The following is a 55,103-nucleotide window of genomic DNA, read 5'->3' as shown; positions in this document are numbered from 1 at the left end:
GCGGGTCGGTCGTCGGCCGGCTCCGCGGGATGGGCGCGATCCCGACTGTTCGGGACGGGCAGGCCCGCCGGTCGGCAGGCCTGCCGTTGTCGTCTGCTCCTCCTGGTGCAGCTCCAGCCATTGGTCGGCGAGGGCGTCGGGGTGGCCGAGCCGGGCGTTCATGGTTCGGACGGCCTCGATCTCGCCGGGGTGCAGTTCGCCGTCGGCGGCGCAGGCACGCAGCGCGTCGTAGGTCAGGGAGCGAGTGGAGGCCCCGATGGCCGAGCTGGCACCGACGAGCTCGGCGAGGTCCTGGTCGATCGGGTCCCCGTCCGGCTGCGCTTCCCCGAACAGGACGCCGACGCCAAGGCGCACGCCGCCGCCACCGTGCCGGCCGGACTCTGGCAGACCGACGAGGCCGACCGCCGGCGCCTGCGCCACGCCCTGCTTCCGCCTCTGACCGCTCACTTCGCGACGGCGCCGACCACCTCAGCTCTCGGAGACCTGTTCGGAGGTCCGCTCGGTGCCCCGGGCGACTGGTGGGGCACAGCGTGTAGCGCGACCTATGGGATGATTGCCCCATGGTGTCGGTTAAAAAGGTTCAAGTCGCTTTTGATTGTGCGGAGCCTGAGCGCGTCGCGCGGTTCTGGTGCGAGGTGTTGGGATATGTCGCACCGTCCCCGCCGGAGGGGTTCGCCAGTTGGGACGACTACAACCGCTCGTTGCCGCCCGAGCAGCGCAACTCGTGGTTCGCATGCAGCGACCCCTCGGGTGCGGGTCCCCGGCTCTACTTCCAGCGAGTTCCCGAAGGCAAGGTCGTCAAGAATCGAGTGCACCTTGACGTGCGGGTCGCTACCGGGCTCGTGGGCGCCGAGCGCCTGGCCACACTCGAGGCCGAATGCGCCCGGCTGATCGCGCTCGGCGCGGTACGCGAGCGGCTACTGCCTGCCGACGAAGAGAACGAGTCGGTCATCGTGATGCAGGACATCGAGGGCAACGAATTCTGCCTCAGTTGAGATCCTTTCTCCGGTCAGGCCTGTACCCCGTCGGCAGGAAGGGCGGCCGGGCGGGAGAGGTCAGCCGGTGATGGGCACGCCGTGCATCGGGGTGAACCCGAACAGGTTCACGTCCACGCTGGTCACGTCGGCCGGTGGGGCGGTCATCAGCACGAACATCCGGATCTGCTCGCCCGCTCCCAGCGATTTCAGCACCGTGGTGGAGCAGACGCAGTGCCGGGGCACGTCGAGGCGGCCGGGCGTGGTCAGCGGGAAGTAGCGCGTGTGAGCCGCGTCGGCCAGCGCGAGCCAGAAGAAGTCGAGCTTGTAGCCGTAGATCCCGGCCTGCTGGTCGACGTCGGCGTCCCAGGCTCCCCTCTCCAAGGAGACCTTGCCGCCGCCGCCGGCGTGGCGGAAGGTGACGGTGGCGATGAGGGTCCTGTCGCTGATGCGTCTCAGCTCTTGCAGGTCGGCCTTGAGGCCGGTCAGCTCGCGCAGGCCGGTGGCCGTCGGAACGGTCCCGGTCGCCGTCGCCGTCGCCGTGCTGGACGGCGTCGGAACGGGCGTGCGGGGCGCGCCGGCCGGCTTGGGCAGCCGCTGGAAGGTCACCTCGACCCGCCGGTTGCGGGCGCGGGCGGCGTCGGAGGTCGCCGCCACGGCGGGTTCCGTCTCGCCCTTGCCCTCCACCTGCAAGGGGGTCGGGCCGACGAGGCCGGTCAGCGCCTTCTGCACGGCCTTGGCCCGCCGTAGGGACAGGTCCATGTTGTACGCGTCGTCGCCGACGTCGTCGGTGTGCCCGACGACCCGCACGTCCCCCTGGGCCTCGGTTCGCACGCGCTCCGCGACGCGCTGCAGTGTCTTCCTGGCGCGGGCGGTGAGGGTCGCCTTGTCGAAGGCGAACAGGACGTCGGTGTTGAGCGCGAGCTCCACCTGCTGGTCCGACTCGGTCACCGAGGTCGTGGTGGCGGTGGAGCGGGTGGCGAGCGGGACGGTGAGCGGGAAGGCGGCGGCGATGGCGGCGGCGTCCGGCTCGCCGTCCAGGCGTGGGCCGGTGCCGGCGGGGCTGATAGGCAGGGGCGCGGTCAACCCGGCGCTGTCGAAGCCGACGGCCAGGCTGGTGGTCTCCGGCGGCACCTGGTAGGTGGCCCACATCAGCGCGGGACTGCCGGGGGTGGCCTTGGCGAGCGGCCCGGAGTAGCTGCACAGGCAGCGGGCCCGTACCTCGGCGTTGTCCTTCTTCATCGGGTAGTAGACGGAGAAGCGCGGGTCGTCCAGGAGGTAGAAGCCGGAGGCGGCCTGGATGTAGTCGTAGGGGGTGTCCCCGGCAAGCTGGCCCGCGTGGAAGCCCTCCAGACGGACCTCGTCCCGGTCGGCGCTGATCCGGAATCGCGCGGTGACGGCGTTGGGGGCGCTGCGTTCCAGCCCGATCACGTCGATGCGCGCCGCGGCCAGGCCGTCGGTGTGGCCGTCGCCGTACAGCGTGGCCAGCGCTGGAGCGTCGGCGGGCGTGGTGGCAGCGGACGTGGTGGCAGCGGGCGTGGTGGACGGGATGACGGATGGCTCCCGTGCGGTGGCCACCGGCGCCGACGGGAGGGAGCAGCCACAGAGGGAGAGCAGCGCCACGACCAGAATCCGGCCGCTCGCTGAAAGCCTGCCAAAGTTCATGATCCGCCATTAAATCAGTATTGATTTACTCAGTATTGATTTACCGCTTTCACGCGTCCGGCTGAGGATCGCACGACACAGCAGAGACCCCGCTATTCGGTGCAGCGCCATGCCGAAACGCGGCATCTGTCATCCCCCGGCTCCCGGAATGTCACCGACCCGCATTGCCGTGTTCACCATCGTTCGCCCTTCGGAGGTCTCCTGCGCCATTGCCCGCCCTTCTCCGGTTATGTGATCTTCTGGTCACCCGGGAACGATAGAGTCGCCTGCCACCGCGACAATTGGGGAAGGTGCACGATGAGGTCGGTGATGTCCGTCTTAGGGGCGACCGCTGGGGTTGTTCTGATGACCCTGGCTTCGGGCGGCTGCAGCGGCGCCGGCCCGTCCGCGCAGCGGGCCACCGAGCAAGCTCGCCGGAGCGAGTCCACCTCCGCTCCGGTGGCGCCGGCCACCGGTCGAGCACCTCTGGGCACGCGGGCGCTGGCGATCGGCGCCAAGGTCTCGGTCGACCTGCTGGCCCTGGACCGGGTCTCCCCGACGGCTGTCGTGGCCCGATGGCGGGTGCGTAACGACCTGCGGGAGGACTACTCCTTCAGCGCGAGCTTGGCCGTGCCCTGGCACAGCGCCGACATCGGTTCGAACGCGATCGGCGGCGTGTCCCTGCTCGACAGCGCCCACGGCCGCTGGTACTTCCCGCGCGCCTACCGCAACGGCGACTGCCAGTGCACGCGGGGCTGGCCGACCGTCAAGGCGGGCCAGGAGCAGGAGCTGGTGGCCGTCTTCCCCGCTCCGCCCGCCGACATCACGCAGCTGGACGTGATCTTCCCGCAGGCGCCGCCGTTCCTCGACGTCCCGCTGGGGGAGGCCGCGCCGACGCCCTTGCGGGTCGACGACGGCGGCGGGGATCCGGTGGATCCCAACTCCAGCCGGGTCGGTGAACCGGTGGTGCTGTCGATCGTCAACCAGGTCGAGCAGGCGGGCGCGGCACAGGACGACGACGGGCGTCAGGTGTCGGTGCGGCTCTCGACGGACGTGCTGTTCGCCGTGAACAAGGCGGACCTGTCCCCTAAGGCTCGGACCGTGCTGAAGGACGTGGCCGCTCAGATCGACCGCTCCAGGGGCGAGGAGGTCGCCGTCGACGGCCACACCGACGACACCGGGAGCGACGGCATCAACGACCCGTTGTCCCAGCGGCGGGCCCGCAGCGTACAGAACGCCCTGGAGAAGCTGGTGACCCGCTCGGGCGTCATCTACCGGACGCGAGGCCACGGCTCGCACGAGCCGATCGCGAGCAACGAGAACGCCCGCGGCCGCGCCACCAACCGGCGCGTCAGCATCACCTTCGCCCGCCCGGCACCCGAGCCCGCCCAGCCGACGCCCGCCGCCACAGCGCCCGCGCCCGCCTCTCCCTCCCCCTCCACGACCGCGTCGCCGGTGCTCGGCACCGCGCCCGTCGGCAAGGCGCCCGACATCGAGAGCGACCGGAGCTGGCCGCGCCGGGCCGAGGTCCGCATCAACGAGCTGACCAGGGACGCAGGCGGCTACGTGAACCTCGTGTGGACCATCCGCAACGACGACGACATCCCGATCAACGCCTGGTCCTCCTCCTACGACTGGGGCGGGGTGTACGCCGAGGCAAGCACGAGCGGCGCGGCGCTCGTCGACGGCCCGCGCCGCTACCGGCCGCTGCGTGACGCCAAGCACAACGTCGGCGTGGGCCCCTACCTGCTGTCGGTGCTCCGCCCGGAATACCTGGTGACCAAGGGTGAGGAGTACACGTTGTGGGCGATGTTCAAGCCGCCCGCGGACGTGCGATCCGTCACCGTGCAGATCCCGGGCTTCGAACCGGTCGCCGACCTGCCCATCCGATGACGGGGAGGTGCCCCTGAGCCCGTACGTACGATCTCGGGGCGGCAGCGCTCGGGCCTCATCCGCCCGTCATGACGACGCCGCGGACGTCCGCCGGACGTTTGAGGAGCTTGTAGGCGTGGGCCAGGTCGGCGACCCGCTGGAGCTCTGACAGGTCCAGCTTGGCCGGGTAGGAACCGAACGCGACGTCCGCGAGCTGCGGGCGGGTGATCCTCGTGTAGGTGGGCAGCAGGTCGCGCGCCTGCTGCGGATCGTCCGCGATCAGGCGTTGCGCCTTCGCCAGCGCGCGCTGGAAGGCGGCCAGCGTGCGGGGGTTGTGCCGGGTCCACTCGGCCGTGGCCATCATGCCCGCGGTGTGCAGGCCGGAGAAGCTCCGGGTCATGGCGTCCTCCAGGATCCGCGAGCGTCCGTCCTGGCGGCTCAGGGTGATGTACGGCTCGGCGAGCAAGGCCGCGTCCACCTGGCCCCTGTTCAGCAGGCCGAGCATCTGGGGGTAGGGCCACTCGACCAGGACGACGTCCCGCAACGTCAGCCCGGCCCTGTCCAGCGCTGCCCTCAGCGCCAGCGGTCCGATCCCTGCGATGTTCGGCACTGCTATCGTCTTGCGCCTCAGCCCGGCCGTGCTCGTGATCTTCGATTTGGCGTTGGCGACGATCGCGTAGCTGCCCTGCGCGGCTTGGTACATGCTGGTGACGATCTTGAATTGCTTGCCCGCCTCGTTCGCCGCGAAAGCCATGGCGTAGTCGGTCTGCGCCAGGTCCAGCTCGCCCTTGCCGACCTGGTGCACCGCGGCGGCGGGGCCGGTCACGACCACCGGCTCGACCGTCAGGCCCTCCTCCTGGAAGTAACCCTTGGCCCGGGCCACGAACACGGGCGCGGACTCCACGGTCGGCACCACGCCGACCTTGATCAAGGACTGCTCGGGCGAACCGGCCGGCCGGGTGGCGGCGCGCGGCTCGGACGACAGCGCCCGTACCCCGACAGTGGCGGCGAGCACGGTGACGACAACCATGGCGACCGCCGTGAGCGTCATGAAGTTGCGCCGTCTGCGCTGGTGGATCGCGATCGTCCTGGCGCCCAGGTCACGTTCGGGCATGTCGTCGGCGATGCGGCCGAGCTGTTGTCTGAGCCAGGTCATCGGCGGATCCCCTCGTGACGGGTCGGGCGGTCCAATTCGGGCAGTCGCGGCGCGAGTTCGGGCGCCAGCGCCCTCAGGCGGCCCAGCGCGTGGTGCGCCTGGCTCTTGACTGTGCCGACCGAGCAGCCCAGCAGGTCGGCGACCTCCCGTTCGGTGCGGTCCTCGTAGAAGCGCAGGACGAGCACCGCGCGCTGTTTGGGCGTCAGCCGCATGAGCGCCTGGTGCAGCACGATCCGCAACACGGCGCCGTCCTCGGAGGAGTACGCGCGTTCGGGCGGCACGGCGCTCAGCACCTCGCTGGAGCGTCGGCGACGCCGCCATGAGATGTGCTGGTTCACCATGATCTTTCGCGCGTACGCGTCGAGGTTGTCGATGTGGCGTAACTTCGGCCACCGTCCGATCATGCGGAGCAGCACGCCTTGCAGGAGGTCCTCGGCGAGGTGGACCTCTCCGGTGAGCAAGTAGGCCAGACGCATCAACGGACGTTGGTGAGCATTGACGAACGCCAGGAAACCGGTATCACGATCCAACGTCTCTCCCTGATCTAGGTATCCTCCCAACGCCGTGGACGCCGCAAAAGGTTGGCACTCCTGAGAGGCTGACGCACGAAAGAAATGTCGTTCTTCTGATCCGTCAAGGACGTCGCCCGGCCCGCTGACTATCTGGAATCAGGAGGAATATGTCGGCTATGTGTAAACTTCCGGGTCCATGAAGATGCGCTCACTGGTGGCCGCCGCCATGCTGGCCATGACGTTATCGGCGTGCCAGCTCGGCCCCGCCCCGTCCACCCCGTCCGGTTCCGGGCCCATCTCCTCCAGCGCGCCGGTGGCCCCGGTGTCCGCCTCTGCCCCGCCCGATCAGGTGCTGGCCGGCCGGGAGGGCAGCGTGGAAGGCAGACGGTTCCGCATCGACGTGGTCCAGCTGGTACGGCGTGACCGGTTCGTCAACCTCACCTTCACCCTCGCCCTGACCGGCGGCGACGGCTGGCAGGTGCACAACGCCTTCTCCGCCGTCCCGCAGGCCAACCCCACCATCGACGGCGTCTACCTGATCGACACGGTCAACGCCAAGAAGCATCTCGTCGCGCTGGACAGCGCGGGCGGCTGCGTGTGCAGCCGGACCAAGGACCTGACGCTCAACCCGGGCGACACCGCGGTCTTCTCCGCGACCTTCGCCGCCCCTCCGGAGGGCGTGACGTCCCTGGACGTCCACATCCCCCACGCCGGGACACTGGCCGATGTCCCCCTTTCCTGACCTCCTGCTCGTGGTGGCGCTGCTCACGCCGACGCCCCGCCCGCCCGTCCAGGTGCCCGTCAACACCGCTCCGCCCGCCACCGCGCCGATCCTGGACCTGACCGGCGAGCCGCGCGACATCACCGCCGACGTCCTGGACATCGGGGAGCGCATATCCAACCTGGACGAGTCGCTGATCCAGGAGACCCGCGGCGCCCGCGACAAGATCATCGTGGCGGCGGACGTGCTGTTCGCCTTCGACAAGGCCACCCTCACCACCAAGGCCAGGAGCCGGCTGGCGGAGACAGCCAGGCTGCTCACGGCCAAGGCGCACGGCAAGCAGGTGCGCGTGGACGGCTACACCGACGCCAAGGGCTCCGACGCCTACAACCAGGCGCTCTCCCAGGCCCGCGCCCAGGCCGTACGGCGGGCCTTGACCAAGCTCCTGGCCGGCTCCGGGATCACTCTCACCGTGCAGGGCCATGGCGCGGCCGACCCGGTGGCGCCCAACACCACGCCCGAAGGCGCCGACAGCCCCGCCGGCCGGGCCAAGAACCGCCGCGTGGAGATCAGCTTCCCCCGCTGACGCCGCTGACGCCGCTGACCTCGCCGACCTCGCCGACCTCGCGCTCGGCGGTGGCGGGCCGCCCGGTCAGGTTGCGGGCTGTCCGGCGAGGTTCCGGGCGCAGGCGGAGAGCAGCGCGGCCAGGTGCCCCACCTCCTCGGACGGGAAGCCGGCGGTCATGCGCCGCTCCACATCGAGCACGATCGCGTCGGCCTGGTCCAGCAGGGCCCGGCCGGGGCCGGTGAGCGTGATCGGCAGCGCGCGGCCGACGCCGGGCCGTTCGGCGACGGAGACCAGACCGGCCGCGGTGAGGCCGGCGAGCACGTCGCGCAGGGACTGGCGGGTGACGAAGGTACGGCGGGCCAGTTCGGCGGCCGGCGCTCCCGGGGCGTCGGCCAGGGCCCGCAGCAGCGCGTACTGGGCGATGGACAGCCCCAGCGGTCGCAGCCGCTCCTCGCCGGCGCGGCGGAACGCCTGGTCGACCTGCTTGACCAAGTAGCCGATACGTTCCCGGACATCCTCTTGACTCATGACAGGAACCTTACACATAATCGAGGCATGTAAGGAACCTGACACAAGGAGAGGTCATGCCGTCCACCACGATCACCACCGACGCTCCCGTCGCCACCCTGATCAACGTCTTCACCGTGCGGGCAGACCGTCAGCGCGAGCTCGTCGACCTGCTGACGCGGGCCACCGAAGACGTCATGCGGCACCTGCCCGGGTTCGTCTCCGCCAACATCCACGCCGGCGTCGACGGCACCCGGGTGGTCAACTACGCCCAATGGCGGTCGGCGGACGACTTCCACGCCATGCTCGCCGTCCCGGAGGCGCAGGTGCACATGCGCCAGGCCGCCGCCCTGGCCGACCACTTCGACCCCCACCTGCACACCGTGGAGTCGATCCACCACCGCTGATCCCGCGGCGACCGGAACCGGGCACTCCGGGGGCGGCGGGTCCGCGCACGCGCCGGCGTCAAGGGGCGATCTCGCAGGTCAGGAGTCCGGCCCGGTCCGCGGCTGACCGGCGTTGACGTCGGCGATCGAGGCGCGAAGCTTGGTCACCAGCCGCTCCAAGGTGCGCACCTCCTCGGCGTCCCAGTCCGCGGTGAACCGCATCCACCGGCTCAGGCCGGCGGCCTCCAGCCGGGCCAGCTCCCGCCGGCCGTCCTCGGTGAGGGTGATCGGGCTGGCCCGCCGGTCGTTCTGGTCGGCGGTCGTCCGCACGAGCCCCTTACTGGCCAGCGTCTGGATCTGCCGGGTCACCGACGACTGGTGCACGCCGAGCTCCTGGGCCAGATCGGAGGTTCGCGCCGGCTCCTTGGCGGCCAGGAGTTGCAGCGTGCGCAGCAGCCCCGCGCCGGGACGTTGCCGCCGCGCCCGCTCGATACCGTCGCTGAGCTGCAACAAGGCGTTCACCATCTGCTGGACGTCGTTCTCGCTCGGTCTCATGCCGCCAGTATACTTGCTTGCAGCATGCATGTAATGTTAGCGTCGAAGACATGAACGCGATGCAGATCTCCTCCCAGCGCGCCACCCCGCTCTCCGTCGCCGTCTCCCCGCTGGCCGTCCGGCTGGCCAACGCCGCAGCCGGTCTCGGCGTCGCCCTGTTCGCCGTGACCATGGCCGTCGCCGCGCTGGGCACCGACCCCGGCTCCACCGTCTGGAACCGGGCCGGCGGCGTGCTCGCCGGCTCCCTGATCTGCCTGGTCATGGTCAAGAAGGCCCAGGCCGGCAGCCGCGGCGCCTACACCCGGGTGCGGTGGATCACCGCGGTGGCCGGGGCGGCCATGATGGTCACCGCGGTGATCGCCGGCTCCCTCCCCCTGTGGTTCCGCGCCGAGCAGGCGGTGCACGCTCTGGTGATCGGGGCGCTGGCCTGCGCGCTCAACGCCCCGGCCCTGCTGGGCAACCGCCCAGCCCGATCCCGGTGAGAACGGGCTCCTCCACCCCCTCGTCACCGCCGCACGCGCCCCGCGGTTGGCCGCCTGATCCCTCTTCTCGCGGGTGACCGCCTTGATCCCGCGCTGGCGCAGGCTAGGTATGGATCTTGGTCTCGGCTCGCTTGCGCTGGTAGAGGGCAGCGGGTCGAAGGTCCGCAAACCGTAGGCATGGCAGACCGCCCCACCCCGTACAGTGCGTGGCCGAGGCCGATCAGCCTGCCGGGCTCTGGTCGCCGTCCTGGCGAACCGTCCCGAGGGGGATGCAGTTGTCCGGGGTTCCGGTACGTACTCCCTCACACAGCTGAGCCCGCGACAGGTCGGCCTTCTCCGGTACCAGTTGCCAGGCGCGAGTCCAGTACGGGGTGTCCGCCACCAGGTCGCCGAACTGTTTCGAAATGCCGGTGCCGTACTCCTGAGAGTGGATCTCCTCTTCGGTGAAGTAGTTGGTCCCGTCGTCCATGCCACCACAGCTGACCTGGCTGTTGGCGTCCTGAGCGGACTTGCAGCCGTCGTACCGAACCACCCAGTACGCCTGGGGGTGCGGGGCCTTGAGGGGGCGTCCCGGAGTGCTGGTGACCTTCAACACGAGCTGGATGTATGTCAGGCCCCGCGGTGCCGGGGCCTGCGGAGCGTCGGGACTGAGCTGGGCGTCCACGATCTGAACCGAGTGCGGATAGGGCCCCTTCTTCACAGACAGCACCGGACCGCGTCCCTCGAACGAGGAACCCGACGGAGTGGGCGACGGGCTCATCGCGGCAGACGTCCCGGGGGTGACCGCCGGGTCCGGGGCAGACCGGTTCGGCGGCATCCATCCCCCACACGCGGCCAGAAGACCACTGCAGGCCAGGGCGAAACCGCCTCGCGCCCACCGGACCAGACGTATGCGTCCACCGTTCCCCATCGATCCTCCTGTTGGTCGCAATGGGGTCGCGCTCCCAGCCACCCCCCTTCTGATCTTGGGTAAAGAGTAGCGAATGCGGTTATTCGGACTTCCTGAAGGCCTTCTTCGCATTCTGGCCGGACTTGGCCACAGCGTGAGACGCCACAGCGGGGCTCGTACTTTCCGGACTGGCTGCTGGAGCGGCGTCGCCGGGCCGAACAGGCGCTGGTCAGCGTCGCAGCCGGCCCGCCGTGTGATCTGGCTGGCCTTCGTCGATGCCACACCACCCTTGACCATGAACCAGATCGGCCCGGTCGCGCTGATCGACGGGCCGGGCTTTCCTGTACGGGAAGCTGGGAGAGGGTCAGGGGGTGAGGCGGTAGCTGCTGACCCAGAGGCCGGAGATGACCTCGGCGTCGTTCACCCAGGTGAAGCCGTACCCCTCGTAGAGCCGCCGGGCGGGTGTGTTGTCCCGCCCGGTGGAGACCAGCACCGTACGGCCGGCGGCCCGGTCGAGGGCGGTGGCGACGAGCAGTCGCCCGATGCCGCGCCTGAAGGCCGACGGCGACACCACGAGCCGGTTGATGTCCAGCGTGTCCGCGTCGGCCTCCCACGCGACGGCCCCCACCAGGGCGTCGCCGTCGAAGGCGCCGACCCAGGTGAGCGGCGCGGCGAGCAGATCGGCGAGGGGCTCGTGCAGGGGCGGGATACGGTCATCGCCGATGAGGGCGGCTTCTACGGCGTAGGCGGCCCGCTGCAGGTCGAGCAGACGCTGATCGGGCGAGATGTCGATGACGTGCACAAGGTCACCCTAGGCGGGCGGGCAATGCCCTTCGCCCAGATCGGCCCGGTCCTCCAGCTCGCCGTCCGGCGCCGCGTCAAGGCGTGGAGGCCCGTCCTGGTGGCCGCCGACGTCATGGTCCCGTTCGTGGACAAGGACCTCATGCCGCTCGGCGCCGCCTGCCTGCCGGTCTCGTTCCTGGCGCCGGCCCGAACGTCCCGCCTGACGGACGGGCCGCGCCCGCCGTACCGGCTTCTGCGTGATCAAGGGAGGGCGGCGGCCTCGGGGCCGGGTGAGCGGGGTGGCCGGCTGCCCCGGAAGGCTTGGCGGTAGGCCGAAGGCGGAACGCCGATGACGGTGGCCAGGTGCTGGCGGAGAGCGGCGGCGGTGCCGAAGCCCGCATGGGCGGCGACCTGGTCGACCGGCAGGTCGGTGGTCTCCAGCAGCCGCCGTGCGCGCTCGACCCGCTGCCGCGTGAGCCACTGGCCGGGCGGCAGGCCCGTCTCGTCACGGAAGCGCCGGCAGAACGTCCGGACGCTCATGCCGGCGTTGTCGGCCAGTTCGGCCAGAGTCAACGGCCGATGCAACTCGTGCAGGGCCCACGATCGCGTGGGGGCCGTGGTGGCGGCCGACTGCTCCGGGATCGGCCGGTCGATGTACTGGGCCTGGCCCCCCTCCCGCCACGGAGGCACCACGCAGAGCCTGGCCACCCGGTTGGCGATCTCGCTGCCGTGGTCACGGCGTACCAGATGCAGGCACAGATCGATGCCGGCGGCGACGCCCGCCGCCGTGAGGATCTGCCCGCCGTCGACGAACAGGACGTTCGCGTCCACCTGGACCTGCGGGAAGGACCGCTGGAAGTGCTCGGCCTCGTTCCAGTGAGTGGTGGCGGGCCGCCCGTCGAGCAGTCCCGCGGCGGCGAGTACGTACGAAGCAGTGCAGATCGAGACGATCCGGGCGTCGGCCGGCACGAGGGCAAGAGCCTCGCGCAGCCCGTCGGGCAGCCAGTCCCTTTCCTCGTCAGGGCCGCAGGTGAACGGCGGGATGACCAGAGTGTCCGCCGACCGCAGCGCCTCGCTCCCATGGGCCACGGAGATGCTGAAATCGGCGCTGGTGGTGACCGGCCCACCGTCCAGGCTGCAGGTGGCGACCTCGTACAGCGGCTCGCCGTCGCGACCGGCGGCCGTGCCGAAGATCCTCACCGGAATGCTGAGCTCGAAGGGATAGACGCCTTCCAGAGCCAGGACGCGAACGCGATGCATGGCAAGATTCTTCCACATGTTGGCATTCCTGCCACTGGCTGCCCTGCGCGGACTCCGCAAGCATTGATCTCCACGGGGCCACGGAAACTGCCCCGGAACGACAGAGGCAGGAGATGGACATGCGTGCGATCGGCCAGGACGGGTTCGGCGGGCCCGAGGTGCTGAAGGTGATCGAGGTGGAGCGCCCGGAGCCCGCTCCGGCCGAGGTGCTGGTACGGGTGCACGCGGCAGGCGTCAACCCCACCGACTCCTGGCATCGCGCCTCTGGAGGGCTGGCCGGCGCGGTGGTCCGGCTCGGCTGGGACGTCTCCGGCGTGGTCGAGGCGACGGGCCCGGGGGTGACGACCCTCGTCCCCGGCGACGAGGTGTTCGGCCTGCCGCGTCACCCGCTCCCGGCGGGCACCTACGCCGAGTACGTGACCTCCCCGGCCCGGCACCTGGTCCGCAAGCCCGAAGCGCTGACCCATGAGCAGGCCGCGGCGCTGCCGCTCGCCGCGCTCACCGCCTGGCAGGCTCTGGTGGACGTCGCCCAGGTGCGGCCGGGACAGCGGGTGCTGATCCACGCGGCGGCGGGCGGCGTCGGGCACCTCGCCGTCCAGATCGCCAAGGCCCGCGGAGCCCAGGTGATCGGCACCGCCCGTACGGCCAAGCACGCGTTCCTGCGCGGCCTCGGCGCGGACGAACTCATCGACTACACCGAGACCGACTTCGAGACGGCCATCGAACCGGTGGACGCCGTCATCGACACCATCGGCGGCTCCTACGGGCCACGCTCGCTGCGCGCCCTGCGGCCGGGTGGCGTTCTGGTCGCGCTCGCCTCCCCCGCCGAGGCGTACCTGGCCGACGAGGCCGCCGCCCTCGGCCTGCGTGCCGCATTCATGATCGTGGAAGCCGACCACGCGGGCATGCGGGAGATCGCCGCGCTGGCGGCGTCCGGCCTGCTGCGTCCCGAGATCGACACCGTGCTCCCGCTCGACCAGGCGGCCAAGGCTCACGAACTCGGCGACAGCCGCCGTACCACCGGCAAGATCGTCCTGTCCCTCGCGAACTGAGACCAGGAAAGCCCACGATGACCACCTTCGTCCTCCCGACCTCGCCCACCGCGGGGGCCGGTGAGCAGCGCTTGATCGTCCCGGGCGATGCCGAGCCGGTGACGTCTGAGTTCAGATCCCGGGCGGCTTTCCCGCCACGAGCTTCCCCGAACAACTCAGCGGCATCTACACGATGACCGGCGCGGTCTGCGGATCACCTGGAACGGCTGCGTCTTCGAGATCAGCCCGTTCTGAGGCCGTCCGGGTCGCGCGGGCTCCACCCCGTCTACGCCTGTGGGGGCAGGAACCGGTCGTGCGGGTGCAGGCGGGCATGGTGTGGTTCCCTCCTGCGCGGGACGACCGTGGAGCAGCCCGTCACGTACGTTGTCGGTCGTGGGATTGCCGGAGATCTGCCTTTTCTGCCGGGTGCTCATCGGTGTGGTGTTCGCCGTCGCGGCGCTCGGAAAGCTGCGCGGGGCCGCCGCGCGGCGTGCGTTCGCCGACTCCTTGGTGCCGGTGCTGAGCGCCGCGGGCATCGGACGGCGAGCCCGCCACCCGGTCGCCGCCGCGCTGATCACGGCCGAAGCCGCCATCCCGGCGGCTTTGCTGTTCCCGTCCGGCGTGACGGCGGGCTTCATGGCGGCCGACGCGCTGCTGGTGGTGCTGGGCGGTGGGCTGGCGGTGGCGCTGCGGGCCGGCGTACAGGCCGAGTGTCACTGCTTCGGCGCCCGCGCCGGCTCCCCGCTGGCGGCCCGCCATCTCGTGCGCACCGGCGTGCTTCTCGTCGTGGCCGTCACGGGGACGGCGGCCTCCTGGGCCGCCCCCGTGACGCCCGGCGCGGCGCCCGCCGTCGCGGCGGCAGGGGCCGCGGTGGTCGGCGCCGTCGTCCTGATCGCGCTGGACGACATCCTCGCTCTCTTCGCGCCCATCGGTCCATGACAGGATCGGCGACGTTGAGCTCATGATCGTCCGAGACTAGGCTGCCTGCGTGCCGTTCAAGCGTGCAAGGGCCTTCCTGGGGCGGCATCCGCTGGTGAGCGATGGCGCGGCCGCCGTTCTGCTGCTCGCGCTGTCGCAGTGTGTGGCGCGGTTGTCGCCCGCGCCGGGGTTCGCGCCGCACGACGCGCTGGGCACCGTACTCACCGCCTGCGCCAACCTGGCGCTGGTGGCGCGCAGGCGGGCGCCGGTCGCCGTGCTGGTCTGCTGCTCCTGCGCCACGGCCCTTTACCACGCGCTCGGCTACCAGAACAACCTCAACAACATCGCGGTCCTGTTCGCCCTGTACGGAGTGGCCGCCTACGCCCCGAGGACCGCTCTGGCGCCCGCCTTCGTGCTCTGCGGCGCCGTGATCGTCCACGCCGCGGCCTTCACCACCGACGTGGCCGTCTGGATCGACGTGCTGCAGGCCGTGACGTTCACGGTGGCGGCCGGGGTCACCGGGTACGGCCGCCGCGTCCTGGCCGAGCGGTCCAGGCTGCTGGCGGCCGTCGCCGCGCATCTCGACCGGGAGCAGGAGGAGCGGACCCATCGGGCCATCACCGACGAGCGCCTGCGCATCGCCAGGGAGCTGCACGACACCATCGCCCACCACGTGTCGGTCGTCTCCGCGCAGGCCGGGCTGGCCGAGCTGGTCCTCGCCTCCGATCTGCCCGCCGCCCGCCGGGCCCTGACCTGCGTGGGCGACACCGCCAGGGAGACGCTGACGGAGACCGCCAGGCTTCTGGAGGTCCTCCGGCTGGACGGCGACGAGCCGCCGCCCTGCGGCCTCGACCAGCTCGACCGGTTGGCCAAGCGCATCACCGAGGCGGGCGTCCCCGTCGAGCTGACGATCAACGGGACGGTCCGGGACGTGCCCCCGGACATCGGCCTGTGCGCCTACCGGATCGTCCAGGAGGCGTTGACCAACGTGCTCAAGCACGCGCGCGGCGCGAAGGCCCGCGTGGTCGTCAGGTACGGCACGTCGTGCCTGGTGATCCGGGTGCGCAACCAGGCCGGGTCACCCGCGGCCGGCCCGGCGAAGGCCGGTGTCCATGAAAGGAGAGGGTTGGTGGGCATGCGCGAGCGTGTCGAGCTGCAGTCCGGGCGCATCGTCGCCACCGCCACCCCCGACGGTGGCTTCCTGGTCGACGCGGTCCTCCCGCTGCCGCCGGCGGCGGCCCGATGATCAGGGTGGCCGTGGTCGACGACCACGATCTGGTCCGCGCGGGGTTCGCGGCCATCGTCAACACCGCCCCGCACATGGAGGTCGTGGCGGAGGCGGGCGACGGCGAGGCGGCGGTCGTCATGGCGGCCGAGGCCCGGCCCGACGTCATCCTCATGGACATCCGCATGCCGGGGATCGACGGCGTCTCCGCGGCGCAGCGCATCCTGCGCCAGGCGCGCGGCACGCCGCCGCAGATCATCATGCTCACGGCCTTCGACCTGGACGAGTACGTCTACACGGCGCTCCGCGCCGGGGCGGCGGGCTTCCTGCTCAAGGACACCCCGCCCCGCCGGTTGCTGACGGCCGTCCAGTCGGTGGTCGAAGGCGACATGCTGTTCGCGCCCAGCGTGCTGCGCAAGCTCGTGGCGACCTACACCGGGACCGAAGCCTGCTCGGCGCCTCTTCCGCCGGCCCTCCAGGAGCTGACCGCCCGCGAACTGGAGGTGCTGAGCCTGGTCGGGCAGGCGCTGTCCAACGCCGAGATCGCCGAGCGCCTCTCGGTGACGGAGGCGACCGTCAAGTCCCACCTCAACCGCGCCTCGGCCAAGCTGGGGCTCAAGAGCCGCGCGCAGACCGTCGCCCTGGCCTACGAGATCGGGCTCGTGGTGCCGCGCGGCGGCCGGATCGCCGGTCAGTAGGGCTCCTCCCCCATCGCCTCCGCCGTGCGGTGGACGCTGTGGCGGAACGGGTGGAACCGCCGGCAGAAAGATCAATCCCGCGGTTGAGGTGTGACCGCCGCACCGGCCCCTAGCGTCGCCGGTGAAGGACACCTCATGTGCTCATCGCGGAGGGATCGCATGGCGTATCTCGTGGCGTTCGCCACCCTGCTCGGCCTGACGAACCTGGTGTTCACGCTCGGGGTGGTGCGCAGGCTGCGGCAGCACACCGAGACTCTCAACACGCTCCTGGCCGGCGGCGGCAGGCGTGACCTGGTCCCCGCCGGATCGGTGGTCGGGGACTTCACGGCCCGTGCCCTCGACGGCACGCAGGTCAACCGCGACTCGCTGGCCGGGCCCGCCCTGGTCGGGTTCTTCTCGCCCGGCTGCCACTCCTGCGCCGAGTTGCTCCCCCACTTCCTCGAACGCGCCCGCGACCTGCCCGTCGAGCGCGTGCTCGCCGTTCTGGACGGCATGGCCCCCTTCGGGGTGGAGGAGTACGGCTCACGGCTCTCGCCCGTGGCCCGGGTGGTGGTGGACGAGCCGGACGGCCCGGTCCAGCGTGCCTTCGGCGTCGAGGGGTTCCCTGCCGTCTTCCTCGTCGGGCCCGGCTCGGAGGTTCTGTTCAGCGGCGCCGACCTGGCGGCCATGCCCGCCGCGGCCCGATGACGGCCGGCCACGACCCCCGGCTGACGGCCGTCGCGCTGCGCGCGGCCGCCATGGCCTGGACCGCCTCGCCCCGTCGTCTGGTGTGGTACGGCCTGACCCTGCTGGCCGAGGCGCTGCTCCCCCTGACCGCGGCCTGGCTGACCAAACTGGTCATCGACGCCCTGGCCGGCTCCGGGTCACCCGATCTGCCCGCGCAGGCCGCCGCGCTGGCGGCGGTCGGGGTGGCGGCGGCCGTCCTGCCCCAGGGCGAGCGCTACCTCAGCCGCGAGATCGGCCGCGACTTCGGCGTGACGGCGACGGACCGGCTCTTCGCCGCGACGGAACGGCTCACCGGCCTGGCCCGCTTCGAGGACGCCCGGTTCCTGGACCGGCTGCGACTCGGGCGCAACGCCGTCAGCCTGGGAGCCAACCTGATCACGGGGTCGTTCGGCATGGTCAGGGCGGGCGTCTCGCTGATCGGGCTGGTGGGCGCCCTGGCGGTGCTCAGCCCGATCATGGCGGCGGTCGTCGTGGCGGGGGCCGTGCCGTCCCTCCTGGCCCAGCTGCGTCTGGCCCGCCGCCGCGCCGGGATGGCCTGGCAGACAAGCCCCGCCGAACGCCGGGAGATGTTCTACGCACGGCTGCTGGGCACGGTGGAGGCGGCCAAGGAGATCAGGCTGTTCGGCAGCGGCGGCCTGCTGCGCGGCAGGATGATGGGCGAACGCCGGGCGATCAACGCGGCCGAACGACGGATGGACGTCGTGGAGCTGCGGGCGGAGGGCCTGCTGAGCGGGCTCGCCGCCGTGGTGGCCGGGGGCGGCCTGGTGTGGGCCGTACTGGCCGCCCGCGACGGACGGCTGAGCGTCGGTGATGTCTCGCTGTTCGCCGCGGTGGTCGCCGCCGTCCAGGGCGGCCTGGCGGCGCTCGTCTCCTCGCTGGGGCAGGCCCGCTTCGAACTGCTGGGATTCTCGCACTTCCTCGCGGTCGTCCAGACCGGCCCCGACCTGCCGATCCCGGCCGCGCCGCGGGCCCTGCCTCCGCTGCGCCGCGGGATCGAGCTGCGCGACGTGTGGTTCCGCTACAGCGACGACCATCCATGGATCCTGCGCGGCGTCGACCTGACCATCCCGTACGGCTCGTCGGTCGCCCTCGTCGGTCGCAACGGGGCGGGGAAGAGCACCCTGGTCAAGCTGCTGTGCCGGTTCTACGACCCCACCCGCGGCACGATCACCTGGGACGGCGTGGACCTGCGCGAGGCGGCCCCCGCCTCGCTGCGGCGGCGCGTGGCCTGCGTGTTCCAGGACTTCATGACCTACGACTTCAGCGCCGCCGACAACATCGGCGTCGCCGACCCGTCCGGTATCGCCGATCGGCGCAGGATCGAGGCGGCCGGTGCGCGGGCGGGCGCCGACGGCGCGCTGCGGGCGCTGCCACATGGCTACGACACCCCGCTGAGCAGGGCGTTCTTCGGGGAGGACGAGGTGGAGGACCCGGCCGCCGGCGTCGTGCTGTCGGGCGGGCAATGGCAACGGGTGGCCCTGGCCCGCGGCTTCATGCGCGACGACCCCGACCTGATGATCCTGGACGAGCCCAGCTCCGGGCTCGACCCGGAGGGCGAGCACGACGTGCACCACCGCATGCGTGCCCACCGCGCCGGACGGACAAGCCTGCTCATCTCCCACCGGCTCAACACCGTCAGGGACGCCGACACCATCGTCGTGCTGGAGGAAGGGGTGGTCAGTGAGCGAGGCGAGCACGCGGAGCTGATGAAGGCCGGCGGCGTGTATGAGCGCCTGTTCCGGCTCCAGTCGGCCGGTTACCAGGTCGAGGAGGCGGCCCGGTGAAGGACGCGGCGCTGCCTGTCCTCGGTGGCCTGACGATCGTCGTCCTGGTGGCCGGCGTCGTGCTGTGGCTGCGGCGTACCCGGCTGGTGGTCGTCGTCGACGGGCCCAGCATGGAGCCCACCCTGCGGGACGGCGACCGGGTGCTCGCCCGGCGCGTCCCCGCGGCCGACCTGAGCACCGGCGACATCGTCGTCCTGAGCAACCCGCACTTCGGCCGGTCGGCGGAGCCGTCCCCCTTTCTGGTCAAGCGCGTGGCCGCCCTGCCCGGCCAGCCGGTGCCCCCTGCCGTGGCCTCCAAGCTCGGCGGCCGTTCGACCGTCCCGCCCGGCCGCCTCGTCGTCCTCGGCGACAACGCCGAGGTCAGCTGCGATTCCCGCGACTACGGCTTCCTGTCCGAGTCCGACCTCCTCGGGGTCGTGACGCGGTTTCTGCACGGCTCCACGCGGAGCGCGGCCGCCAAGGCCGTTCCGTTCGTCCATAGGAAGGAATGACATGATCAAGTCACTGACCGGCCTCACCGACAGGCTGGTGTCCCTGGTGGTGCCCAGCGTCAGAGCCGCCGCCGAGCACTGCCACGACTCCTGGGCGTGCACCGACGAGTGCACCCAGGGCATGAAGTACAAGCTCCGCTGCTGCCCGAGCGTCGGCTGCACCTGGATCGGGCGCATCGGCTGCTCCTGCTGAGCGCGGCGCCGGCCGGAGGCATCACCGGCCTCCGGCCGGTCATCGGCCCTCCTCGGGGTACCGGTCGAGCACGGCGTCGCGGGCGGACGTGACGGAGGCGCCGTCCGTGACGTCGACGCCGAACGTGCCGAAACCTTCTCCGGCGAGCTCCGCAAACGCCTGCGGGCTGCGACCGCCCACGGCCACGGTGCTGCCTGCCGCTGCGAACCGCCGGGCCAGCTCCCGCCCGATGCCCGAGGTCCCGCCGACGATGAGAACGGTGCGGTTGGAGAGATCCACGAGATCGTCCCTTCGGTTCAGGGCGCCGACGGCGTGCGGGCGCGCGGCGCGGACAGCGATGTGCACCGTCCGTTTCCAGTGCTCCTGCAGTCTCGACGGCATCCGCCGGGTGTGGCAGAGCCCTCGTTCTCCCTGGTCCTGACAGGCCCTCCTTGGAGATACGCCCACCGCATACGGTGTTGGTATGGCCGACAAGGAATCGGGCAACCGGCTCGGCAGGTACCTCCGTGCCCGGCGTGAGCTGGTCTCCCCGGCTCAGGCGGGACTGCCGCCCGGCGGCACCCGCCGCGTGCCCGGCCTGCGCCGTGAGGAGGTCGCCCTGCTCGCCGGAATCAGCCCCGACTCCCTCATGGCTCGCCACATCAACGCCGCCCCCACAGGCACTGACGCGACACGGAGGTCAGCGATGAGCGCCACGCCGATCAACCTCACCAAGGGGCAGTACAAGCACCTGATGCGCATCCGGGACAACACGGTGATCACCGGCGACGTGAACATCTTGTGGGGCGACCTGACAATGCGCGCGGTCTTCGTCCGGCTGGCCGAACTGGGGCTGATTCGCGACGAGCGGGACGATCTTGTAAATGGTTACCGCTGGCACATCACCGACGCGGGCCGGGCAGTGCTCGACCAGATCGCGGAAGACAAGCGTGCGGGCCGACCTGCCCGGACGTGATCGGCGACCACCGGCACCACCCGCCCTCCTGCCGCCCACGCCGATGTCGCGGGTTCGCCGGTGATCCAATGCTGAGCATGCTCGACGAGCCAAGTACGCCGACGCGACCTGCAGCTGTCGCACTTCTCGGGCCGCGCACCAGCGGAGATCTTCACGCTTCTTGAAGCGGGGTGTCGGTAAGGCCCGGCCCATAGGGTCGCGTCCACGGATGTGGTGGATGAGTCGATCTTCGCGTGATCGTATCTGCAGGTTAAGCGGTCAGTGTCTGCGGGATCGGGGCCGGGCTGGATGTGTCGCCAGGGATGACACGCAGTGGGCTCTGGCCAGCACGTCCAACCCCGTGTAGCAGCGAGTTTCGCCCCACCCGTCGCTCTGCTCGGCCAGCACGGCGCCGACCAGTCGGATGATCGCGGCTCGGTCGGGGAAGATGCCGACCACGTCGGCGTGACGGCCGATCTCCTTGTTCAGCCGTTCTTGCGGGTGTTGGACCAGATCTCGTGCGGGAAAGCGGCGAAGGCCAGGAGATCCTCCCAGGCGGCGTCCAGGTGCTGGGCAGCAACTGGATGCTTGGCCTCCAGCGCGTCCAGCACCCGCCGCGCCTGCGCTCGTCGATGGACGGCCTTCACGGCCTGGTGCGCCACGCATGGCCGGCAGGCCGCCACCGGGCAGACGCCGGCCGAGTACATCGCGCAACTGTGCACGGCCGGACAGGCCCCGGCCAGCATCGAACAGGCTTTGGCCGCCGTGCGGAACATGCACCGCCTGTCCGGGCACGCCGGCCAACCCGCCACCGAGGCCGCCCGGCCGGCGTTGCGCGCCTACAAGCGTCAGCGCGCCGAAAGCGGCGGGCGCGGACAGCGCGCGGCCCCGCCCAACGTGATGCGTCCACGAGGTGAACAGGGTCAGATTTGTCGTCGCCCCTCGACCTGCGGCCGGCTGCGGCAGCGCCATGCGGGTGGTGCGGCGGACGGGCGCTGTCCGTGATCAGGAAACCTGGGATGAGGAGACCGTCCAGGTGTTGCAGGCCTGCGGGGATCTTGTGCGGAAGCCCTTGTCGAGCCAGGTGGCGCGGTTGCTTCCCTTGCCGTGGGAGCGGATCTTCTGCTGCTCGTCCCCGCTGTCGCGCACCATCTGGAGCAGGATCTTCCAGTCTTCCTCGCTGCGTTCTGTCAAGGAGTCCCAGACGCTGCCGAAGAACACCCCGCCCAGGCACTCCGCCTGCAACTCCATGCGGCGGTTCTGCTCGTTCAGTTCGCTTTTGTTCCGGTACGGGTAGCGGTCGTAGCTGCGGGCGATCCCGGTGAGGTTCTGCACGTGGTGCCCGTACTCGTGGACGGCCGTCTCGAACAGGAACAGGCTGGTGGAGACGTCGAGCATGTCGTCGTCCAGAAGGACGAGGAAACGCCGCTCCGCGTCGCAGTAGGTGGCTGCGGCGGAGCCCCAGGGCCAACCGCAGTACTTGCGTGGTTTGGTGATGAATCCGATCTTGGCCTTGGCGAAGGGCAGGCCCGCCCTCTTGAAGTGGGCGCCCCACGACCGGTTGAGACAGTTCAGCACTGCGGTCAGGTACCGCTTGGCGGAGGCGACGGTCTTCGCACCGACATCGCGCTCCGCGCACTGGCTCGCCCGGAGTTCGCCCGTACGGTACAGCTTGTTCGCGGTCAGAACCCGGGCCCTGATGGGGAAGGCGGACGCCGCGTGCGCAGCGTTGGACAACGGGGTGCTGGATAACAGCAGGCAGGTCAGCGTGGCGGTGGCGACAAGGGTGGCGAAACGCATGATCGCCATCTTAAGCAGGAGGTAACGGAACTCCACCGGCCAGAAGCGTGCGTCAGCAGCCGTCCATCTGGGCTGCGGGGACGGCGGTGGCAGGGGCCGCGGGCAGGCCGGGCTGGGCCCAGAGCAGGTAGGAGACGGCGCCGGCGTCCGCGGCGGGGCCGATCCAGAAGGCGCCGGTCTGCTTCGGGACGGCGAGGCCGTAGTGCCCGGCGTTGGTCCTGACGCACCAGGAGCGGTCCTGGGTTCCCGGCTGCCAGTCCCGGAACTCGCCGGTCCAGGCCGCGGCGGGCATGGACATGCAGGCGTGCAGCGTGGGCCGGCCGGTCCCGGCGAACAGCGCGGCCGCCGCTCCGTTGACCAGCTTCGGACCGACGTTGAAGCCGAACGTCTCGATCTCGACGTCCCCCGCGCGGGCGCCGGGAGAGTCGTCGGTCGAGGTGTGGCCGGTGTCGAGGTCGAAGGAGCCGTCCAGGTCGCCGGGGACGGTGCCGCGCATCGCGACCTCGTCGCCGTTCCCGGCGTCGGTGACGGAGACCTCCGCCGCGGTGCCGCGCGGGATGATCACCTTGATCTGCCGCTCCTTGACGTAGAGGTCCACGTGCTTGAGCTGCGCGCCGTTCACGCTGACCTTGAGCTCGTGGTCGGTGCCGAGCTCGAACACGCTGGTCCGCTGCTGCCCGTGGAGCGTCTGCTCGATCAGCAGCCACGTCCTGTCCTTCGGGACCGCGTGGTCGATGAGGTATCGCGCCAGGGCGTCCGCCGCGAACAGGCCGAGGCTGACCGCGATCCCCGGGATCGCCTTCGGCACCACCTCAGGCAGGACGGCGAGGACGATGGGCGAATAGGCCTCATAGACGCCGGCGATCGCCTTCGGGGCGCAGTCGCCCTGGTCGCAGCCGGAGATCAGGCCGCCGATCAGGACGCAGGTGACGGCCACTGATGCTGTGTGTCGAGACATGCTTCGTCCCCCGCCGGTCGCGTGGCCCCGCTCCAGAATCGGGCTGCGGCCTCCCCCTGGCAAGAGCCGGACGGCTCCGCCGTCGGGAGCGAGCCGGCCACGCGCCGAGCCGGGATCACGTGAACCAGGTGATCTCCTGGCCGTGCGATCGGGTCCAGGCGAGCGGCTGCCCGTCCAGCGCGAGCACGTGGTAGTCCGCCTCGCCCGGCGGCGTCGGGAGCGTGTCGTAGGGCACCACGCCGGCGGTCTCGTTCGCGATCCAGTGCCCGGGGAGCTCGCGTACCGCCTCGGCGAACTCCATCCGTCGCGGCATCGGCACGTGGTACAGCACCGAGCTGTGGAACACCACCAGCGTCGCATCGGGCGGGGACTGCGCGGCCAGGGCGGGCAGGTCGTCCACCAGGTCGCCCTGGACGAGCAGCGGCGGGTCGGCTGCGACGACGGCCGCAGCGGCGCGCAGCCTGGCCCGGCGGTGCGTGTGCTCGGGCCAGATGAGGGCGTCGAGCCAGGCCAGGTCCGCCGGGTCGGTCACGTCGAGCGGGTTCAGGTCCAGGCCGGCCCGCCACACCACCTGGGGCAGGCCGGTCGGCGGCGTCAGGTTGGCGGCCGTGCAGGCGACGACCGGGTCACCGGAGCCGACCAGGTGATCGCCGTAGCGGTAGGCGTACCGGTCGGGGTAGAGGCACAGTCCGGCGGACGCGCCGACCTCCAGCAGCGCGAGCGGCTGCGGGAGCGCGTTGAGCACCGGCAGCAGGACGGCACACCGTCCGGCCTCGTTCGTCTGGGTGGTCCGGGTGCGCATCTCCGCCTCGATCACGGGCCAGTTCGCCACCGTGTACTCGTGGAAGGCGGCCGGATCGTCGACCGGCCCGCCGAGCAGCCGGACCACGCCGAACAGCAGGTTCGGCTGCCGTTTGGCCGGCGGAAGCCCGGCGAGCAGGGCCAGGAGGTCGAGATCCCGCGCCACCGCGGAGGCCAGGCGTTCGTACGTGGGCGACACACCGTGCGCCTCGCGCGCGGCGAACTCGGCGTAGACCGCAGCGATCGTCATAGTGCGATGATCGCAGCCGGCTCCATCGCCACTGAGCCGGGTGCTGAAGAAGCCGCCGCACGGCGTCGGCGCGCGGGCCGGGCGGCGGGTGGTTCATCGGGCGCACCGAGACCGGTCACCTGCTCGCCCGCCAGGGAGAGGGCTGCGCGGGAGCTCGGCCGGGGGCTCCCCTTGCGTTTTCATCCCATGAGACGGATCATTCGTGCGCACCGTGCACCCGGACTGGTCCTGCTTCCCCCCTTCTCCCTGCGCATCAGGAAGGACGATCCATGATCCGTCGCGTACTGGCCGTCGCGGTCCTGGCCGCCGCCACGCTCGCCACCATCCCCGCCGCCGCGCACGCCATCCCCGCCTGCCCGGCCGGCTACCTGTGCAACACCCAGTACTTCTCCGACTCCGCGCGCACCAACCTGGTGGGCGTCAGGACGCAGTTCTGCGACGGTTCGGTCTCGACCTGGGGCAGGCTCAGCGGCTACATCACCTGGTCCTCCAGCCCCTGCAACTGATGGAAGGCCTCCGGCAGGGGGTCGGGGAGCCCTAGTCACCCGTCCTGCTGCCGGAGCTCCGGGGACGGCGCGGGCTCGGTTCGCGGCCGGGCGGCTGGTGGATCTGCTGCTCCGGCGCCGGTCGCGACGGGTTGGGCCGGGTGACCTCCGTCCCGTCCAGGACGATCTGCTCCCCGTGGTGGGTCACCGTGATCGACGGCCCCCGCAGCAGCCGGTAGGCCGTCGCCTCCGGGGCGACGCCGACGCTCAGCAGGCTGCCGCGGTAGCGCAGCCGGAAGGCGAGCCGGGTGATCCCGGGAGGGAGTGAGGGGGCGAAGCAGATCCGTCCCTGGCCCGCGCGCATCCCGCCGAAGCCCGAGACGAGGGCGATCCACGCCCCGGCCAGCGAGGCCATGTGCACGCCGTCCATGGTGTTCCTCTCCAGGTCCGCCAGGTCCATCAGCGCCGCCTCGCCGAGATAGCGATAGGCGAGGTCCAGATGGCCCACCTCGGCGGCGAGCACCGCCTGGGTACAGGCCGACAGGGACGAGTCCCGGACGGTCAGCGCCTCGTAGTAGGCGAAGTTGCGGGACTTCTGCTCCGGTGTGAAGGCGTCCCCGCGCAGGTGCATGGCGAGCACCAGGTCCGCCTGCTTGACCACCTGCTTGCGGTAGAGGTCGAAGTACGGGAAGTGCAGCAGCAGCGGATACTGGTCGGGCCTGGTGGCCGCGAAGTCCCAGAGCGCGTGCTGGGTGAAGCCCTCGCACTGCGGGTGGACCCCCAGCCGCTCGTCGTAGGGCACGGACATCGCCTCCGCCGCGTCCCGCCAGCGGCGGATCTCCTCGGCGGTGACCTGGAGCCGCCCCGCCGGGCCCGGATGGCGGTCCGCGGCCTCGGCCGCCGCGCGGAGGTTCTGCTGGGCCATCAGGTTCGTGTACACGTTGTCGTCGACCACGGCGGTGTACTCGTCGGGGCCGGTCACACCGTCGATGCGGTAGCGCCCGGCCGGGTCGTGGTGGCCGAGGGCGCACCACAGCCGGGCCGTCTCGACCAGCAGCGGCAGGCCGGTCCGCTGCTCGAACGACATGTCCTGGGTGGCGTCCGCGTACTGGATCGCCGCGTGCGCGATGTCGGCGTTGACGTGGAAGGCCGCGGCTCCGGCGGGCCAGTAGCCGGAGCACTCCTCGCCGTGGATGGTCCGCCAGGGGAAGGCGGTGCCGTGCAGGCCGAGCTGCTTCGCGCGCTCGCGGGCCAGGGGGATCGTGGTCCGCCGCCAGCACAGCGCGTCGGCGACGGCCGCGGGATGGGTGTAGGTGAGCACCGGCAGGACGAAGATCTCGGTGTCCCAGAAGGCGTGCCCGTCGTAGCCGGAGCCGGTCAGGCCCTTGGCCGGGATGGCGCGCTCCTCCAGGCGCGCGGCCGACTGCAGCAGATGGAACAGCCCGAAACGCACCGCCTGCTGGACCTCGGCGTCGCCGTCCACCTCGACGTCCGCGCCTTCCCAGAAGTCGTCGAGGAAGCGGCGCTGGTCGGCGTGCAGGCCGTCCCAGCCGTCCAGGCGGGCGGAGGCCAGCGCCGCGGCCACCTGGTCGTGCAGCGCGGCCCGCGAGCGCTGCGCCGACCATCCGTAGGAGAAGAACTTGACCAGCCGCAGCGTCTGGCCGGGCGACAGTCGGGTGGCGACGGTGAGCCGGCTGACGTCGTCGCTGCCCTGGGCCTCGATCCGGGTGCCGTCCGGCCCGTCGATCTCGTGGCACATCCCGGCGGCCACGCGCAGGCCGCTGGCCCGGGTGCGGTGGACCATGATCGCCGTTCCGTCGCTGCTCGGGACGTTCTCCTCCGCGACCAGCGGCGCGTGCAGCGGGGCGGCGGCGCGCGGATCGCCGCTCTCGTAGGTCTGGGTCTCGTTGGCGATCAGCTCCGACTGGACGACCACGCGCGACGGCCGCTCGACGGCCTCGACCTCGTACAGGATCGCGGCGACCGCGCGGTGGGTGAAGGACACCAGCCGGGTGGACGTGATCCGGACCGGGGTCCCGGTCGGCGAGCTCCAGTGCGCGGTGCGCGTCAGGGTGCCGGCGCGCAGGTCGAGGACCCGCTCGTGCTGGTGGAGCGTCCCGTACCGGAGGTCGAACGGCTCGTCGCCGACCAGCAGCCGGATCACCTTGCCGTTGGTGACGTTCACCACGGTCTGCCCGGATTCCGGGTACCCGTAGCCCGCCTCCGCGTACGGCAGCGGCCGCACCTCGTAGAACCCGTTGAGGTACGTGCCCGGCGCCCCGTGCGGCTCGCCCTCGTCCAGGTTGCCGCGCAGCCCGATATGGCCGTTGGACAGCGCGAACACCGACTCGGTCTGCGCCAGCACCCGCAGGTCGAGATGCCGTTCCCGGACCGCCCACGGCTCGACGGTGAACGCCGGATGCCGGATCATCCGGCCTCCCGGGACGGCGTGCCCGGCTCCAGCAGGTCGGCCAGGTCGGAGACCACGACGTCGGCGCCGTGGTCGCGCAACGCCTGCGCCTGCCCGGCCCGGTCCACGCCGACGACGAAGCCGAACCTCCCGGCCCGGCCGGCGGCGACTCCGGCCAGGGCGTCCTCGAACACCGCCGCCTCGGACGCCCGCAGCCCCAGCGCCTCGGCGCCCGCCAGGTACATGTCCGGAGCCGGCTTGCCGGCGAGCCGGCGGTCCCGGGCCACGACGCCGTCGATCCGGGCCTCGAACTGGGCGGCGAGCCCGGCGGCGGCGAGGACCTGCTCGGTGTTGGCGCTGGAGGACACCACCGCGCGGCGCAGCCCGGCGTCCCGGACCGCGGCCAGGTAGCGGACGGAGCCGGGGAACACGTCCACGCCGTCCCGGTCGATGATGGCCTGCACCAGGTCGTTCTTGCGGTTGCTCAGGCCGTGCACGGTCATCGTGCCGGGCGGGTCGTCCGGCGTTCCCTCTGGCAGGGTGATGCCTCGGGCGTCCAGGAAGCTGCGCGCGCCGTCCGCCCGTTTCTTGCCGTCGACGTAGCGGTCGTAGTCGGCGCCCGCGTCGAAGGGGACGAACGCGGTGCCGGTCTGCTCGCTCCAGGCCCGCAGGAAGTCGTCGAACATCGACTTCCACGCCCTGGCGTGCACGGTGGCGGTGCGCGTCAGCACGCCGTCCATGTCGAACAGGCACCCCCGAATCCCCTCAGGCAGCCCCAGCATGGATCCCCCCGTTCTCCCTCACACGAGCTCCCACCTGCGCATACCCTCCGCCGGGCGTCAGCAACAGGAGGCGTTTGCCCACTTCGGCCAGGGGCATGTCGGCTGAACGGCGTGAGGTGCCATCGGTGCACCGCGTCGGGGGGAAGGGGAACCCATGCCACTCGTCAACGTGAAGGTGATCGAGGGTGTGTTCAGCGCCACCCAGAAGACCGAGATGGTGCGGAAGCTGACTGACGCGATCGTCGCCGTCGAGGGTGAGCACCTGCGTCCCCTGACCCTGGTCGTGATCGAGGAGATCAAGAGCGGCGATTGGGGTGTGGCGGGACAGCCGGTGACGGCCGCGGAGGTGAAGGCGCTGGCCTCGGGCGGGCCCGCGTAACCGCCTCCTCTCTCTACGATGTCGCGCTCTGGGCGTCCAGCGCGGCCAGGGTCTCCCGTAGCCAGCCGATCTCGGTCCTGCTGGTCGCGGTGGCGATCGTGAACAGGCCCTTGCGGAACGGGTCGTCGAAGTCGGCGGCCCGCAGGGGGCGGTCGCCGTCCCAGAAGAAGCTGGCCGGTTCGGTGAGGAAGGTCAGCCTGCGTCGCAGCACGCCCGCCTGGAGCGCGGGGTCGCCGAGGTGGCGCAGGAACGCCAGCATCGTGAACCAGCGGTTCTCGTCGGTGATGAACGGCTCGTCCGGTTCGGCGAGCCGCCGCCTGAGGTCGGCGCGCCCGGCGTCGGTGAGGGTGAGCACGTGCCGGGGCGCGGCCTGGGCGCCGGGCTGGAGGTCGCGTTCGAGCAGGCCGTCGCGCTCCAGACGTTTGATCGCCGGGTAGAGGGTGCCGTCGGCGATGGGCCGGACGTGGCCGGTCAGGGCGGCCACGCGTTTGCGCAGCTCGTACCCGTGGAGCGGTTCGTCGTAGAGGAAGCCCAGGATCGACAGCTCAATCACGCCGCTATGCTATCTCGATGTCTTGATATATCGACATCTAGGTATCTCGGAGGGGATGGTCATGAGGGACGCGCAGGTGCTGCCGGACGGGAGCCGCATCCGCTGGGCAGAGGTGGCCGGCCGTGAGCCGGTCCGCGTCTACGTGCACGGGCTGGGCGCGGCGGCGGCGCCGTACTTCCTGGGGGTCGCGAGCCGGCCGGAGCTGGCCGGGCACCGGAGCCTGTTCGTGGACCTGCTGGGGTTCGGCACCAGTGACCGGCCCACCGCGTTCGGCTACACCATGGAGGAGCACGCGGACGCCCTCGCGACCGCGCTGCGGGCGGCGGACGTGCGCGCCGCGCAGGTGGTCGCGCACAGCATGGGCGGGACGATCGCGGTGCACCTGGCCGAGCGGCATCCGGAGCTGGTGGCCGACCTGGTGCTGGTGGACGCCAATCTGGACCCGGCCGAACCCGCGCCACGGCCGGGCAGTTCGAGCATCGCCGCCTACACCGAGGCGGATTTCGTACGGCACGGCTGGGAGGAGACGCTGACCCGGGTCGGGCCGCACTGGGCGGCCACGATGAGGCTAGCCGGACGGGAGGCGCTCTACCGGAGCGCGGTCCACCTGGCGCGCGCGGACGTGCGGGAACGCCTGCGCAGGCTGCCGATCCCGCGCGCCCACCTCTACCCGGAGGCGGACGGCGAACCCCGCGGAGCGGCCGAGCTGGCAGCCTCCGGCGTACGGCTGATCGCCGTCCCGGACACCGGCCACAACATCATGATCGACAACGCGGCGGTCTTCGCCAGAGAGGTGAACGGCCTTCTCGCCTGTCGGTGATCGTGCTTCCCGGCCTGATGCGGCGTGACCCGGCCGACGTCCAGGTCACCGGCGAGGTCCGGAGGCGTTCGGGCTCGGACGCTTGACGGACGTGCACGCGATGACGGCGCTGCTGTCCGCCGAGAGGAAAAGCATGGGGGTCCATGCACCCGGTTCGCGTGAGGTGGTCCGGCGGTGGGTTCACTCTTCGGTGGCCGACCGGATCCGGGCATCGTCCTCATGGGCGGCGAGTTCCTCGGGAGTGCCGGCGAAGGCGGGGCCACAGCCCCGGTGGCCGCCGCCGATGACGGGGGCTCGGCGTAGGCGGCGTCGGCCAGTTCCTTGTGGACGCCGCCGTCGTCGCGGAGGTCCCGCCAGGCGGCTTCGACCAGGTCGGGCCCTGTCGCATCGACGCTCATGGCGACATCCTGCCCCAGTTCGCCGGCGAGGGCAGCGGGCGACTTCCGATGTGCGGCTCGGAATCCTGTTGGTGGAGGCCCGTCGGGAGAAGGCGTCTCGTCGCGCGCTGTTTGCGGGGGAATTGGGGGTGACCGATTCTCCCCATCCAGGCCGTGACAAAAGGGGTGACAGGCGCTTGAATGGCGCTCGAACATGAAGAGTCACATCGGGCTGGTGGGCCGGGGCGCGGAGCTGGAGCGGCTGCTGGCGGCCGTCGTCCATCCGCCCGCTCTGGCCGTCGTCGAGGGTGAGGCGGGCATCGGCAAGACCCGTCTGGTCTCCGAGCTGGCCGCGCGGGCCGGCCGGCCGGTGTTCCTGGGGCGGTGCGCGCACATCCGGGAGCCGTTCCCCCTCGGCCCGCTCCTCGACGCCGTGCGCGGCATCGGCGCAGGAGCCGGCACCGGCCTCGGCGCGAACGGGCCGCTGTCGCCCGTCACCGGCGCGTTACGGCCGCTGCTGCCGGAGCTGGCCGGGCAGTTGCCGCCCGCCCCCGAGCCGCTGGAGGAGCGGGCGGCCGAGCGGCACCGGATCTTCCGCGCGCTGTCGGAGCTGCTGGGCTCCCTGGGCGAGGTCGTACTCGTGCTGGAGGACCTGCACTGGGCCGACGAGCAGACCCTGGCCTTTCTCGGTTACCTCATGGGCGAGCCGCCGCCGGGGCTGTCGGTGGTGCTCACGTTCCGGGGCGAGGAGGTCGCGCTGGACGCCAGGACGATCGCGGCGCGGGCGGCTCCGTCCGTGTCGCGTGCCCAGGTGGCCCTGGAGCCGCTGGACGTGGCCGAGACCCGGGAGCTGATGACCGCGATCCTCGGGTCGGAGGGGGTGTCGGAGGAGTTCGCCGCCCATCTGTGCGAGCGGACGTCGGGACTGCCCTTCGCGATCCAGGAGATGGTGGCGCTGCTGCGCGAGCGCGGGACGCTGATCAGGCGCGGTCGCGGATGGGCGCGTAAGGCCATCGACGAGCTGAACGTCCCGACGGCGCTGCGCGACTCGGTGCTGGAGCGGGTGGGACGGCTGCCCGCCGGAGCGCGGGCCGTGGTGGAGGCCGCGGCGGTGCTGCAGGTGCCGGTGCCCGTGGCGGTGCTGGTGACGATCTGCGGCCTGGCGCGCGCGGACGCGCTGGCCGGGCTGGAGGAGGCGCTGCGCTCGGGGCTGCTGAGCGAGCACACCGCGCTCCCGCGCGGCGCCCCCGACGGCTCGGCGCGCGCCGCGGGTGTGGGGTTCCGGCACATGCTGGCGCTCCAGGCGGTGTACGAGAGCATCGCGCTGCCCCGGCGTCAGGTGCTGCACGGACGGGCGGCCGAGGCGGTCGAGCGGTTGCGGCCGGTGCCGATCGGGCAGATCGCCCACCACCTGCGGCACGCCGGGATGATGGAGGAGTGGGCCAGGGCGGCCGACCGGGCCGCGGCGGAGGCGGGCCGGCACGGCGACGACAGCGAGGCGGCCCGCCTGCTCGGCGACGTCCTGCGCGAGGCGCCGCCCGAAGGGGAACTGCTGGAGGACATGGCGGTGCGCTTCGGCTGGGCCTCCGTCCAGGGCCTGCACGCCCAGCCCGGCTTCGGCCAGATGGACGATCTGCTGCGCCGCGACCTCGCTCCCGGCGTGCGCGGCGAGCTGCACTTCCTGTACGGCCTGCTCCTGGAGAGGGCGGGCGCCGCCCCGGAACTCCGGCGGGAGCAGTTCGCCACGGCGGTGCGCCACCTGGACGACCGTCCGGAGCTGGCGGCCTGGGCGATGGTCGGGCTCGGCGTGCCGACCTCGGCCGGGGTGTCGCCGGCCGAGCACGTCTACTGGCTGGACCGCGCGCTGGAGACCGCCGAACGGCTCGGCGGCAGCCCGTCGCTCCAGCTGTCGGTGCTCGGCAAGGTGGCGATGGTGCTCACCACCATCGGCGACCCGCGCTGGACGGCGCTGACCGAGCGGATGACCCGGCTGGCCGGCGGGCGTCCGGAGTCCCGGCAGGAGGTCGTCGCGTTCTGGTCGGTCGGCGACGAGAGCTGTTACGCGGGCCATTACGCGGTGAGCGAGCGGCTGCTGGACGCCGCGCTGCGCGGCGGGCTGAAGATCGACAGCAGCCGGCGGCTGGAGTACCTCATCCGGTCCTCCCTGGCGGTGCTGCGCTACTTCCGCGGGGAGTGGACGGGCCTGGCCGACGAGACCGCCCTGCTGCTGGACGCGCTCGACGAGCAACCGCACCAGCGCGTCACGGCCGAGCTGGTCGCCCACTGCCTGGCCGTGGCGCGGGGTGAGATCGAGGAGGGGGCGCGCAGGCTCCGCGCGGCCGTCGGCAGGGCCGTGGAGGTCGGCGCGGTGGACGCGCTGCCGCCGGCGGTCGAGACGTTGCTGCGCCTGGGCACGGTCCGGGGTGAGCCGCCGGACGAGGAGTTGATCGGGATGCTGGCGGGGTGGCGGGCCAAGGGGTTGCAGCCGCTGGCCGTACGCGCGCTGCCCGCCCTGGCCGGCGCGCTGGTCGCGGCGGGCCGGACGGCCGAGGCCGGCCGGTTGTGCGCGGAGCTGGAGCGGGAGCTGGACGGGCTGGACGCGCCGCTGGCGCCCGCCGCGCTGGCCCACGCCCAGGGGTTCGTGACGGGAGATCCGGAGCGCTTCCTGGCGGGCGCGCACGCCTACGACGAGCTGGGCGGCCGGTACGAGGCGGCCCAGTGCCGCGCGCTCGCCGCAACCGCCCTGCTCGACGGCGACCACGACGACACCGGCGGCCACGACGACGGCGACGGCAGCGGCGACGGCAGCGGCGACGGCGACGGCAGCGATCCCGGGCGGGCCGGGGCGCTGCTGGGGGCCGCCATCGCGGTCTTCGAGGAGCTGAGGGCGCGGTGGGACCTCGACCGGGCGGCGAGCACGGCCAGGCGGCACGGCGTGGCCGGGCCCGTCCGCTACCGGGGCGGCACGCGCGGCTACGGTGACGCGTTGTCGCCGCGCGAGGCCGAGGTGGCCGAGCTGGCCGCGACCGGGCTGAGCAACAGGGAGATCGCCAAGAAGCTGTTCCTGTCGCCGAAGACCGTGGACAAACATCTGAGCGCGGTGCTGCGCAAGCTGGGGCTGCGGTCGCGGGCGGGGCTCGGGCAGCGCATGGGCGGATCCGGCTGACCCACCCCCACGAATGGGGATTTTTCCCCATAGCTGGGTGCATGCCCCTGTCATCACGCTTGTCCCATGGACAGCCCCGACGAGCCCACTGAGACCGAGGACGCCGAAAAGCCGGCCCCGACCCCGACCCCGGCCCCGGCTCCGGACGACCACGGCACCCCCGCCGCCGACCCCGGAACCCCCACCGCCGACGGCCCGACCACCGTCGGCGCCCCCGCGACCACCGTCGGCGCCCCCGCCACCGCCGCCGACGACGACGGCTGGGTCGAGGCGTGACCCCCCACCGAGGACAGGAGCCCGCATGAGCACCTCCAGGCCGCGCTCAAGAGCGGTGGTGATCAGCGCGACCGCGGCCCTGGTCGCCGGACTGGGCCTGACCGGCTCGACGGCCACCGCGGCGACCGGCGCGGCGACCGGCATGGCGACCGGCGCGGCAACCGGCATGGCGACCGGCGTGCCGGCCATCGACCCCGTCATCCCGTACGAAGACCCCCCGGCCGTCGCCCGGGAGCAGCCCGCGGCCCCTCCCCGCCAGACCACCGTCACCCTCGTCACCGGTGAGCAGGTCCGCCTGGACGTGGACAAGCAGGGCCGCCAGAGCACCACCGTCCTGTCCCCCGGCGCCGTGCCGGCCGGCGGCACCTACCTGAGGTTCGGCTGGCACGGCGACCAGTACGTCATCCCGAGCACGGCCGTGCCGTTCCTGGACCGGCTGCTGGACCCGCGCCTGTTCAACGTCAGTCACCTGGCCAGGACCGGCAACCGGCCCGTCCCGGTCAAGGCCGCGACGAGCCGGCTCGCCGCGCTGGGCGCCACGATCACCCCGGACGAGGCTCCGGCCCTCGGCCGCGTGCTCGCCGAGGAGTGGCGCGCGGGCCGCGGCGGGACGCCGGCCGGCGTCGAGCGCATCAGCGCGCCGGACGACGCGCCGCCCTCGCCGTTCCGGCGGCCCGCGACCGCGAAGGCGGCCGCCGGCGCCTACCACACCCTCTCGATCGACAGCGTCGACCTGGACGGCAAGCCGGGCGCGGTCGTCGCCTACGTGCACAGCGTCGATGACACCGACCTCGGCTTCTACACGATCGACTACCCCGGCGAGACCGGCGAGGTCGCCTTCAGCGTGCCGGAGGGCACCTACGCCGTCGAGGCGAGCGTGTTCACCGGGCCGGCCGACGATTTGACGAGCCGCGCGGCGTTCGTCGTCCAGCCGGAGATCAGGGTCGGCGGCGATGTGCGGGTCACGCTGGACGCCCGCGCCGCCGTGCCGTACGACGTCGAGGTGGAGCAGCCCACCGAGGGCATGTACCGGCAGGACATGTTCGCCTTCGTCAGGAAGAGCGAGGCGGGCAACGCGGCCGGGGTGGACGCGTGGGGGCTGGGAGCCTTCCAGCTCGTCGCGTTCCGGATCGTGTCCAACCCGGAGTTCGGCAGCCGGCCGCTGTACGCGACGCCGACCAGGCCGGTGCGCAAGGGCAGTTTCAGCTTCGCCGCCTACACCCAGCTCACCGAGACCGCGTCCGGCTCGCCCGGAAAGCCCAGCTACCGGCTCGTCCTCCCCTACGCCAAGGGCGTGCCCGGGAGCCTGACCCGCAAGGTGCGGGACTCGGAGCTGACCACCGTCCGCTCCACGATCCTGCGCAGCCCGTACGGGCAGCCGGACCGGTTCGACCTGTTCCCCGAGGTCTTCCTGCCCTGGACGCAGAGCGCGCTCGGGGTCGGCTCGTCCGTGCTGCCGGGCGAGCGCACCGACTACCTGTTCAGCGGCGCCCCCGACATCACCGTCTGGCACACCGCGTTCAACTCCGACGACGGCGCGCGGCACTACAACCAGCGCCGCCACCTCAGGCCGGGTTCCGTGGTGCGCGAGGTGTGGAACAAGGCGCCGGGCGTGCCGTCGCGCACCGCGCCCTACCGGCAGGAGTCGACCATCGGCTTCGGCGGCGACTCGCCGCTCGTCGACGATCCGTTCGCGACCCTCTGCGTGGCCTGCCGCCAGGGAGACCTGGGCATGATCTATCCGCAGCGGTTCGCGGACTCCACGCCGGGCCACTACTCGCCCGGCACGTCCTGGGACGAGCACTCCGGCCTGGACTTCTACCGCAATGGCGAGCTGGCCTTCACCTCCGACAACCGCATCACCGGCGCCCTCGGCGCCCAGGCGGCCGACCTGCCGATGCTGCCCGACCCGGCCGCCTACCGGCTGGTGTGGAAGCAGGACCAGCGCGGCGAGCTGGCCGGCACTCCGGTCACGACGGACTGGACGTTCCGCTCGGGTCCCTCCGACCAGCGGGCCAAGCTGCCGAAGAGCGCGTCGTGCGTGCCCGACGCCACGCGGGAGTGCTCGTTCCTGCCGCTGCTGTTCCTCCGCTACGACCTGCCGCTCGACGCCGCGTCGAAGGCGAAGGCCGGGCCGTTCCAGGTGGCGTTCGCGGTGGAGAACCAGGAGCACATGGCCGCGCCGAAGGGCGTCGAGGCCACCGTCGCGCTCTCCTACGACGACGGCGCCACCTGGAGCGAGCCGCTGACCGCGGGCAGGCGGGCCGACGGCCTGTTCGCCGCCACGGTCCGGCACCCGGACTCCGGAGGGTTCGTCTCGCTGCGGGTCAGGGCGCACGACCGGCAGGGCAACGCCGTCGAGCAGACCGTCGTCCGCGCCTACGGCCTGACGAGCTGAAGGAGCTCATCATGGTGAAACTCATCGCGGCGGCCGCGGCCGCCCTGCTTCTCGCCGGGCCCGCCGTTCCGGCCCAGGCCGATCCGGCGCGTTCCTGCCCGGCCGCGCGGGCCGGTTCGGCCGGCTGCCTGCTGACCGCCCGGCCGGCCGCGGAGGCCAGGGCGGCCGGGCTGCCCCAGCCGTTCTCGGCCGCCGACCTGCAGCAGGCCTACCGGCTGCCATCGGCGCGGCTGGGCGGCGGCCAGACGATCGCGGTCATCGTCCCGTACCACAACCCGAACGCGGGCAACGATCTCGCCGTCTACCGCAAGGCGAACGGGCTGCCGCCGTGCGAGGGCGAGTTCGACTGCTTCCGCCAGGTCAACCAGCGCGGCGGCGACGAGCCGCCGGGCGCCAACCCGGACTGGTCGCTGAACAGCAGCGCCGCGCTCGACATCGCCGCGGCCGCCTGCCCCAACTGCAGGCTGCTGCTGGTCGAGGCCGACGACGCCGGCGCCGAGAACCTGGGCCTGGCCGTCGACCAGGCCGTCAAGCAGGGGGCCACGGTCGTCACCACGCCGTACGGCCTGCCGGAGTACGCCGGCGAGCTGGCCCACGCCGCCCACTACGCGCACCCCGGCGTGCCCGTCACCGCCCCGAGCGGCGACGGCGGCTTCCCCGCCAGGACGGGCAGGCAGCTCGTGCCCGCCGCGTACGGGACGGTCACGGCCGTCGGCGGAACCACGCTGTACCGTCAGGCCGGCGCGCGCGGCTGGGGCGAGACCGCCTGGTCCGGATCGGGGTCGGGCTGCTCGGTCTACGTCGCGCGGCCCGCCTGGCAGCCGAAGGGGGCGTGCGGCGCCAAGCGCACCGTCGCCGACACGGCCGCCGTGGCCGACCTGCGCACGCCCGTCGCCGTCTACGACAGCTACTCCTACGGCGGCTGGGTCGCGGCCGGCGGCACCCCGATCGCCGCCGCGCTGGTGGCCGGGGTGTACGCGCTGGCCGGCAACGGCGACCTGATCACGCCGGGCAGGCAGCTGCAGGCGGGCAAGGCCCACCTGTTCGACATCACGGCGGGCAGGACCGGCGCCTGCGCCGCGCCCGAGCTGTGCAACGCCCGCCCCGGCTACGACGGCCCGACCGGCTACGGCAGCCCCAACGGCATCGGCGCCTTCTAGGAGAGCCCATGAAGACCCTCATCGCCGGCGCGCTGCTGGCCACCACTCTCACCACGCCCTCGGCCGCACCGGGAGGCTGCGTGCCGTCCTGGAACGTCGTCGACACCTCCGCGATCACCCCGGTCGACAGCTATCCGCAGGACGTCACGGTCTTCTCCGCCCGGGAGGCCCTGTTCACCGGCTCCTCCTCCGGCGGGTCACCGGCGGCCTGGACCGGCGACCTGCGCGGCGGCCGGCCGCACGACAACGCCCGCCCGCCCGTCCCGCCGCACACCAGGCAGCTCGCCGAAGCCAGCTCCTTCCACTCCCCCGACGGCGGCTGGCTGCTGCTCGACCACATGGGCACCGGCGCCGACACCACGCAGGCCGCCCGCTGGGACGGTCGGCGGTGGACGCTCCACCCGACGGCCGTCTCGCCGGCGGCGGCCACGACCGGCCTCTACCTGGCCGACGTCGCCTCGGTGTCGAAGAACGACGCCTGGGCCGTCGGCTACACCTACGGGGCCAAGAAGGGCGACCTGAACCCGCCCACCGCCGCGCTGATCGAGCACTGGGACGGCCGGCGCTGGACGATCGTCGAGAACCCGGCCGCCGGCCGCCCGGACGCGATCCTGCGCGCCGTCACCGCCGTCTCGCCCGACGACGTGTGGGCCGTGGGCAACCAGCGCGACGCCGACGGCGTCGTCAGCCCGCTCGTCCAGCACTTCGACGGCACGCGGTGGACGGAGGTGGCGGCCCCGCACCCGACGGGCGCCCTCTTCGCGGTCTCCGGCACCGGCCCCGGCGACGTGTGGGCGGTCGGCAGCCGGCGCCGCGACGGAGCCGACAACCAGGCGGCCGCCCTGGTCATGCACTGGGACGGCACGGCGTGGAGCAGCGTGACCACGCTGCCCGACCTGGGCAACAGCCGCCTCGACAGCGTCTACGCCGCCGCCCCCGGCGACGTGTGGGCCGTCGGGGACGTCGGTCTCGGCCAGGAGGAGGAGTTCCTGCACTGGGACGGTTCCGCCTGGACGACGGTCTCCCACCCCGGGCCGCGCATGAACGGCCTGACCTACAACTTCCTGGACGTGCACGGCAGCGGACCGGACAACGTGTGGGCCGTGGGCCTGACGGTCTCCGAGGTCGCCCAGGAGGTGCGGCCGGTGGCCGCCCGACTCACCTGTGGAAAGGGCTGACATGCGATTCCGGGCCTTACTCCCCGTCCTGGCCCTGGTGGCGGGGCTGACCGCGGCCTTGCCCGCCGAGGCGGCGCCGGGCGACGTCTGGGTGATCCTCAAGCCGGAGGCCAACCTGTCGGCCGCGCCCAAGGCGCGTTCCAGGACCGCGCGCGGCCAGCTCGTCGTGGACGCGCTCAAGGACACCGCCGTCCGCACCCAGTCGGACGTCAGGAAGTATCTCAAGGACGAGAAGCTGGACAGCGAGTCGTTCTGGGTCACCAACGCGATCCTGGTCAAGGGCGCGACCCCGGCCCAGGTCAGGAAGCTGACCTCGATGGGCGGCGTGCGGCAGGTGCGACCGCCGAAGACGTACGCGCTGGCCGAGCCGGTGCGGCGCGCCGCCGCGACCGCGGCAGGCGGCGGCGTGGAGTGGGGCGTGGCCGACATCAACGCCGACGACGTCTGGAAGGAGTACGGGCGGCGCGGCGAGGACATCGTCATCGCCAACATCGACACCGGCGTGCAGTTCGACCACCCCGCCCTGCGCGCCTCCTACCGCGGCGCGAACGCCGACGGCACCGTCACCCACGACTACAACTGGTTCGACACCTCGGGGCACTGCGCGGGCGGCGCTCCCTGCGACACGCACGGGCACGGCACCCACACCATGGGCACCATGGTGGGCGACGACGGCCAGGGCAACCAGATCGGCGTCGCCCCCGGCGTGAAGTGGATCACCGCGAACGGCTGCCAGACCTGCAGCGAGGAGGACCTCGTCGCGGCCGCCCAGTGGATGCTGGCCCCCACCGACAGCCACGGCCAGAACCCGGACGTCAGCAAGCGGCCGCACATCATCAACAACTCGTGGAGCTCGACCGAGCCCACCGACGAGCCGATCATCGAGGACATCCTCCAGGCGTGGGCCGCCTCCGGCATCATGGGCGTCTGGGCCAACGGCAACAGCGGCCCGTCGTGCAGGACCAGCGGTTCGCCCGGCAGCCGCACGCTCAACTACTCCGTCGGCGCCTACGGCGTGAACGGCGCGATCGCCTCCTTCTCCAGCCGCGGCCCCGGCCAGAACGGCGAGACCAAGCCGAACATCGCGGCTCCGGGCGTCGACGTGCGCTCGGCGCTGCCGGGCGGCTCCTACGGGCTGATGTCGGGCACCTCCATGGCGGCGCCGCACGCGGCCGGCGCCGTCGCGCTGCTGTGGTCGGCCTTCCCCGAGCTGGTCCGCGACCTCGACGGCACCCGGGCGCTGCTGGACGCGTCCGCGATCGACACGGCCGACGCCCAGTGCGGCGGCCCGGCCGAGGACAACAACGTGTTCGGTGAAGGGCGGCTGGACGCCTCGGCGCTGCTGGCCGTCGCCAAGGTCGGCCTCGGCACGCTGGCCGGGACCGTCACCGACGCCGAGACGGGCCAGCCGGTGCCCGGCGCCACCGTCTCCGTGACCGGCCGGCGCTCCCGCGACGCCGTGACCGGCCAGGCGGGCGACTACTCGCTGCGCCTGATCGGCGGCGACTACCAGGTGAAGGTCAAGGCGTTCGGCTACGACGACGCCACGGCCGCCGCCACGATCGCCAAGGACGGCACGGTCACGCTCGACGTCCGGCTCGCGCCGACTGCGCGGGTCCAGGTCGGCGGCGTCGTGCGGGACGGCTCCGGCCAGGGCTGGCCGCTGGCGGCCAAGGTGACGGCCTCCGACGGCGCCGGGCACACCTGGACGGCCAACTCCGACGCCGGGACCGGCGCGTACCGGCTGGAGCTGCTGCCCGGCACGACGTACACGCTGGAGGCGGCGGCCGTGCCGCGCGGCTACACCCCGGCCGTCCGGCAGGTGAGCATCGGCACGGCGCCGCTCACCGAGGACTTCGCGCTGACGGTGACCCTGGCCTGCGAGGCCCCCGGCTACGCGCCGGTCCTGGAGGGCGTCACGGAACGGCTGGACGCCGGGCTGCCGGGCGGGTGGAGCGTCACCAACGCCGATCCCGGCTTCCCCGGGTACGCCCACGAGCCCGGCTGGGTGCTGAACGATCCGGGCGGCCGTACCAACAGGACGGGCGGCAAGGGCGGGTTCGCGATCGTGGACTCCGACCACTACGGCCTGCACCACGTCCAGGAGACCACGCTGACGTCGGCGGCCGTGGACCTGTCGAAGGCAGCCGCCCCGGCCCTGCAGTTCGCCTCCGACGTGGAGCCGAGGGTGAACGGCACGGCGCTCGTGGACGTCAGCCTCGACGGCGGCCGGACCTGGGCGAACGTCTGGAAGAAGGCGGGCTACCCCGGGGCTCGCGGGCCCGAGCTCCAGGTCGTGGAGCTGCCGCAGGCGATCGGCCGCAACGCGGTGCGGGTCCGCTTCACCTTCCTCGGCCAGCTGTCCGGGTGGTGGGGGATCGACGACGTCTTCCTCGGCCACCGCACCTGCGAGAAGAAGTAGCCTCTCCGGGGCCCGTCCCTGACGGGCCCCGGAGCTCGACGCGGCGCGCGTCGAGCGGAGACGGCCGGACGATCTCTGTAGACCGTGCCGAGCGCCTGCCCCTGACATCCCGCTTCATGATGATCCGCGTGCTGGCCGCCACGGCGGCCGGACTGATGGCGTTCTCCGGTACGGCAGCCGCCTACCCGGTCCAGGGCGCCCCCGAGCTCACCCACAACCCCCTGTACAAGAAGGGCAAGCTCGCCAAGGGCACGACGAAGTCCTCGACCACCACATATCCGTGACCGGCCCTGATGTCGGTCCTGACCGGCTTTAAGTCGGGGATGAACGGCTCCCAGGCGTCGTTCAGGCAGCCGACGAGGGTGTTCGCAACACCTGGAAGGCGCCGGAGTCCAAGGGCGCGTGACGGGCCCCTCCGCCGGTATCCGCCTGGCATGAGCCCGAGCGCGGATGGATCTTGGCTCTTCATTTGTGAGCGATGCTCATGTATGGTCGCCGTCACTATGAGGAACCGCTGGTTGTCGCCGATCGCCGTCGTGGTACTTGCCGCCGTCATCACGCTGGGAGCGGTGTTCGACCCGTCTGGGTTGGCCGCGCCGTACACCTGGACGGGGGCCGAGCTGCTGCCCGTCGCCGCGCTCTGGCAGGTGGCCCCCCTGGCCGTGTACGTGCCGCTGCTGCTGGCGGGGGTCGGCGTGCTGACGTGGGCTCTCGCCCGTGGACGTACCCCGCTGCGTACGGCGCTGCTGGTGTGGGGCGCGGTGGTGTGGTCGGCGATGGCGGCGAAGCTGGTGATGTCGCTGGCGATGACCTTCGACGACGTGCTCTACCTGGTGTGGTCGACGGGCTTCACCGGCGTCAAGGCGGCGGTCTTCGGCCTGCCGGTGGCAGTGGCCGCCTGGCTCACCCAACTCCTGCACCGCCGCCTCACCCCGCTTCCCGCGCCCCCGACGTCCGAGGCGTCGGGGGCGTCCGGCGTGTCCGGGGCCTCCGCAGCCCCTGCGGCCTCCCCCGCGTCCGCGTCCGCGGCCTCCCCGGCCTCTCCGGCGTCCGTGGCCTCCCCGGCGTCCGTGGCGTCCGTGGCGTCCGCGGCCCCATCGGCCCCATCGGCCCCTGCGGCGCCCGAGGTCCGGCCCGCGGCGGTACCTGGGGCGGTCGTCCTGAGGGTGTCGGCGTCGGGATGGGTTGCGGCGGGCGTGGCCGTCGTCCTGGGTGTGTCGGTCGGCGGGGTGTGGTGGGGCGGGTCGCCCGTCGGATATGCCATCGGTGACTCGCCGCTGGCCCCCGCGCCCGAGGCGGGACCGCTGGGCTGCCTGGCAGCCGTCACTCTGCTCGGCGTGCTGACGTGGGCGTTGCACCGCTGGTTCAGCGCCACCGCCTCGCCCCGGCCCGTCGTGGCGGGGCTGTCGGCGCTGGGGGCGGCCGGGACGCTGGGCCTGGTCGAGGTGGCCGTCGGGATCCCCGGCGACCTGGCGGGCGGCGGCCTGTTCTGGGCGCCGGCGATCATGCTTCGCCTCGCCCCCGCGCTCTCCTTCGGCGCCCTCCTCGCCCCGGCGACGGCGGCGCTCGTCGCCCTCCTCGGCACCACGCGTCCGGCACGCAAAGGCGTCGCCCTTCTCCCCGCCAGCCGTCCGGCGGACCAGGGCGCGCCCCTTCTCCTCGCCAGCCGTCCGGCGGACCAGGGCGGCGCTCTCCTCCCCGCCACTCGCCCGGCGCGCAGGGGCGTCGCCCGGGTCGCGCCGATCGCGATGGCGGTCGTCGTGGCCGTGGCGGCGCTCGCCTTACCGCTCCTGCGACCCGCCACCACCACCGCCCAGCCACCGCGCACCCCCGGCCTGACCCTCTCGGCCGACCGCCGGATCGTCGACGCCGACGGCAACGAGGTGCTGCTGCGTGGCGTGAACGTCAACCAACTCGAAGACTATTTCCAGAAATTCCCGGACAAGGCGGTGACGCGACCGCTCACCGACGCCGACTTCGCCGGCATGGCGAAGATGGGCTTCAACGTCATCCGGCTGGCCCTGTCCTGGTCGGCGCTGGAACCCCGCCCCGGCCACTACGACCCGGCCTACCTCGCCAAGATCTCCTGGGCCGTCGAAGCCGCCGCCCGGCACGGCCTGCGCACGGTCATCGACATGCACCAGGACGCCTGGGGCAAGGGCGTCGGCGCCGCCCCCGGCGCCACCTGCCGGAACGGCTCCCCGATGCACGGCTGGGACGGCGCCCCCACCTGGGCCGACCGCTTCGACGGCGCCCCCAGGTGCGAGTTCACCGGACGCGACATCTCCCCGGCCGTCGCCCGCGCCTTCACCAGCTTCTACCAGGACAGGGACGGCATCCAGACCCGCCTGGTCGCCGCCTGGGGCATGCTGGCGGAGCGGTTCGCGAACGAGCCGATGGTCGCCGGATACGACCTGCTGAACGAGCCCGGCTTCGGCGAGGCGCCGCCGATCACCTCCGGCGTCCTGCTCGGCCGCTACTACGACCGGGCGATCAAGGCCATCCGGGCGGGCGAGCGGCGCGGGTTCCCCCACCTGGTCTTCTTCGAGCCGTCCGTGCTCTGGTCGGGGCTCGGCTTCGAGGTGCCGGTGCCCAAGGGCTTCACCGACGACCGGCTGCTCGTCTTCGCTCCCCACCTCTACAACGAGTCGATCACCATCGACCAGGGCACCGGCCTCACCGTCACGAGCATCGAGCGCGGCTTCGAGCTGGCGAGCCGGGCGGCGGAGTACTACGGCGCCGGGCTCTGGTCGGGCGAGTGGGGCTGGTTCGGCGACCCCGCCGCCGCCCCGATCGCGAGATACACCGACCAGGAGGACCGGCACCGCATCGGTGGCGCGTTCTGGGTCTGGAAGCAGTCCTGCGGCGACGCCCACGCCGGCGCCGACGCCGGGACCGGCGGCAACCTCATGATCGAGGACTGCGCCACCGGGAAGGACCTGCCCCCGCCCGCCGAATACGTCGCCGAGCTGTCGCGCCCCTACCCCCGCTCCGCCCCCGGCCGTCTGACCGGCCTGACGTCGGACCGGGCGAGCCTCACGGCCCGGGGCGAGGGCAGCGGGTGCGGGCTCGACGTCTGGTTCCCGGGCGACGCCCGGCCGTCCGTCCGTGGCACCGGACTCAGCGGCGTCGCCGTCCGGCAGGCGCCGGGCGGCTGGCGCATCACCGGCTGCACCTCGGGTTCGTACAGCGTGACAGCGGACGCATAGCGCTCCCCCGGTCGAGGGGGACGGTCACGTCACCGGTGTCCGGCGGCGTAGAAGGCGCGGGCGGCGAAGCCGATCCACTCGGGGCGCTCCCAGGTGGTCCAGCGGGCGCGCGCCTGCGCGTCGATCTGCGCGGCCGTCTCGTCGGCGGAGGCGCCCGCCGCGCGCAGGCGCGCGACCTCGCCGTGCACGTGGTCGAGGTAGTCGCGGACGTCGCGGATCAAGGAGACGCCGCCCACCTCCCCGTGGCCGGGCACGACGATCTCGGGCTCGCCGGCGATCAGGGCGTCGAGCACGCCGATCCATCCGGGGCCGTCCACGTCCACGTCGTACGGCGGGAAGTACGGCGCGATCGGGAAGATGCGGGTCTCGATCAGGTCGCCGCCGAACAGCACGCGGTCGTCGATGACGACGACCTGGTCGGAGGCCGTGTGCGCGGGGCCGACCGCGCGCAGCGCCGCCTTGCGGCCGCCCAGGTCGATCTCGGCCCGGCCCTCGTAGACCAGGTCGGGGTCGACGAGTTCGACGCCTTCGAGCTCGGCCGCCGCGGCGGCGCTCAGCCCCGTGAACATCTCGACGTAGGCGGCGCCCTTGCGGTGCAGTTCCGCGCGCTGGGAGGCGTTGTAGACGATCGTCGCGGCGCCCTTGAACGCCTGCGCCCCGAACCCGTGCTCGGGGTGGAAGTGCGTGATGGTCAGGTACAGCCGCCGGTCGCCGGCCAGGCGCCGGGCCTGCTCCAGGACGAACTCGCCGTTGCGGCGGCCCATGCCGGTGTCGACGACCAGCGCGGCGTGCTCGCCCACGACGATGCCGACGTTCGGGACGAGCTCGACGCGGTTGTCCGGGATGACGTACACGCCGTCGGACACCTCGACGGGCTCGCCGCGCACGACCGGCGGCGGGCTCGTCCGCACGTCGGGAAGGTCGGACAGGTCAGGGGACGGGTTCGGCGTCACATCGGCAGGGCACATGATCCGGCTCCAATCTGAACACTGTTGAGATGCTGGCGAGCGTAGCAGAGATCTGATCAGTGTTAAGATCGGGCGATGGCGAAGGGGCGATACCACCACGGTGACCTGCGCAGCGCGCTGCTCGACGCCGCCGAGGCCCTCGTGCGCGAGCGCGGCGCCGACGGCTGGTCCCTGCGCGAGGCCTCGGCGCGCGTCGGCGTCAGCCCCAGCGCCGCCTACCACCACTTCGCCTCCCGCGACACGCTGGTGCGCGCCCTGTCCGAGCGGACGCTCGCCTGGCTCGGGGAACGCCTGCGACAGGACTGCGAGCGCGCGCCCGGCCAGGCCGGCGACCCGCAGCGGCGGCTGATCGCCCTGGGGTGCGGCTATGTGCGCTGGTCGCTCGGCGATCCGGCCGTGGCCCGGCTCGTGCTGCGCGGCGGCGCCACCGCCCCCGACTCCGCCATCTCCCCCCACCCGCACGACGTCCTGACCGCGGAGCTCGACCGGCTCGCCGCGGTCGGCGGCCTGCCGGAGCCCGCCCGTGAGGGGGCGGAGTTCGTGGTGTGGGCCGCGCTGCACGGGCTGGCCGTGCTGCTGGCCGACGGCCTGGTGCGCTTCGGCGACGCGCGCGCGGTCGATCTCCAGACCGCGCGCGTGGTCCGCACCACGCTCAACGGCCTGGCCCAGGAGGCGTCGCACGCGGCGGGCCGTCCCGAGGGGCGCTCGGCGCACACCGAGCGCCTGGCCCGCCGCCCTCCCGCCTGACCCCGTCCTTCGGCCGCCTCGCCGCCGCCCGGCCGGGCCGCTCCCAGGCCGGTCAGCGGTCCTGCGGCCCGCAGGTCGGCTGGTAGGGGAAGTCCGGGAAGTACCTGGCCCATTCCTCCCGGCCGAGCCCGTGGCCGACCCGCCGGCAGACGGTGCTCGCGGCCCCGGCGGCGCTGAGGTCGTAGCGCTGGAAGGGCAGGTGCTTGCCCGCCACCGACAGCGCGTCGCCGCCGAGGGACAGCGCGAGGACGGCGCCGCCCGGCGTGGCGAGGGGCGGGCCGACAGGCCGGCGGCCGGCGGTGTCCCACAGTTGGACGGCGCCTCCCTCCGTGCCGACGGCGAGCAGGCCGGCGTCCGGGGAGAAGGCCAGCGCGGTGACGGCTCCGGAGGCGGTGGGGGGCAGTGTGCCCAGGTTGCGGCGGAGGTCGCCGTCCCAGAGGGCGGTTCGTCCTCTGGTGTCGCCGGTGGCGAGGAACCGGCCGTCGGGGCTGTAGGCCAGCGCCTCCGCCGGGCCGGGGCCGCCGCCGGCCGGCCGCAGCGGCGGCAGCGAGGCGACCTCGCCCCGGTCGGTCAGCAGGCGTTCTCCCCCCGGGGCGACGGCGATCCGGGTGCCGGTGACGCCGGGGTTCGTGGTGACGGCGCCGGTGCGCGGGTTCCAGCTCGTGAGCGCCTCCGGCCCGGCCGAGGCGCCGCTGATGAGCAGCAGCTCGCCGTTCCGGGCGAAGGCGAGCGGCCCGCCGTGGCGGAATGGCGGCGACTGGCCGGTGATCCGCCGTCCGGCCAGGTCCCACAACGTCGCGGTGAAGGAGGCGGCATAGGCGTCGCCGTAGGCGAGGGTCCGGCCGTCGGGGCTGAGGGCGGCCTGCATCCAGCAGGGCGTCGGGCAGGCGGGCCGGGGCGGGCCGGGCAGCTCTTGCCCGGTCCTGGCGTCGCGCAGCTCGACACGGTCCCGGTAGGTGAGGAGCAGGGTCGTGCCGTCCGGGCTGAAGGCGGCGGAGGTCGCCCTCTCCTCGCGCCAGTCGCGGGTGAAGGCCGAGCCGACGCGCAGGGTGTGCACGGTGGAGCCGGTCAGGTAGCGGATCTCCCCGGCGTCGGGGCCGATCCAGAGGTCGTCGACCAGGTCGCCGTGGAGCGGGTGGCGCAGGAGCACTCCTTGGAGGTGGTTCGTGGCGCGCACCTGGAGCTCGTCCTCTCCGGCGGTCGCGACGAAGGCGCCGTCGGCGCTGAAGCCGATCTCGCGCACGCCCGGCGCGCTGAGTCCGGCGGCCTCGGTGCCCGAGGCCACGTCCCACACCCTGACCAGGGCGGGGGTGGCCAGGAGCAGCGTCCGTCCGTCCGGGGAGAGGCGCAGGCGTCCCTCGCGGCACTGCTCGGCGGTCGGGGTGGGCGCCCAGGCGGGGGCGGTGGGGCGGCCGGTCGCGGGGTCGGGCAGGCGCAGCGGTTCGCCGGGGCTGCACACCAGCGGCGGCGCCGCCGCGTCGGAGCCGGCGGGCGCGTCGATGACCTGGGGCTGGTGGGTGCGCAGGTCCCAGCGGGTGACCCGGGTGGCGGTGGCGCTGATCAGCCAGCGGCCGTCGGCGCTCAGGCTGCGCCGGGTGTCCGGGGAGGTGTCCTGGTCGGTGAAGACGTCCTGCTGCGGCTGGAGGCTCGGGGGGGGGGGGGGGGGGGGGGGGGGGGGGGGGGGGGGGGGGGGGCCCGGGGCGCCGCGGGGCGCCGAGGCGCGGGGGGGGGTGGAGATGACCCCCGCGCGGCCGGGGGCGCTGGGGCGGCGGGGGGTGGCGGGGGGGGTGGCGTGGGGGGTGACGCCGTCCGGCGGGGGGGGGCGGCGCGCGGCCCGGAGGGCCGCGCGGGTCTCGGGGAGGTCGGCCAGCTTCCAGGCGGCCAGGCTGAGCCGCATGGCCAGGGACGGTTCCGACAGGGGCAGGGTCTCGGCCGTCCCGGCGATGTCGCGGGCGTGCAGCTCCCGCTTCTGCCGGCCGTTCACCAGGCTTCGCTGCCAGATGAGGGACGTCGCGACCAGCAGGCACACCGCCAGGACGGCCAGGACCGCGGTGCGCCGCCTGCCCTTCCTGCGCTCGCCGTGGCTGGCGGCCAGGAAGGCGCGTTCGGCCGGGGTGAGGGTCCGGGCCGTGAGGTGTTCGCGGGCCAGGTCAAGGCGCAGCCCCCGGTAGAGGGCGCCGGGGTCGCGGCCGTGCTCCTCCCACGTGTAGGCCGCCTCGGTGAGCCGCCGGTGCACCCTCAGGCGTTCGCGGTCCTCCTCGGCCCAGGCGCGCAGCCGGGGCCAGGCGGTCAGCAGGGCCTCGTGGGCCAGGTTGACCGTCTCGCCGTCCTGGGTGACGAGGCGGGCGGCGGTCAGGCGTTCGAGCAGGAGCGGGCCCGGGTCGCCGGGGTCGCCGGTCAGCAGCTCCGAGCGCCGTACCGGGCGGCGGGTGGGCTGCGCGCCCGCCTCGCCGGGCATGACCAGCCGCAGCAGCAGGTCGCGCAGCCGGTCCTGCTGGGCCGGGGTCAGGCCGGCGTGAAGCTTCTCGGAGGTGCGGGCGACCGCGCCCGCGATGCCGCCCGCGGCCTCGTACGCCTCCAGCGTCAGCGCCTTGCCGTGGTGGCGTTTCCAGGTCTCCAGCAGGGCGTGCGACATCAGCGGCAGGCCGCCGGGCTGCCCGGTGACCTCCTCCAGGATCCGGGCCGTCAGCTCGCGCTGCACGATCAGGCCGGCGGTGGCCGCGGGCTTGACGATCGCCTGGCGCAGCTCGGCCGGGCTCATCGGGCCCACCAGGACGGTGGCGTCCTCGACGGCCTCGATCAGCCGGGGATGGTCGGCGCACCGTCCGAAGAAGTCCGCGCGTACGGAGAGCACGACTCCGCCCTCGGCGGCCACCAGCGCGTCGATGAACGCCTCGCGCTCGGCGGGGTCCTCGCACAGCGTGAACACCTCCTCGAACTGGTCGACCACGACCAGCTCCCCCTCGGCGGCGGCCGGCAGAGCCGTCAGGGCCGGATGGACGCCCGGCGTGACGACGCGCGCCGCGCGCGGCCGCAGCGCCGGCACCAGCCCGGCGCGCAGCAGCGAGGACTTGCCGCAGCCGGACGGGCCGACCACCATCACCATCCGGTGCGCCTTCACCATGCCGGCCAGCCGCTCCACCAGCGCGGACCGGCCGAAGAAGTAGGCCCGGTCGGCCTCCTCGAACCCGGCCAGCCCCCGGTACGGCGCCCGCTCGCACGCGGCGGCCACGGACGCCCGCTCCCGGTCGGCGGCCAGGGTCTCCTCCCAGCGGACCCGCCATTCCCGCTCGTCGCCGCCGCAGGCGCGGACGTAGGCCAACGTGACCGGCAGGGTCGGCAGCCTCTCCCCGGCGGCGGCCTGGGCCAGCGTGGAGGCGGCGAAGCGGGCCCGCGCGGCCATCACCCGGTAGGACGGGGTGCCCGCCTGCTCCCGTAACTTGCGCAGCTCGACCGCGAAAGCGGCGACCGGGCCGTCCGTCGGATCCACGACCTGTTCACGTCGTCCCATGCGCTCCCCCTAGGTCCCATGAGAACCACAAACCAGCGCAAAATACGACTTCACCCCGATTCGATCAAGTTTGTCCATGGCGCGAAACGGGCTTCCGGACAATGATCGCCCCGCTGAGACTGGGGACCTGCCACGCCGCCGAGAAGCCGAGGACATCCCATGCGCCTGCTCGTCGCCCTGACCCTGTCGCTGCTCACGCCGGCCCCCGCCGGACCCGCCGTTCCGGCGGCGGGCGGCACCGGCGTCGTCAGGTTCGTCAACGCGGGCACCGGCGACTGCCTGGACGCCAACAACGGCGAGGACGTCCGCTCCCTGGCCTGCAACCGGGAGGCGGGCAAGCCCGAGGACGGGTGGCAGCTCTGGCACGTCGAGGACATCTCCCGGGCCACAGGGGTGCCCGGGACGTTCATGATCCGGAGCGACCACGAGAGGTACGACCGCCGATGCCTGACCGCACGGGGGCCCAGGAAGCAGGACGCGATCCTGGCCCCCTGCGCGCCGGGCGACAGCGGGCAATGGTGGACGTTCGACGGCGCCAGGATCCTGGCCCACCGGTACGGCAAGGCCGCCCTCTACGACGAGGCGGGCACCCTGCACGTCCGCGTCGCCCGCCACGCCCGGCCCGGCGTGAACGCCCGGTGGTGCCGGCGGGCCTGGCCCACCCAGAAGGCGTCCTGCGACGCCTGACGATCACAGCGAGAAGAGGATCCGTTGGGACAGATGTTGATCGCGCTGGCGATGACGGCCGCCGTCATGAGCGCCGCGCCGGCGGCCGCCAGCACCGCGGCCCCCGCGTCCGCGGGGGCCGCCGCGGCGGTCCAGGTGGTGGCGCCGCTCAAGCGCCTGACCGGCGACGCGCTCACCGGGCTGTCGCTCACGGTCGGGGCCGAGCCGTACACCCAGCCCATGGAGGACGCGTTCAGCCTGACCACCCTGGACCAGGTGCTCAGCGGCGACGATCGGACCCAGCTCCCGACGCCCGCCGGTGACCCGGCCTGCGCCTCGCGCATGCAGTCCTTCGGTCCGGCGACGGGCGGCGTCGGCAGGTCGTTCTGCTGGGACGCCAAGCTGCAGGGCCTGACGGGCGAGACCGCCTGGGTGCCGCAGGGCCTGGCCACCTCCGGTGAGGCGAGGAACGACGCCGCTCCGGTGCCCACCTCGAAGGACGCGCTGATCACGAGCTGGTCCTGGCAGAACCCGCCCACCCACTCGCTGGCCAACTCGGTGCGGCTGTCGGTGGTGAACCTGAACGACATGCGTCACCGGACCGTCCTGCCGGTCTGGGTCCGTCCGGACGGGACCCTGAGCCGGATCTACGGGCACGGCGGCGGCCTGGCCTGGAGCGGCCCCTACCTGTTCATGGCCACCACCCCCGGCTGGCCCGACGGCACCGGCGCCCCGAGCGCCAAGCGCAGCGCCATCCGCGTGTTCGACACCCGCCGGATCTACCGCCATCAGACCAAGCTCGACGACTACCAGTACGTCATGCCGGAGGTGGCCAACTTCGTCAGCCCCGACCTGCACTTCGACTACATCTCGCTGGACCGGACGAGCGCCGGCCGGCAGGCCCTCGTGGTGGGCGACTACCGGGCCACCTGGCTGAACGGCCAGCCCCAGCCGCTGAACGGCACCCGGATCGCGCGCTACGCCTTCCGCTCGGCCGAGACCGGCGACTACCGGCTCGACCTGACCCCGACGGCGGCCTGGGAGTCCACCACGCCCACGACGGCGGAGACCCACGCCATCAGCGACGTCCAGGGCGTCCAGCTCCACGACGGCCGGCTCTACGTCAACATGAGCGCCGGCAAGTTCGTCAACGTCCCGTACTCCAGGCGCTTCGCGTCGGTGGACCTGGCCTCCATGACGATGACGGCCCGTACGGACTGGGGCTACCGGCCGGAGGACCTGTCGCTGTGGTACTCGGGCGCCGGGGGCGAGCTGTGGGGGCTGACCGAAGGCGAGGACCAGCGGGTCGTCTACTCCGTCGCCCTCGGCAACCTCGCGCCCTGAGCCCCGCGCCCTTCCGGGCGGCCCCGTCCGGAGCGATCCTCCGGACGGGCCCGCCTCGGCGGCCTCCGCCGGGCCGTGCGGCTCACCTCTCGGCGATGAACCCGACGATCTGCTGTTCTCGGCCCTGTCGATCATCATGCTGCCGATGATCGCGGTCTGCGTGGTGTTCAGCCGCCAGGTGGTGAGCGGCATCACGGCGGGCGGCCTCAAGTGGCCCGGCGGGTTCGGCGTCAGGGGCCCTCGCCGGTGATGCGCAACGCGAAGTCCGCGTAGGTGTCCGCGACCTCGTGCGGTTCGTACGGCAGGGCGGAGTCGTACCAGTTCGCCACGCGCATCCCCATCCCGCTGATCGCGGTCACCGCGAGGAAGGCGTCGGGCACGGCGAAGACGCCCGCGGCGATGCCCTCGTCGATGATGTCGATGAGCAGTTGCCGGCCGGCCGCGCGCAGCACGAGTGCGGGGCCGGCCAGCTCGGGAGACAGGGCGTGCAGCTCGTTGTCGGCCACGACGGCCAGCATGGGGAACTCCGCGTGCGCCAGGACGTGCGCGCGCACCACCCGGCGCAGGCGCGAGGCGGGATCGGCCGGGCCCGCCGCGGCCGCCTCGGTCAGCCGCCGGTGGCGCTCCTCGTGACCGATGCGCACCAGCTCCGCCAGGACGTTCTCCTTGGTCGGGTAATGGGAGTAGAGCGTCGCCGAGCGGATCTCGCAGGCCACCGCGAGGTCGCGGATGGAGGTGCCGTAGAAGCCCCGCTCGGCGAAGAGCTGCAGCGCCTGGCGCAGGATCCGGCCGGAGGTGCCCTGGAGCAGGACGTGCTCGGGCAGCCGGATGTCGCAGGCGGCGATCCGGCGCTGGGTCGCCAGAGCGGCCGATCGGTCGTCAGTCACGCGCCCATTCCGCCGCGACGCCGCTCCGGCCGGTCTCCTCGCACGTCGGGGCGCGGGCGCGGCCCCGGCCGGAGGGCGTCTCGGTCACTGCGGCACGAGCGCGTTGCGGCGCGGCGAGCGCCCCGGCCGTGGCCGGCACCTTCAGCCGGGCCGCCATCAGCCGCACCGTCCGCGCGGCCTCGGCCCGCGGCACGGTGTGCGGCGGGCCGCTCTGCATGACGGCCCGGCGGAACAGGCCTCTGGCGCGCGGGCTGGTGAGCAGCGCGCCGATGCTGACGGCGCCCGCCGACTCGCCGAAGACGGTGACGTTGCCGGGGTCGCCGCCGAAGGCCGCGATGTTGTCGCGCACCCATTCCAGCGCGGCGATCTGGTCGAGCCTCGGTCGGCAACCGAGGGGTCGGCCGGGTCACCCGAGCGCGGAGAGGTCGCGGCCGAGGAAGGCCAGCAGCCGCCGGTGGGCGGGAGCGTCCCCGGCCTGGTGGACCTCGGGGCCGAACATCCCGGGGAGGCGGAAGGCGTCGAAGTCCATGCCGCGCATGGCCGCGAGCAGATCGTCGCAGCTCTGCCCGTCGACGAGCCGCTCCTGGCCGGTGGCGATCGCCAGGTCGGCGCCGTGCGCCAGGACCTCGGTGAGATGGACCAGTGCGGCCATCGGCCCGGGGACGGCGCCGAATCCCAGCCGTACGGTCCTCTCCAGGGCGCCCGGACGGCGCCAGGCCGCGCGGTCGAGGCGGGCGGCCTCGGCGAAGGCGGCCGGCGGGTCGGCGCCCAGCCAGTCGTCCTCGTGCTCGCCTCCCGGGTCGGCGCCGGTGAGCTGGGCGGCGAAGATCCGCATGCCGCCGACCAGGTGGTTGAGTTCGGCGCGCACGTCCCATCCCGGGCAGGGCGTGGGGGCGGCAAGGTGGTCGCCGGTGATGCCCGTGACGATGGCCGCGGTCATGCCGATGGCCCGGTCGATCCGGTCGATCAGGTTGTTCATCCGTTTGCTCGTTCCGTCGCCGTCCGAGACGGAACGGGACCGTCTCGGCATGGCCTGCACAGTAGCTTTCACCGACCCGAGACGCAACCGTTCCGTCTCGGGTAGGCTGGGCGGCATGAGCCGACCGTCAGCAGTCCGCCCGCCGGGCGGGCCCGTCCTGCAGGACGCCGTCACCGAGGCGATCCGCGCCGCCTTCTTCGAAGAACTCGCCGAAGCCGGCTACGGGCGGCTGTCACTGGAGGCCGTGGCCCGGCGCGCCGGCTCGGGCAAGGCCGCCATCTACCGACGCTGGAAATCCAAGGAGGCCATGACCATCGACCTGGTCACCCAGGTCGCGACCACCGCCGCCGACACCCCCGACACCGGCACGCTGCGGGGAGACGTCCTGGCCTTCCTGACCGCGACCGACGCGGCCCTGCGGCATCCGCTGGCATCCCGTATCGTGCCCGATCTGCTCGCGGCGGGCGCCCACCACCCCAACATCGCCGCGTCCCTGCGCGACAAGGTCGCCGGAACCCGCCGCGAGAAGGTGGCCGGCATCCTGCGGCGGGCCATGGAACGCGGGGAGCTTCCCCCCGGCGCCGACCTCGAACTCGGCCTCGACCTGCTGGCGGGCCCCCTCTACTGGAGCACCACCGTCCGCCGGGCCCCCCTCGACCCGGCTCGCCTGGCCCGGCTCGCCGACAAGGTGGTCGCCGCCCTCGCGGCATGACGCGCACTCGGCCGCAGGTTTCGTGGCGGCGCCCCTGCCGGGCGGGACGGACGTCCGGGCCGCGACGATTCAGAAGGCCGAGGCGGTGCATCGCGCTGATGTCGGAGTTCCAGCGGCGCTCGCCGCGGGTGTGGAGCGACGACATCGGCGGCCGGTGAGCCGCGTCCCGGGGCCCGTCGCGCGGCGCTGGCCCGCGGATCTGCGCCCTTGATGCGTGGTTTGCAGAGTCGGCTACTATTAGTCACGTTGTTCCACCTCAGGCTGAGGGGCCCGCGACGTCACCACCAGTGACGGAGCCAGTGGAGCGGCCCGGCGAGTTCCTCCACGCCGGGCGAGCGGGCCCCGTGGATCTTTCCCCTTGCAGGACACCTCCTCTGGGCTCGTGTGCTCATTCGATTTCAGAGATGTCAAAGGAAAGAACCTTGGCCCGCTTCGACACCATCGTCGCGCTTCGCCTGGCGAAGGCGCTGCTCACCTTCACCGTCGGCGGCTTCGCGCTGCTCGTCGTGTTCGGCAACCTCACCGACTACGGCACGAACTTCGAGTTCGTCCGGCACGTGCTGGCCATGGACGCGCAGAAGCCCGAACTCGCCGCGGTCAGCCAGATCAACTACCGCGCCATCTCGTGGACGTGGGCGCACCACGTCGCCTACGTCGGCGTCATCCTCACCGAGGCGGTCATCATGGTGACCTGTCTGGTGTCGGCCTGGCAGCAGGTCAGGGCCGTCGGCCGCGACGACGCCGCCTTCCAGCGGTCCAAGCGGTGGGGCGTCGTCGGCTGCACGGTCGCCCTGCTGCTGTGGTTCTTCGGCTTCCAGGCCATCGGCGGCGAGTGGTTCGGCATGTGGATGAACGGCACCTGGAACGGCATCCCCGACGCGGTGCGGCTGTGCACCTACATCGGGATCGTGCTGGTCTTCCTCAGCCTCCGCAACGACACCCGCGAGACCGCCTGACCCGACCGCCTGACCCGACCGCCGGCCCGGAGCCCGGCGCGCGCCCGCGCCGAAGACGTGCCGAAGGCGTGCCGAAGACGTGGGGAAGCCCCGGCCGGAGGACCGGCCGGGGCTCCTTACCTGTGATGGGGACGCTCAGAGCGTGATGCTCCAGGTGTCCAGGAAGCCGGTGTCACCGGCGTAGACGTCCCTAATGTCGAGCGTCCAGGTGCCGGCGGCCTGCTGGGTGACCGGGACCGAGAAGGTCCGGGTGCCGTACTGCGTGCAGCTGGTGCCACCGTAGGCGTCTACCAGGTAGTAGGTGCCGTTCGGGCCGCGGAGCCGGATGTTCAGGTCCTCGGCGCAGGTGTGGCTGATCGTGATCGACAGCTTGACCGGGGAGACCGCGGTGCCCGTCGCGTTGGACGTGATCGAGCTCTGGGTGGTGGAGTAGTCCCTGATCTGGTAGTCGGTGTTGTTGGTGAACGTCCGGCCGGGGCCGCCGGTGCCCACCGTGAGGGTGAAGGTCGCGGTGTGCGTGGTCGAGCCGGTGCCCGTGATGGTGATCGGGTAGGTGCCCTGGGCCGTGGAGGCGCCGACGGACAGGGTCAGCGTGGAGGA

At 72.7% G+C, this 55,103-nt stretch carries 53 protein-coding genes and 1 pseudogene (1 of these 54 running past the window's edge); 31 read left to right on the top strand and 23 right to left on the bottom strand.

Features of this window, described 5'->3' with window-relative positions; translation table 11 throughout:
- Window positions 1-420, bottom strand: partial view of a hypothetical protein gene (locus tag ACIBST_RS46630; protein ID WP_397179889.1) — the 5' portion only. 57 nt of this gene lie to the left of the window's left edge; 420 of the gene's 477 nt are visible here — the first part of the coding sequence; its start codon is at window positions 418-420; the stop codon falls past the left edge of the window.
- Window positions 421-560: 140 nt separating this feature from the next.
- Here ACIBST_RS46630 and ACIBST_RS46625 point away from each other — a divergent pair, with 140 nt between their 5' ends.
- Entirely contained in the window at window positions 561-995 is a 435-nt protein-coding gene (locus ACIBST_RS46625) for a VOC family protein (RefSeq protein ID WP_397179888.1), read from the top strand.
- Window positions 996-1,055: 60 nt separating this feature from the next.
- On the opposite strand, the gene ACIBST_RS46620 is transcribed toward ACIBST_RS46625, so the two are convergent.
- Entirely contained in the window at window positions 1,056-2,552 is a 1,497-nt protein-coding gene (locus ACIBST_RS46620) for an OmpA family protein (RefSeq protein ID WP_397179887.1), read from the bottom strand.
- A 432-nt stretch (window positions 2,553-2,984) separates the two neighbouring features.
- Here ACIBST_RS46620 and ACIBST_RS46615 point away from each other — a divergent pair, with 432 nt between their 5' ends.
- Window positions 2,985-4,511, top strand: a complete 1,527-nt coding sequence (locus ACIBST_RS46615) for an OmpA family protein (protein WP_397179886.1) — start codon at window positions 2,985-2,987, stop codon at window positions 4,509-4,511.
- Window positions 4,512-4,566: 55 nt separating this feature from the next.
- Here ACIBST_RS46615 and ACIBST_RS46610 read toward each other — a convergent pair whose 3' ends face one another.
- Entirely contained in the window at window positions 4,567-5,646 is a 1,080-nt protein-coding gene (locus tag ACIBST_RS46610; protein ID WP_397179885.1) for an ABC transporter substrate-binding protein, read from the bottom strand.
- Window positions 5,643-6,176 (bottom strand): SigE family RNA polymerase sigma factor, encoded by a 534-nt coding sequence (locus tag ACIBST_RS46605; protein WP_397179884.1) that lies wholly within the window; start codon window positions 6,174-6,176, stop codon window positions 5,643-5,645. Before ACIBST_RS46605 ends, ACIBST_RS46610 begins: the two co-directional genes overlap by 4 nt.
- Before the next feature lie 178 nt (window positions 6,177-6,354).
- Between ACIBST_RS46605 and ACIBST_RS46600 the strand changes: the two genes are divergently transcribed.
- Window positions 6,355-6,900 carry a hypothetical protein gene (locus ACIBST_RS46600; protein ID WP_397179883.1) on the top strand — a complete coding sequence of 182 codons (546 nt, stop codon included), beginning with the start codon at window positions 6,355-6,357 and terminating at the stop codon, window positions 6,898-6,900.
- A complete protein-coding gene (locus ACIBST_RS46595) occupies window positions 6,884-7,465 on the top strand; it encodes an OmpA family protein (protein ID WP_397179882.1) in 582 nt (193 codons plus the stop codon). The genes ACIBST_RS46600 and ACIBST_RS46595 overlap by 17 nt, the downstream gene beginning before the upstream one ends.
- Before the next feature lie 66 nt (window positions 7,466-7,531).
- Here ACIBST_RS46595 and ACIBST_RS46590 read toward each other — a convergent pair whose 3' ends face one another.
- Window positions 7,532-7,975 (bottom strand): MarR family winged helix-turn-helix transcriptional regulator, encoded by a 444-nt coding sequence (locus ACIBST_RS46590; protein ID WP_397179881.1) that lies wholly within the window; start codon window positions 7,973-7,975, stop codon window positions 7,532-7,534.
- Between the two features lie 56 nt (window positions 7,976-8,031).
- Between ACIBST_RS46590 and ACIBST_RS46585 the strand changes: the two genes are divergently transcribed.
- Complete coding sequence (locus ACIBST_RS46585) at window positions 8,032-8,361, top strand: antibiotic biosynthesis monooxygenase family protein (protein WP_397179880.1); 330 nt, start codon at window positions 8,032-8,034, stop codon at window positions 8,359-8,361.
- A 78-nt stretch (window positions 8,362-8,439) separates the two neighbouring features.
- Here the strand turns inward: ACIBST_RS46585 and ACIBST_RS46580 are convergent, their stop codons facing one another.
- The gene (locus ACIBST_RS46580) at window positions 8,440-8,895 is read right to left on the bottom strand and encodes a MarR family winged helix-turn-helix transcriptional regulator (RefSeq protein ID WP_397179879.1); all 456 of its coding nucleotides are present in this window, start codon (window positions 8,893-8,895) and stop codon (window positions 8,440-8,442) included.
- Between the two features lie 50 nt (window positions 8,896-8,945).
- Here ACIBST_RS46580 and ACIBST_RS46575 point away from each other — a divergent pair, with 50 nt between their 5' ends.
- The gene (locus tag ACIBST_RS46575) at window positions 8,946-9,377 is read left to right on the top strand and encodes a hypothetical protein (RefSeq protein ID WP_397179878.1); all 432 of its coding nucleotides are present in this window, start codon (window positions 8,946-8,948) and stop codon (window positions 9,375-9,377) included.
- A gap of 220 nt (window positions 9,378-9,597) precedes the next feature.
- Here ACIBST_RS46575 and ACIBST_RS46570 read toward each other — a convergent pair whose 3' ends face one another.
- The 3 genes from ACIBST_RS46570 to ACIBST_RS46560 form a co-directional block, all read right to left on the bottom strand.
- Complete coding sequence (locus ACIBST_RS46570; protein WP_397179877.1) at window positions 9,598-10,086, bottom strand: hypothetical protein; 489 nt, start codon at window positions 10,084-10,086, stop codon at window positions 9,598-9,600.
- Window positions 10,087-10,630: 544 nt separating this feature from the next.
- Window positions 10,631-11,068 (bottom strand): GNAT family N-acetyltransferase, encoded by a 438-nt coding sequence (locus ACIBST_RS46565; RefSeq protein WP_397179876.1) that lies wholly within the window; start codon window positions 11,066-11,068, stop codon window positions 10,631-10,633.
- A 242-nt stretch (window positions 11,069-11,310) separates the two neighbouring features.
- On the bottom strand, window positions 11,311-12,309 hold the full coding sequence (locus ACIBST_RS46560) for a GlxA family transcriptional regulator (protein WP_397179875.1): 999 nt from the start codon (window positions 12,307-12,309) through the stop codon (window positions 11,311-11,313).
- Window positions 12,310-12,428: 119 nt separating this feature from the next.
- Here ACIBST_RS46560 and ACIBST_RS46555 point away from each other — a divergent pair, with 119 nt between their 5' ends.
- From ACIBST_RS46555 to ACIBST_RS46520, 8 genes are all read left to right on the top strand, one after another.
- Window positions 12,429-13,361, top strand: a complete 933-nt coding sequence (locus ACIBST_RS46555; RefSeq protein ID WP_397179874.1) for an NADP-dependent oxidoreductase — start codon at window positions 12,429-12,431, stop codon at window positions 13,359-13,361.
- A 372-nt stretch (window positions 13,362-13,733) separates the two neighbouring features.
- Window positions 13,734-14,279 carry a MauE/DoxX family redox-associated membrane protein gene (locus ACIBST_RS46550; RefSeq protein WP_397179873.1) on the top strand — a complete coding sequence of 182 codons (546 nt, stop codon included), beginning with the start codon at window positions 13,734-13,736 and terminating at the stop codon, window positions 14,277-14,279.
- A 49-nt stretch (window positions 14,280-14,328) separates the two neighbouring features.
- A complete protein-coding gene (locus tag ACIBST_RS46545; RefSeq protein WP_397179872.1) occupies window positions 14,329-15,504 on the top strand; it encodes a sensor histidine kinase in 1,176 nt (391 codons plus the stop codon).
- On the top strand, window positions 15,501-16,181 hold the full coding sequence (locus ACIBST_RS46540) for a response regulator (RefSeq protein ID WP_397179871.1): 681 nt from the start codon (window positions 15,501-15,503) through the stop codon (window positions 16,179-16,181). The genes ACIBST_RS46545 and ACIBST_RS46540 overlap by 4 nt, the downstream gene beginning before the upstream one ends.
- Window positions 16,182-16,340: 159 nt before the next feature.
- Window positions 16,341-16,868 carry a TlpA disulfide reductase family protein gene (locus tag ACIBST_RS46535; protein ID WP_397179870.1) on the top strand — a complete coding sequence of 176 codons (528 nt, stop codon included), beginning with the start codon at window positions 16,341-16,343 and terminating at the stop codon, window positions 16,866-16,868.
- On the top strand, window positions 16,865-18,691 hold the full coding sequence (locus ACIBST_RS46530; protein ID WP_397179869.1) for an ABC transporter ATP-binding protein: 1,827 nt from the start codon (window positions 16,865-16,867) through the stop codon (window positions 18,689-18,691). The genes ACIBST_RS46535 and ACIBST_RS46530 overlap by 4 nt, the downstream gene beginning before the upstream one ends.
- Window positions 18,688-19,182: a S26 family signal peptidase gene (locus tag ACIBST_RS46525; protein ID WP_397179868.1), complete on the top strand. Its 495-nt coding sequence runs from the start codon at window positions 18,688-18,690 to the stop codon at window positions 19,180-19,182. Before ACIBST_RS46530 ends, ACIBST_RS46525 begins: the two co-directional genes overlap by 4 nt.
- Window position 19,183: 1 nt before the next feature.
- Window positions 19,184-19,375 (top strand): hypothetical protein, encoded by a 192-nt coding sequence (locus ACIBST_RS46520; protein WP_397179867.1) that lies wholly within the window; start codon window positions 19,184-19,186, stop codon window positions 19,373-19,375.
- A 39-nt stretch (window positions 19,376-19,414) separates the two neighbouring features.
- On the opposite strand, the gene ACIBST_RS46515 is transcribed toward ACIBST_RS46520, so the two are convergent.
- Window positions 19,415-19,654, bottom strand: coding sequence for an SDR family NAD(P)-dependent oxidoreductase (locus ACIBST_RS46515; RefSeq protein ID WP_397179866.1), 240 nt, complete (start codon window positions 19,652-19,654; stop codon window positions 19,415-19,417).
- A 184-nt stretch (window positions 19,655-19,838) separates the two neighbouring features.
- Between ACIBST_RS46515 and ACIBST_RS46510 the strand changes: the two genes are divergently transcribed.
- Window positions 19,839-20,330, top strand: coding sequence for a hypothetical protein (locus ACIBST_RS46510; protein WP_397179865.1), 492 nt, complete (start codon window positions 19,839-19,841; stop codon window positions 20,328-20,330).
- Between the two features lie 318 nt (window positions 20,331-20,648).
- On the opposite strand, the pseudogene ACIBST_RS46505 reads toward ACIBST_RS46510, so the two are convergent.
- The 4 genes and pseudogenes from ACIBST_RS46505 to ACIBST_RS46490 form a co-directional block, all read right to left on the bottom strand.
- Window positions 20,649-20,935, bottom strand: a pseudogene (locus ACIBST_RS46505) (transposase); the annotation flags it as partial.
- 379 nt (window positions 20,936-21,314) lie between these two features.
- On the bottom strand, window positions 21,315-22,109 hold the full coding sequence (locus tag ACIBST_RS46500; protein WP_397179864.1) for a neutral zinc metallopeptidase: 795 nt from the start codon (window positions 22,107-22,109) through the stop codon (window positions 21,315-21,317).
- A 52-nt stretch (window positions 22,110-22,161) separates the two neighbouring features.
- Window positions 22,162-23,067, bottom strand: a complete 906-nt coding sequence (locus tag ACIBST_RS46495) for a hypothetical protein (RefSeq protein WP_397179863.1) — start codon at window positions 23,065-23,067, stop codon at window positions 22,162-22,164.
- 115 nt (window positions 23,068-23,182) lie between these two features.
- The gene (locus ACIBST_RS46490; protein ID WP_397179862.1) at window positions 23,183-24,118 is read right to left on the bottom strand and encodes a DUF2332 domain-containing protein; all 936 of its coding nucleotides are present in this window, start codon (window positions 24,116-24,118) and stop codon (window positions 23,183-23,185) included.
- A gap of 269 nt (window positions 24,119-24,387) precedes the next feature.
- Here ACIBST_RS46490 and ACIBST_RS46485 point away from each other — a divergent pair, with 269 nt between their 5' ends.
- Window positions 24,388-24,624, top strand: coding sequence for a DUF6289 family protein (locus ACIBST_RS46485; protein WP_397179861.1), 237 nt, complete (start codon window positions 24,388-24,390; stop codon window positions 24,622-24,624).
- 31 nt (window positions 24,625-24,655) lie between these two features.
- Here the strand turns inward: ACIBST_RS46485 and ACIBST_RS46480 are convergent, their stop codons facing one another.
- Together ACIBST_RS46480 and ACIBST_RS46475 are read right to left on the bottom strand one after the other, a co-directional pair.
- Complete coding sequence (locus ACIBST_RS46480; protein WP_397179860.1) at window positions 24,656-27,034, bottom strand: glycoside hydrolase family 65 protein; 2,379 nt, start codon at window positions 27,032-27,034, stop codon at window positions 24,656-24,658.
- On the bottom strand, window positions 27,031-27,795 hold the full coding sequence (locus ACIBST_RS46475) for an HAD family hydrolase (protein ID WP_397179859.1): 765 nt from the start codon (window positions 27,793-27,795) through the stop codon (window positions 27,031-27,033). Before ACIBST_RS46475 ends, ACIBST_RS46480 begins: the two co-directional genes overlap by 4 nt.
- Window positions 27,796-27,949: 154 nt before the next feature.
- Here ACIBST_RS46475 and ACIBST_RS46470 point away from each other — a divergent pair, with 154 nt between their 5' ends.
- The gene (locus tag ACIBST_RS46470) at window positions 27,950-28,174 is read left to right on the top strand and encodes a 4-oxalocrotonate tautomerase family protein (RefSeq protein ID WP_397179858.1); all 225 of its coding nucleotides are present in this window, start codon (window positions 27,950-27,952) and stop codon (window positions 28,172-28,174) included.
- Window positions 28,175-28,187: 13 nt separating this feature from the next.
- Here the strand turns inward: ACIBST_RS46470 and ACIBST_RS46465 are convergent, their stop codons facing one another.
- Window positions 28,188-28,727, bottom strand: coding sequence for a PadR family transcriptional regulator (locus tag ACIBST_RS46465; protein WP_397179857.1), 540 nt, complete (start codon window positions 28,725-28,727; stop codon window positions 28,188-28,190).
- A 61-nt stretch (window positions 28,728-28,788) separates the two neighbouring features.
- Here ACIBST_RS46465 and ACIBST_RS46460 point away from each other — a divergent pair, with 61 nt between their 5' ends.
- The 9 genes from ACIBST_RS46460 to ACIBST_RS46420 all read left to right on the top strand — a co-directional run bounded on the left by ACIBST_RS46460 (window position 28,789) and on the right by ACIBST_RS46420 (window position 43,733).
- The gene (locus tag ACIBST_RS46460; protein WP_397179856.1) at window positions 28,789-29,547 is read left to right on the top strand and encodes an alpha/beta fold hydrolase; all 759 of its coding nucleotides are present in this window, start codon (window positions 28,789-28,791) and stop codon (window positions 29,545-29,547) included.
- 591 nt (window positions 29,548-30,138) lie between these two features.
- Window positions 30,139-33,090 carry a helix-turn-helix transcriptional regulator gene (locus ACIBST_RS46455; RefSeq protein ID WP_397179855.1) on the top strand — a complete coding sequence of 984 codons (2,952 nt, stop codon included), beginning with the start codon at window positions 30,139-30,141 and terminating at the stop codon, window positions 33,088-33,090.
- 66 nt (window positions 33,091-33,156) lie between these two features.
- Window positions 33,157-33,366 (top strand): hypothetical protein, encoded by a 210-nt coding sequence (locus ACIBST_RS46450; RefSeq protein ID WP_397179854.1) that lies wholly within the window; start codon window positions 33,157-33,159, stop codon window positions 33,364-33,366.
- A 25-nt stretch (window positions 33,367-33,391) separates the two neighbouring features.
- Window positions 33,392-35,764, top strand: a complete 2,373-nt coding sequence (locus ACIBST_RS46445; RefSeq protein ID WP_397179853.1) for a hypothetical protein — start codon at window positions 33,392-33,394, stop codon at window positions 35,762-35,764.
- Window positions 35,765-35,775: 11 nt separating this feature from the next.
- The gene (locus ACIBST_RS46440; RefSeq protein WP_397179852.1) at window positions 35,776-36,924 is read left to right on the top strand and encodes a hypothetical protein; all 1,149 of its coding nucleotides are present in this window, start codon (window positions 35,776-35,778) and stop codon (window positions 36,922-36,924) included.
- An 8-nt stretch (window positions 36,925-36,932) separates the two neighbouring features.
- A complete protein-coding gene (locus ACIBST_RS46435; protein WP_397179851.1) occupies window positions 36,933-38,102 on the top strand; it encodes a hypothetical protein in 1,170 nt (389 codons plus the stop codon).
- Window position 38,103: 1 nt separating this feature from the next.
- Entirely contained in the window at window positions 38,104-40,524 is a 2,421-nt protein-coding gene (locus ACIBST_RS46430) for a S8 family serine peptidase (protein WP_397179850.1), read from the top strand.
- A gap of 116 nt (window positions 40,525-40,640) precedes the next feature.
- Window positions 40,641-40,808, top strand: a complete 168-nt coding sequence (locus tag ACIBST_RS46425; protein ID WP_397179849.1) for a hypothetical protein — start codon at window positions 40,641-40,643, stop codon at window positions 40,806-40,808.
- A 219-nt stretch (window positions 40,809-41,027) separates the two neighbouring features.
- The gene (locus ACIBST_RS46420) at window positions 41,028-43,733 is read left to right on the top strand and encodes a glycoside hydrolase family 5 protein (protein ID WP_397179848.1); all 2,706 of its coding nucleotides are present in this window, start codon (window positions 41,028-41,030) and stop codon (window positions 43,731-43,733) included.
- A gap of 29 nt (window positions 43,734-43,762) precedes the next feature.
- Here ACIBST_RS46420 and ACIBST_RS46415 read toward each other — a convergent pair whose 3' ends face one another.
- A complete protein-coding gene (locus ACIBST_RS46415; protein ID WP_397179847.1) occupies window positions 43,763-44,701 on the bottom strand; it encodes an MBL fold metallo-hydrolase in 939 nt (312 codons plus the stop codon).
- A 75-nt stretch (window positions 44,702-44,776) separates the two neighbouring features.
- Between ACIBST_RS46415 and ACIBST_RS46410 the strand changes: the two genes are divergently transcribed.
- On the top strand, window positions 44,777-45,448 hold the full coding sequence (locus ACIBST_RS46410; protein WP_397179846.1) for a TetR/AcrR family transcriptional regulator: 672 nt from the start codon (window positions 44,777-44,779) through the stop codon (window positions 45,446-45,448).
- A gap of 52 nt (window positions 45,449-45,500) precedes the next feature.
- Here ACIBST_RS46410 and ACIBST_RS46405 read toward each other — a convergent pair whose 3' ends face one another.
- The gene (locus tag ACIBST_RS46405; RefSeq protein ID WP_397179845.1) at window positions 45,501-48,959 is read right to left on the bottom strand and encodes an NACHT and WD repeat domain-containing protein; all 3,459 of its coding nucleotides are present in this window, start codon (window positions 48,957-48,959) and stop codon (window positions 45,501-45,503) included.
- Between the two features lie 159 nt (window positions 48,960-49,118).
- Here ACIBST_RS46405 and ACIBST_RS46400 point away from each other — a divergent pair, with 159 nt between their 5' ends.
- The gene (locus ACIBST_RS46400) at window positions 49,119-49,646 is read left to right on the top strand and encodes a ricin-type beta-trefoil lectin domain protein (protein WP_397179844.1); all 528 of its coding nucleotides are present in this window, start codon (window positions 49,119-49,121) and stop codon (window positions 49,644-49,646) included.
- Window positions 49,647-49,679: 33 nt separating this feature from the next.
- Entirely contained in the window at window positions 49,680-50,969 is a 1,290-nt protein-coding gene (locus tag ACIBST_RS46395; protein ID WP_397179843.1) for a hypothetical protein, read from the top strand.
- Between the two features lie 230 nt (window positions 50,970-51,199).
- On the opposite strand, the gene ACIBST_RS46390 is transcribed toward ACIBST_RS46395, so the two are convergent.
- From ACIBST_RS46390 to ACIBST_RS46380, 3 genes are read right to left on the bottom strand one after another with little or no spacing between them, the layout of a single operon-like run.
- Window positions 51,200-51,856, bottom strand: a complete 657-nt coding sequence (locus tag ACIBST_RS46390) for a TetR/AcrR family transcriptional regulator (RefSeq protein WP_397179842.1) — start codon at window positions 51,854-51,856, stop codon at window positions 51,200-51,202.
- On the bottom strand, window positions 51,849-52,223 hold the full coding sequence (locus ACIBST_RS46385; protein WP_397179941.1) for a carboxylesterase family protein: 375 nt from the start codon (window positions 52,221-52,223) through the stop codon (window positions 51,849-51,851). Before ACIBST_RS46385 ends, ACIBST_RS46390 begins: the two co-directional genes overlap by 8 nt.
- A gap of 39 nt (window positions 52,224-52,262) precedes the next feature.
- Entirely contained in the window at window positions 52,263-52,835 is a 573-nt protein-coding gene (locus ACIBST_RS46380) for a TIGR03086 family metal-binding protein (protein WP_397179841.1), read from the bottom strand.
- 115 nt (window positions 52,836-52,950) lie between these two features.
- On the opposite strand from ACIBST_RS46380, the gene ACIBST_RS46375 reads away from it, so the two are divergent.
- Both ACIBST_RS46375 and ACIBST_RS46370 read left to right on the top strand, forming a co-directional pair.
- Window positions 52,951-53,547 carry a TetR/AcrR family transcriptional regulator gene (locus ACIBST_RS46375; RefSeq protein WP_397179840.1) on the top strand — a complete coding sequence of 199 codons (597 nt, stop codon included), beginning with the start codon at window positions 52,951-52,953 and terminating at the stop codon, window positions 53,545-53,547.
- A gap of 422 nt (window positions 53,548-53,969) precedes the next feature.
- Window positions 53,970-54,503: a DUF2165 family protein gene (locus ACIBST_RS46370; protein WP_397179839.1), complete on the top strand. Its 534-nt coding sequence runs from the start codon at window positions 53,970-53,972 to the stop codon at window positions 54,501-54,503.
- Between the two features lie 135 nt (window positions 54,504-54,638).
- Here the strand turns inward: ACIBST_RS46370 and ACIBST_RS46365 are convergent.
- A partial coding sequence (locus tag ACIBST_RS46365; protein WP_397179838.1) for a proprotein convertase P-domain-containing protein occupies window positions 54,639-55,103 on the bottom strand: 465 nt, incomplete at its 5' end.

Source organism: Nonomuraea sp. NPDC049684, assembly GCF_044465345.1.
Taxonomy (GTDB): Bacteria; Actinomycetota; Actinomycetes; order Streptosporangiales; family Streptosporangiaceae; genus Nonomuraea.
The sequence above is the reverse complement of the archived record's forward strand: the minus strand, read 5'-3'. Positions and strand labels throughout refer to the sequence as shown.

Excerpts from the sequence above, each read along its gene's own strand:
- ACIBST_RS46625 (WP_397179888.1), top strand. The coding sequence starts at position 561 with ATGGTGTCGGTTAAAAAGGTTCAAGTCGCTTTTGATTGTGCGGAGCCT.
- ACIBST_RS46615 (WP_397179886.1), top strand. The coding sequence starts at position 2,985 with ATGACCCTGGCTTCGGGCGGCTGCAGCGGCGCCGGCCCGTCCGCGCAG.
- ACIBST_RS46610 (WP_397179885.1), bottom strand. The coding sequence starts at position 5,646 with ATGACCTGGCTCAGACAACAGCTCGGCCGCATCGCCGACGACATGCCC.
- ACIBST_RS46600 (WP_397179883.1), top strand. The coding sequence starts at position 6,355 with ATGAAGATGCGCTCACTGGTGGCCGCCGCCATGCTGGCCATGACGTTA.
- ACIBST_RS46595 (WP_397179882.1), top strand. The coding sequence starts at position 6,884 with ATGTCCCCCTTTCCTGACCTCCTGCTCGTGGTGGCGCTGCTCACGCCG.
- ACIBST_RS46590 (WP_397179881.1), bottom strand. The coding sequence starts at position 7,975 with ATGAGTCAAGAGGATGTCCGGGAACGTATCGGCTACTTGGTCAAGCAG.
- ACIBST_RS46585 (WP_397179880.1), top strand. The coding sequence starts at position 8,032 with ATGCCGTCCACCACGATCACCACCGACGCTCCCGTCGCCACCCTGATC.
- ACIBST_RS46580 (WP_397179879.1), bottom strand. The coding sequence starts at position 8,895 with ATGAGACCGAGCGAGAACGACGTCCAGCAGATGGTGAACGCCTTGTTG.
- ACIBST_RS46575 (WP_397179878.1), top strand. The coding sequence starts at position 8,946 with ATGAACGCGATGCAGATCTCCTCCCAGCGCGCCACCCCGCTCTCCGTC.
- ACIBST_RS46560 (WP_397179875.1), bottom strand. The coding sequence starts at position 12,309 with ATGCATCGCGTTCGCGTCCTGGCTCTGGAAGGCGTCTATCCCTTCGAG.
- ACIBST_RS46555 (WP_397179874.1), top strand. The coding sequence starts at position 12,429 with ATGCGTGCGATCGGCCAGGACGGGTTCGGCGGGCCCGAGGTGCTGAAG.
- ACIBST_RS46540 (WP_397179871.1), top strand. The coding sequence starts at position 15,501 with ATGATCAGGGTGGCCGTGGTCGACGACCACGATCTGGTCCGCGCGGGG.
- ACIBST_RS46535 (WP_397179870.1), top strand. The coding sequence starts at position 16,341 with ATGGCGTATCTCGTGGCGTTCGCCACCCTGCTCGGCCTGACGAACCTG.
- ACIBST_RS46530 (WP_397179869.1), top strand. The coding sequence starts at position 16,865 with ATGACGGCCGGCCACGACCCCCGGCTGACGGCCGTCGCGCTGCGCGCG.
- ACIBST_RS46520 (WP_397179867.1), top strand. The coding sequence starts at position 19,184 with ATGATCAAGTCACTGACCGGCCTCACCGACAGGCTGGTGTCCCTGGTG.
- ACIBST_RS46510 (WP_397179865.1), top strand. The coding sequence starts at position 19,839 with ATGGCCGACAAGGAATCGGGCAACCGGCTCGGCAGGTACCTCCGTGCC.
- ACIBST_RS46500 (WP_397179864.1), bottom strand. The coding sequence starts at position 22,109 with ATGCGTTTCGCCACCCTTGTCGCCACCGCCACGCTGACCTGCCTGCTG.
- ACIBST_RS46495 (WP_397179863.1), bottom strand. The coding sequence starts at position 23,067 with ATGTCTCGACACACAGCATCAGTGGCCGTCACCTGCGTCCTGATCGGC.
- ACIBST_RS46490 (WP_397179862.1), bottom strand. The coding sequence starts at position 24,118 with ATGACGATCGCTGCGGTCTACGCCGAGTTCGCCGCGCGCGAGGCGCAC.
- ACIBST_RS46485 (WP_397179861.1), top strand. The coding sequence starts at position 24,388 with ATGATCCGTCGCGTACTGGCCGTCGCGGTCCTGGCCGCCGCCACGCTC.
- ACIBST_RS46480 (WP_397179860.1), bottom strand. The coding sequence starts at position 27,034 with ATGATCCGGCATCCGGCGTTCACCGTCGAGCCGTGGGCGGTCCGGGAA.
- ACIBST_RS46475 (WP_397179859.1), bottom strand. The coding sequence starts at position 27,795 with ATGCTGGGGCTGCCTGAGGGGATTCGGGGGTGCCTGTTCGACATGGAC.
- ACIBST_RS46470 (WP_397179858.1), top strand. The coding sequence starts at position 27,950 with ATGCCACTCGTCAACGTGAAGGTGATCGAGGGTGTGTTCAGCGCCACC.
- ACIBST_RS46460 (WP_397179856.1), top strand. The coding sequence starts at position 28,789 with ATGAGGGACGCGCAGGTGCTGCCGGACGGGAGCCGCATCCGCTGGGCA.
- ACIBST_RS46455 (WP_397179855.1), top strand. The coding sequence starts at position 30,139 with ATGAAGAGTCACATCGGGCTGGTGGGCCGGGGCGCGGAGCTGGAGCGG.
- ACIBST_RS46450 (WP_397179854.1), top strand. The coding sequence starts at position 33,157 with ATGGACAGCCCCGACGAGCCCACTGAGACCGAGGACGCCGAAAAGCCG.
- ACIBST_RS46445 (WP_397179853.1), top strand. The coding sequence starts at position 33,392 with ATGAGCACCTCCAGGCCGCGCTCAAGAGCGGTGGTGATCAGCGCGACC.
- ACIBST_RS46440 (WP_397179852.1), top strand. The coding sequence starts at position 35,776 with ATGGTGAAACTCATCGCGGCGGCCGCGGCCGCCCTGCTTCTCGCCGGG.
- ACIBST_RS46435 (WP_397179851.1), top strand. The coding sequence starts at position 36,933 with ATGAAGACCCTCATCGCCGGCGCGCTGCTGGCCACCACTCTCACCACG.
- ACIBST_RS46430 (WP_397179850.1), top strand. The coding sequence starts at position 38,104 with ATGCGATTCCGGGCCTTACTCCCCGTCCTGGCCCTGGTGGCGGGGCTG.
- ACIBST_RS46425 (WP_397179849.1), top strand. The coding sequence starts at position 40,641 with ATGATGATCCGCGTGCTGGCCGCCACGGCGGCCGGACTGATGGCGTTC.
- ACIBST_RS46420 (WP_397179848.1), top strand. The coding sequence starts at position 41,028 with ATGAGGAACCGCTGGTTGTCGCCGATCGCCGTCGTGGTACTTGCCGCC.
- ACIBST_RS46415 (WP_397179847.1), bottom strand. The coding sequence starts at position 44,701 with ATGTGCCCTGCCGATGTGACGCCGAACCCGTCCCCTGACCTGTCCGAC.
- ACIBST_RS46410 (WP_397179846.1), top strand. The coding sequence starts at position 44,777 with ATGGCGAAGGGGCGATACCACCACGGTGACCTGCGCAGCGCGCTGCTC.
- ACIBST_RS46405 (WP_397179845.1), bottom strand. The coding sequence starts at position 48,959 with ATGGGACGACGTGAACAGGTCGTGGATCCGACGGACGGCCCGGTCGCC.
- ACIBST_RS46400 (WP_397179844.1), top strand. The coding sequence starts at position 49,119 with ATGCGCCTGCTCGTCGCCCTGACCCTGTCGCTGCTCACGCCGGCCCCC.
- ACIBST_RS46395 (WP_397179843.1), top strand. The coding sequence starts at position 49,680 with ATGTTGATCGCGCTGGCGATGACGGCCGCCGTCATGAGCGCCGCGCCG.
- ACIBST_RS46380 (WP_397179841.1), bottom strand. The coding sequence starts at position 52,835 with ATGAACAACCTGATCGACCGGATCGACCGGGCCATCGGCATGACCGCG.
- ACIBST_RS46375 (WP_397179840.1), top strand. The coding sequence starts at position 52,951 with ATGAGCCGACCGTCAGCAGTCCGCCCGCCGGGCGGGCCCGTCCTGCAG.